The sequence below is a fragment of the Arenimonas sp. MALMAid1274 genome (assembly GCF_049195245.1).
Classification (GTDB): Bacteria; Pseudomonadota; Gammaproteobacteria; order Xanthomonadales; family Xanthomonadaceae; genus Arenimonas.
In genome coordinates this window covers 1-56,286 of the sequence record NZ_JBMIRR010000021.1, presented here as the reverse complement: position 1 = coordinate 56,286, position 56,286 = coordinate 1, and the positions used below count along the sequence as shown (strand labels likewise).

Genomic DNA, 56,286 nt, shown 5'->3' with positions numbered 1-56,286 from the left:
GCGCTACCTTCGCGGCTATGCCGAGGCGCGCGGCGTGCGCCGCACCGAGGGCAAGGTGGCCGAGGTGAAGCTGCGCGCCGAGGACGGCTTTGTCGAGGCCGTGGTGCTGGAAGGCGGCGAGCGCGTGGACGGGCAGCTGTTCGTCGACTGCTCGGGCTTCCGCGGCCTGCTGATCGAGCAGGCGCTGCACACCGGCTACCAGGACTGGACCCACTGGCTGCCCTGCGACCGGGCGATGGCGGTGCAGTGCGCCAGCAACGGCCCGCTGACGCCCTACACGCGCTCCACCGCGCGCACGGCCGGCTGGCAGTGGCGCATCCCGCTGCAGCACCGGGTGGGCAATGGCTACGTGTATTCCAGCCAGTTCATCAGCGACGACGAGGCTGCGGACACGCTGATGGCCAACCTGGAGGGCGAGGCCCTGATGACGCCCAAGCCGCTGCGCTTCACCACCGGCAAGCGCAACAAGTTCTGGAACCGGAACGTGGTGGCGATCGGCCTGGCCTCGGGCTTCATGGAGCCGCTGGAGTCCACGTCCATCCACCTGATCCAGTCCGGCATCGCCCGGCTGACGGCCTTCTTCCCGCACGGCGGCTTCGACCCGATCGACATCGACGAGTTCAATGCCCATTCGCACTTCGAGTTCGACAAGATCCGCGACTTCCTGATCCTGCACTACCACGCCACCGAGCGCAGCGACACGCCGTTCTGGGACTACGTGCGCACCATGTCCATCCCCGATTCGCTGCAGCACAAGATGGACCTGTTCCGCAGCAACGGCCGCGTCTTCCGCGAGCACACCGAGATGTTCGCCGAACCCAGCTGGGTGCAGGTGATGCACGGCCAGCGCGTGCACCCGCGCGGCTACCATCCGCTGGTGGACAACCTCAGCCCCGAGCGGCTGCAGGAGCACGCCGACACCGTGCGCGGCGTCATCGCCAACTGCGTGCGGGCCATGCCCACGCACCAGGACTTCATCAGCAAGCACTGCGGCACGCCGAAAGCGGCCTGAGCCCATGGCCGCCGTGCCGCTGCCGCCGCCGTCGCCGCCGCTGCGCTTCAACCCGCGGCCGCGGGTGGAGCGGGTGTCGCTGGGCGAAGGCGGCAGCTGCCTGGTGGTGGACGACGCGCTGCGCGAGCCGGAGGCCTGGGTCGAACACGCGGCGCGCCACGCCGCCGCCTTCCACGAGCGCGAGCACAACGGCTATCCCGGCCCCGAGCTTCACCTGCCCGAAGCGGCATTGGCCGCACTGGATGATTTTTTCGCGCTGCATGCCCGCCGAGGCCTGGGTGCCCGTCGCACCTTGCGCCGCTACGCGCGGCTGTCGCTGGCCACGCGCGCCCCGGCGGCGCTGTCGCCCTGGCAGTGGTTCTGCCACACCGACCGGCTGGAGGACGGGCCGGGACAGGTGGTGGGCGCGAGCGTGCTGTACCTGTTCAAGGATCCTTCGTTGGGCGGTACCGGCTTCTACCGGCCGCGGCGGCCCGCGGCCTACATCGCGTCGCTGGTGAAGGCATCGGCGACGCTGTCGCCGGACGAGTTCGCGGCACGGTCGGGCATCGCGCGCGGGTACATGACCGAATCCAACGAGTGGTTCGAACGCGTGGCCGGCGTGCCGGCGGCGTTCAACCGGCTGATCCTGTATCCGGGGCATGTCTTCCACAGCGGCGACATCGTTTCGCCAGAGAAGCTGTCGGCCGATCCGCGCCTGGGCCGGCTCACGCTGAATGGGTTCTTCGTCTGCCGGCGCAGCCTGGCCTGAAACACGGGTGACGCGCGGGCGTGCGCGCCCCGCGCTCCTGCCCCTCATCGCTGACCGCCTGTCCGCGATCGCTCGGCCCTAGTCGGCCGTGCGCAGCACCAGGCGGGCATCGTCGAGCACCTTGGGCGCATCGGCGCCGCCGCCGCCGAAGCGGCTGCCCGCGGCCTCCGGCTGCAGCGGACGATAGCCGCCGTCGTAGTCCCAGGTCGTCACGTACACCTGCGCGCCGTCGAGCGTGGCCGGAGCGCCCATCGACTCCGCGGGCAGGGTGACGGTGATCGTGCGCTGGTCGCGGTCCACGCCCACCTGCGGCGCAGGGATCACGCCGCGGCCTTCGTCGGTGGCGGTGGCGCCGTCGGCCAAGAAGCCGGCGCTGGTCCACCCGCCGAGCCGGAAGCGGTAGTGCCAGTGCTGGCCGTCGGGCAGGCTCGCCTGCTGCAGCGGCAGCACGCGCGCGCCGTCGCTGCGCCGGGGCAGCGTCAGGTAGATCGTGAAGTTGACGTGGTCGAAGCCGTTGGGCGGGTTCCAGTCGGCGATCACCTGCGCCATCTCCAGCGTCAGCCGCAGCGAACCGCCGGACACTTCGGCCTGCACGGCGCGCAGGTCGCCGGGACGGTGTTCGCGCCAGCCGTCGCCGGTGGGATAGACGTAGCGGCCGGTGGGGCCGGTGTCGTCGCCCGCGGGGTCGGCGATACGCCCGGCGATGCGCCAGTCCGGATCCACCGAGAACGCGCGACCCTCCGACGCCGTGCCGGTGGTGGGTGACCACGCGACCACGCGGTGCTGCACGGCCGGGTCCACCCAGCGCGCGGTGTCCAGCGAGGCTTGCCAACGGCCGTCGGCACCCGGCTGCACGCGCAGCGGCGCATCGAGCGCGCCGTCCACCAGCAGCTGGATCTCCTCCACACCTTCCGCCCGGCCCCGCAAGGCCAAGGGCCCGCGCACCGCGTCGCCATCGAAGGCGTCCAGCGTGAGGCGGGCACCGCGCGGGGCGATGGCGCCCGAAGACGCCGTCGCAGGGACTCGGGCGCTTGCCACGTCGGCACGCCACACCAGTCCGGCCCGCGGCGGCAGCACCAGCGTCAGCCGGCCCTGCGCATCCAGGGTCGCGGCAGGCGCCTCGCCGGTGATCGAATGCAGCAGGGTCAGCGTCGTGCCTGCCGGCAGTCCGCTGTCGAGGTTGTCCAGCAGCCGAGGCCGGTCGTCGCTGTTGAACACCACCAGCGCCGACTGGCCTTCATGATCGGTGCGCCAGGCCAGCACGCCCGGTCCCGCGGCGCTGTCGCGCAGCACGGTCGGTGCGCCCCGCGAGAACAGTGGCTGCGCCCGGCGAAGGCCGATGATGTCGGCCAGGTAGCGGTATAGCGGCGCAGCGGTATCGAAGCGATCACGCCCGCCGTTGCCATGGCCACCGGCGAACATCGCCTCGCGCTGGCCGCGCAGTCCCTGCTCGGTGCCGTAATAGACCACCGGGATGCCGGGCAGGGTCATCATCGCCAGCAGGGCCTGCTTCAGCGCCGGCTCGCTGCCGCCGGCCAGGAAACGTTCGACGTCGTGGTTGTCCACGAAGGTGGGCATCAGGTGCGGATTGGCGTGCAGCGCCATCGAGCTGCGGATGCGGTGCGCCAGCTCGGCGGTGGGCCGGCCGCGCGCGAAGGCGTCGCCCAGGCCGGAGTACAGCGGGAAGTTGATCATGCCCGGCAGCAGCGGGCCGTCGGCATCGCGCAGGTAGCCGTCGATCTTGCGGGCCAGGGTGTCGGCATAAGGTTTGTCCACGCCGAAACCTTCGCCGAACACATGGAAATCGGGTTTGCCGGCAGCGCGGGCCACCGCCAGGATGCCGGGCGCCGTGGCGTCGCCGGAATGCAGGAAATCGCGGAAGAAACCGGCCGGCACGTGGAAGGCCGTGTCCACCCGGAAGGCATCCACGCCCACCTCGCGGATCCAGTGGCCGTAGCTGTCGCGCAGGGCCTGGCGCACGCGCGGGTTTTCGGTATCCAGGTCGTCCAGGTCCGCCAGCGCGTAGTCGAGTTCCTGCCGGCGCTGGGTGAAGTCGGCGATCCGCGGCGTCCAGTGGTAGATGCCGGCGGCGCGATCGGCGGCGCGGCGAGGATCGTTGAGCGAGAACGGCGATTGCGTCGGCGCCGTCATCGGCCGCGAACGCGTGTTGGGCTGGTAGCCCACGGTCGGGTCGTCGGGGTCGCGCGTGGCGTCGTAGCTGAAAAAATTTCCGGTGTGGTTGACCACGATGTCCTGCACCAGGGTCATGTCGCGGCCATGCAGTGCATCCGCAAGTGCGCGGTAGTCGGCGAGGTTTCCGAAGTGGGCGTCCACGGCCTTGAAGTCGGCGGCCCAGTAACCGTGGTAGCCGCCGTAGCCGACCTTGCCGTCCCACCACTGGTTGGCCACCGGCGGCGTGATCCATACGCCGGTGACGCCCAGCCCGCGCACGTAGTCGAGGCGACGCGTCAGTCCCGCCAGGTCGCCACCGCTGAAGCGCGCGCCCGAGGCGGGATCGTACTCGCCCGCGCCCTGGTCGTTGTTGCCGGCATCGCCGTCGTCGAAACGGTCGATCATCACGAAGTACAGGACCTGGTCGCGCCAGTCCACGCGCCGCGCGTCGGACGCGGTGTCGGCCGCCTGCAGCGGGCCGGCACACAGCAGGGCGGCGGCCAGGCAAAGGCGGCGTTGCAGCGGGCTGGTCTTCACTGGATCTCCTTCCGGGTCGCCGGCCCGTACGGTTTACCCGATCCACTGCAGGCCACGTGACGTTCCTGCGCATGCCGCGCCTTGAATACGTATGCAGTCCCGTCCGTGCGCCGGAACCCGGGGCTACTATCGCCACCAGCACGACGGCATGCACTGTCGGGCGCGAAATTCCCGCGGGTTTTTGCCAGGTTTCAGGGGGCCGCCGGCGGGCACAGTCTGGAACAACCAACGTGTCCCGGGAGGGGAGATGTTGAATATCAAGCGCAATGTGCTGAGCGTCGCACTGGCCTCCGCGATCCTGGCGGCATCGGGCCAGGTCCATGCCCAGGCAACCCCGGCCACCGAAACCACGGACGAAGCCAAGGCCCGGGCCGAAGCGGAAGCCAAGGCCAAGGCCGAAGCCGAAGCGGCCGGTGAAGCCACCGTGCTCGACACCCTCGAGGTCACCGGCATCCGCGCCGGCATCGAGAACGCCATCGAGACCAAGGAAACCTCCACGTCCATCGTCGAGGCCATTTCCGCCGAGGACATCGGCAAGCTTCCCGACACCAGCATCGCCGACTCGATTGCCCGACTGCCCGGCCTGACCGCGCAGCGCGACCGCGGCCGTGCCTCCGAAATCAACATCCGCGGCCTGGCCGGCGACTTCGCCGCCACCACGCTCAACGGCCGCGAGCAGGTCAGCCTGGGCAACAACCGCGGCGTCGAGTTCGACCAGTACCCCTCGGAACTGATGAGCCAGGTGGTGGTCTACAAGACCGCCGACGCCTCGCTGGTCGGCCAGGGCCTGTCGGGCACGGTGGACCTGCAGACCCTGCGGCCGCTGAACTATTCCGAGCGCACCATCGCGGTCAATGCCCGCGGCGACATGAGCAAGCTGGGTGACGAGAAGGAATACGGCAACCGATTCAGCATCTCGTACATTGATCAGTTCGCCGACAACACGGTGGGCCTGGCGCTGGGCTATGCGCGCCTGAACAACCCCAACCAGGGCCATCAGTTCGAGGCCTGGGGCTACAACAACGGCCTGCTGGGCGGCGGCAAGCTCTACGACTTCCAGAACGACAACACCCGCGACGGCTTCATGGCGGCGGTGGAATACCGCCCCACCGACAGCTACCGCACGATGTTCGACTTCTACTACTCGCGCTTCGACAAGGAAGAGATCAAGCGCGGCATGGAATTCGGCATCCCGGGCACGGTGACCAACCGCGTCAACGATTCCACCGGCACCGCCACCTCGTTCGATTTCACCGGCTTCGACCCGGTGATGCGCAACGACTTCAACGGCGCCGAGGACACCCTGATGTCCTTCGGCTGGGAACAGCAGTGGACGCTGAGCGACGCCTGGACCGTCAACCTGGACCTGAGCGCCTCGCGCGCGGACCGCCAGGAACGCATCCTGGAAACCTACGCGGGCTTCCCGGCTGGCGTCACCGACTCCGGCTCGGCCACGCTCAACCCGGACGGCTATTTCGACTTCGAGTTCGGCTTCGACTACGGCAATCCCGACAACTTCGTGCTCACCGACGCCGGTGGCTGGGGCCAGGACGGCTACGTCAAGGACTTCGAGGTGCGCGACAACCTGATGGCGGCGCGTGCCGACTTCGAGCGTACCTTCGAGTCCGGCGCCATCTCCAGCATCGAGTTCGGCTTCAACATCACCGACCGCGAGAAGAGCCGCGCCTCGAACGAGAACTTCCTGTGCCTGGTGGCCTGCCGCGACGGCGCCACCCTGGCCATCCCCGACAGCCTGCTCACCGGCAACAGCTTCAACTTCGCCGGGCTGCCGGCGATCTTCGGCTACGACGCCCGCGCCGCGCTGGCGTCGGTGTACGCGCTGGACGGCAACGAGAACGGCGACATCGCCAACAAGAACTGGAGCATCGACGAAACGGTCAGCACCCTGTTCGTGCAGGCCAACATCGATACCGACCTGGGCTCGGTGCCGGTGCGCGGCAACATTGGCGTGCAGATCGTGCAGACCGACCAGAGCTCGAATGGCTTCGCCACTTACGAAGGCAACCCGGTCGGCGACCCGATCAACGGCGGCGCCAAGTACACCGACGTGCTGCCCAGCCTGAACCTCAACTTCACCTTGCCCTGGGAGCAGAAGCTGCGTTTCGGCGCCGGGCGCCAGATGGCGCGTCCGCGCATGGACCAGATGCGGGCCAACGCCGGCTACGGCATCGACCGCGGCCGCGACATCTGGTCGGGCGGCGGCGGCAACCCCGAGCTGGAGCCGTGGATCGCCAACTCGCTGGACCTGTCGTACGAGAAGTACTTCGGCGGACGCGGCTACGTGTCGGCGGCGTACTTCTACAAGGACCTGCGCACCTACATCTACGACCAGGTGGTGCCGTTCGATTTCAGCGGGCTCGCCATCCCCCCTGGCACGCTGCCCGCCGACATCCCGCCGTCGAACATCGGCGAGTTCACCTCGCCGCAGAACGGCGAGGGCGGCAAGCTCAAGGGCCTGGAGCTGGCGGTCTCGGTGCCGTTCGACCTGCTGTGGGCGCCGCTGGAGGGCCTGGGCCTGCAGGCCAGCTACACCGACAGCGACACCAGCATCTCGCCCGACGGTCCCGGCACCACCACCGCGCTGCCCGGCTTCTCCAAGTACACGTCGAACGTGACGCTGTACTACGAGCGCTACGGCTTCTCGATCCGCGGCAGCCGCCGCAGCCGCTCCGAGTTCCTGGGTGAAGTGCAGGGCTTCGGCGGCGACCGCACCCGCATCCTGTTCGCGGGCGAGGCGGTGGTGGACTTCCAGGTGGGCTACACGCTGCAGTCGGGTCCGCTCAAGGACCTGTCCTTCCTGCTGCAGGTCAACAACCTCACCGACGAGCCCTTCCGTTCGACCTACGACGGCCTGGACCAGCGTCCGCGCCAGTTCTTCGAATACGGCCGCAACTACCTGTTCGGCATCAACTACAAGTTCTGAGTGATGGAATCTCCCCACCCCGCCGGCCCCGCGCCGGCGGGGTTTTTTTGGCTTCTGCGCCGGGCGAACCGTGGATTTGCGGCGCCGGTCGTACCGCGGAGGGGCAGGTCAGTTTCTGCTCTGCAAGGCCTTTATTTCGCAGAAAGTGAGCTGCACCTCCACGGCACGCCCGGTCTGGGTCATCCGGGTTCCTGACAGGAAGGCCCGTGCCCGCGCGCTTCGATGCTTGCGCGTGTGCGATCCGGGCCGAGGCCAGTCATCTCTCCTGCCGATCACGCAGTGAAACAGTGCGGTCGACTTGGCGCCAGCACGTCAACGCGTGCGTGTCCCCCTGGACACGCGATCCCCTTGGTCGCGCGCTGGATGGACGTCGAGACCGGGACACCTGTCCGCCCGGCGGCGGGTGTAAGTTCGGGGCGAGCGTGAGAAGCGATTCCGGTGCCTCACGGGCCTGGCCGAAACCGGGGAAGACCGTGTTTGGAGCGCATCGGATACTTACCGTCCGATGCCCACCGTGGGGACGAGAAGAAAGCAGGGAACATGCTCTGCGCGCGGGAGCGCACGCTTCTCGCTTTTCCCGCCGGATGCGCTTCTCGGGTTCGCGCAGAACCCACCCCCGCCGCCGGGCGGACAGGTGTCCCGGTCTCGACGTCCATCCAGTTAGCGACCATGTCGGCTGCGTGTCCAGGTGGACACGCACGCGTTGACGCGGAGGCGGGAGGGGTACGGACTCGTTTAACCGCGCGATCAGCAGGAGAGATGACCCGCCTTGGTCTTGATCGCACACGCGTAAGCATCGAAGCGCGTGGCCACGGGCCTTCCTTTGAGAACCCTCGGCGGATGTACCGGCGGCGCCGTGGAAGCGAAGGTCACTTTCTGCGAAATAAAAGGCTTCACTGAGCAGAAAGTGACCTTCGCTTCCGCGGTGACGCAGGCGCCATACCCCGGCCAGAGAATCAAACCCGAGGCGAAAGGCGAGGCGCAACCATCGGCACGGTCAGCATGGTGCTGGCGACGGCCATCAGCAGCAGCGCGGTGAAGGTGCCGGCGGCGATCACCCCGCGGTCGAGCAGGATGTTGGCGAAGATGATCATGATCAGCGCCTTGGTCTGCAGCAGCCAGCCGATCACCCCGGCCTGGCCCGCCGGCCAGCGCAGCAGGCGCCCGGCCAGGTGCACGCCGGCGAGCTTGCCGGCCACCGAGGCCACCAGCAGCAGCGCCGCCGCGCCGAACACCGCGGCGCCGCCCAGCGTCCACTGCGTGCGCAGCCCGGTGCTGAGGAAGAACACCGGCATCACCACCAGCAGCAGGTGCGTGCGCAGCAGGTCCAGGTGTTCGGCGTTGAACCAGCGCCGGTTCATCACCGCGCCGGCCAGGAAGGCGCCGACCATGTAGTGCAGGCCGGACCAGTCGCCGGCGAAGCCGCAGGCCGCCAGCCACACCATGGCCACGTACCAGCGGTCGCGCTCGGGCAGGCGCGGCATCAGCCAGGCCATGCCCCAGGCCGCCACCGCGAAGCCGCCGAGGAAGATGGCCTGCCGGCCCAGGCGCTCGTAGTCGAGCAGGATCAGGGCCAGCACGCCCCAGATCACCACGTCGTCCAGGCTGGCGTAGCGCAGCACGCGCTGGCCCAGGGGTTCGCGCAGGATGGCCAGCTTTTCCATGAACAGGATCAGGATCGGCAGCGCGGTCACCGCGCAGGCCATGCCCACGCCGAGCACGAACTGCCAGGGCGCGCCCTGCGGTCCGGCCCAGGCGGCATCCTGGTAGAGCAGCAGCGCGGCCGCGGCGCCGCCCAGCAGCAGCGGTGCACCCAGGGCCAGGCCGGCGGTGAGCGCGGTTTCGCCGCGCTTGGCCCAGGCCTCGTGCAGGTCCAGCTCCAGGCCGGCGGTCCAGACGAACAGCATCACCGCCCAGGCCGCGATCGCGCCCAGTTGCTGTATCACCTCGGGCGTGAACACGGCCGCGTAGTAGGCCGGGAACACCGCGCCCAGCAGTCCCGGTCCCAGCAGGATGCCGGTGACGATCTGCACCACCACCAGCGGCGCGAAGTACTCGGTGCGTCCCAGCCGCCAGATCAGGTAGGGCAGGGCCAGGATCAGCGTCATCGCGATCAGCATGCGTTCGATGGGGGTCACGGCCGGCGGTTCCCTCGGGGCGGTGTGGTCGGGGCAAGATGCCTCTGCGCCCGCTTCGCGTCGCGTGAATACGTATGCACGCGGCAGGCGCGCCGGCCGTCCGCAGCCTACCATCGGGGTGCACAAAAAAAGCGCCGGTGCCGGACCGACCAGGCGCGCGACACCACACATCGGCGCCCCGCGCGCTTCCCTGGGAGGGGAACCATGGCCACCAAGCCGAATCTGTCGTTCTGGCAGATCTGGAACATGTCCTTCGGATTCCTCGGGATCCAGTTCGGCTTCGCGCTGCAGGGCGGCTTCATGTCGCGCATCTTCCAGACGCTGGGTGCCGACAAGGACTCGCTGCCCCTGCTTTGGATCGCCGCGCCGCTCACGGGCCTGCTGGTGCAGCCGATCGTGGGCTACTTCAGCGACCGCACCTGGCACCCGATCCTGGGCCGTCGCCGGCCCTATTTCCTGGTCGGCGCGATCCTGAGTTCGATCGCGCTGGTGTTCATGCCTTACTCCCCGGCGCTGTGGATGGCGGCCGGCCTGCTGTGGGTGCTCGACGCCTCGATCAACATCAGCATGGAACCGTTCCGCGCGCTGGTGGCCGACAAGCTTCCGGAAAAGCAGCGCTCCTACGGCTTCGTGCTGCAGACCCTGATCATCGGCATCGGCACCTGGGTGGCCAGCAACCTGCCCTGGCTGGTGGCGCAGATGGGCGTGTCCAACGAGGCCGGCCCCGGCGTGGTGCCGCCGTCGGTGAAGCTGGCGTTCTCGATCGGCGCCTTCGTGTTCCTGGCCAGCATCCTGGTCACCATCTTCACCACGAAGGAGTATCCGCCCGAAGATCCGGAGCGGTTCGCGGCGGAGAAAAAATCCGGCCGCGGCATGATCGGCGAAATCGTGCACCACGTGGTGACCATGCCGCGGCAGATGTTCGCCATCGGCACCGTGCAGTTCTTCAGCTGGCTGGCCTTCTTCTCGATGTGGAGCCTGGCCACGCCGGCGCTGACCGAGCACGTGTTCAAGGCGCCGGCGCCGGATGCCTCGGCCTTCGACATGGCCGACGCCGTGCAGGCCGCCGCCTTCACGCAGGCCAACGGCGCCTTCCAGGATGCGGCCGACCTGGTCGGCAGCTACATGGGTTACTACGGGCTGTCGTCCATGGCGGTGGCGCTGCTGCTGAGCTTCTACGCCGCGCGCCGGCCGCTGAACCGCCGCGCCGTGCACTTCGGCGCACTGGTGCTGGGCGGGCTGGGATTCCTGTCGATGGCCTACGTGCCGGCGCCGGGCTACCTGGTGGCCTCGTTCGCGCTGGTGGGCGTGGCCTGGGCCAGCATCCTGTCGATGCCGTACGCGCTGCTGGCCAGCAGCGTGCCGGACCAGAAGATGGGCATCTACATGGGCATCTTCAACATGTTCATCGTGATCCCGCAGATCGTCGCCGCGACCCTGCTGGGTCCCGCGCTGCGGCACCTGTTCGACAACCAGGCCATCGCCGGCATGATGATCAGCGGCGCCAGCCTGCTGCTTGGCGCGCTGTGCCTGGTGCGCGTGCGCGAACCGGTGGCCGCGCCCGAACCCCTCGCCACCGCGCACTGAGGCCTTGCCGATGTCCCTGACCCGACCTTCCCTGCTGGCGCTGGCCACCTGCCTGGCGCTGGCCACCGGCTGCGGCGCCCCGCCGGCCACGCCCGCCGCGCCGGACGCCGCGGCCACCGTTGATCCGGCGGCGCCTGCTTCGCTCTCGCCGCGCGAGGTCGCGCCCAGCTACTACGGCACGCTGGAGCCGATGGCCGAGCACGCGGTGTACTTCGTCGTCACCGACCGCTTCGTCAACGGCGATCCGGGCAACGACCATCGCGACCAGGGCGGCGAACATCCCAGCTTCGACATCCCGCTGCCCTGCGGTGGCGAGGAGGGCGACAACATCGGCTACCTAGGCGGCGATTTCCGCGGCCTGCTCGACAACGCCGGCTACCTCCGCGAGCTGGGCTTCGGCGCGGTGTGGATCACGCCGATCGTGGACAACCCCGACCAGGCCTTCACCGGCGGCGACGCCATCAGCTGCACCAGCTTCCTCACCGACCGCGGCAAGTCGGGCTACCACGGCTACTGGGCCACCAACTTCCACGTCGTTGACGAACACCTGGAAAGCCCCGGCCTGGCTTTCGCCGACCTCACCCGGGGCCTGCGCGCCCAGGGCCTGAAGACGGTGCTCGACATCGTCGGCAACCACGGCTCGCCCGGCTGGACGATGCCGGTGGCGCAGCCCGGTTTCGGCCAGGTGTTCGACAAGGACGGCACCCTGGTGGCCGACCACGGCAACCTGCCGCCCGGGCAGCTGGATCCGGCCCACAACCCGCTGCACGCCTTCTACAACACCAAGCCCGACCTGGCGCAGCTGTCGGACTTCGACGCCGGCAACCCCGCCGTGATGGACCACCTGGTCTCGGCCTACCTGCAGTGGGCCGCGCAGGGCGTGGACGCGTTCCGCATCGACACCATCCGGCACCAGCCGCTGTCGTTCTGGAAGGAGTTCGCCGACCGCATCCGCGCCAAGCACCCGGGCTTCTTCATGTTCGGCGAGGCCTTCGACTACGACGCCGCCACCATCGCGCCCTTCACCTGGCCCGAGAACGGCGGCATCAGCGTGCTCGATTTCCCGGTGAAGAAGGCACTGTCGGAGGCGGTGGACCGAGACGGCGGCGACTACGCCACGCTGGCCGCGCCGCTGGCGCTGGAGAACGGCCCGTACCAGAACCCCTACGAGCTGATGACCTTCTACGACAACCACGACATGGCGCGGCTGGACGCCAGCGACGAAGGTTTCATCGATGCCCACCACTGGCTGTTCACCGCGCGCGGCACGCCGGTGATCTACTACGGGTCGGAAACCGGCTTCATGCGCGGGCGGGTCGAACATTCCGGCAACCGCAATTATTTCGGCCAGCAGCGCGTGGACCAGGCGCGTTCACATCCGATCTACCTGGCGCTCAAGCGCATCGCCGCCGTGCGGGCGGCCTCGCCGGCGCTGCAGCGCGGCCTGCAGCTGAACCTGGAACTGCAGGGCGACCGCGCGGCGTTCTATCGCGTCTACCAGCACGGGGGCAAGGCGCAGATCGCGCTGGTGCTGCTCAACAAGGGCGATGCGCCCACGCGCTTCGCGGTGTCGGACTACCTGCAGGCCGGCACGTGGCGCGCAGCGCTGGCGGGCGGCGACATCACGGTGGCGGCCGGCGGCACGCTCGAGGCCGAGGTGCCGGCGCACGGCGCCGAAGTCTTCCTGCTGGACGCGGAGGTGGCCGAGCCGCGCCTGGCGGCCCGGCTGGCCGAACTCATGGCTTCGGCGAGGCGCCGCACGAGCGACGGATGACCAATTGCGTCGGCAGCATCTCGCTGCCGACCGGCTCGTCGCGGATCTGACGGATCACGCTGGCCACCAGGCGTTCCCCGGCCAGGCGCGTGTCCTGCATCACGGTGGTCAGCGCCGGGTTGGCGAAGCTGGCCATCGGGATGTCGTCGAAGCCCACCACCGACACGTCGGCAGGGACCTGCCTGCCGGCCTCGGCCAGCGCGCGCATGGCGCCGATGGCCAGCAGGTCGCTGGCGGCGAACACGGCGTCGAACTGCGCGCCGCGCGCCAGCAGCGCGCGCATCGCGCTGTGGCCCACTTCCTCGGTCGAATCGCTGGCGTCCACGCGCAGCGCATCGTCAGGCGCCAGGCCGGCATCGGCCAGCGCGTCGGCGTAGCCGCGGTAGCGGTCCAGGAACTCGGGGCACTGAAGCGTGGCCGTGCCCAGGTAGGCGATGCGGCGACGGCCCAGCGACAGCAGGTGGTCGGCGGCGATGCGCCCGCCCTGGCGGTTGTCGCAGCCGATGGACACGCCGTGCTGGTCCTCGACTTCCGAACCCCAGCGCACGAAGTGCGTGCCTTCCTCGACCAGGCGCTCGAGCTTAGTGCGGTAGGCCAGGTAATCGCCGTAGCCGAGCAGGATCACGCCGTCGGCGCGGTGGCTGTCCTGGTACTCGGCGTGCCAGTCGTCGGACATCTGCTGGAACGACACCAGCAGGTCGTGGCCATGACGCGCGCTGGCGCGCGTGATCGAGGCCAGCATCGAGAGGAAGAAGGGATTGATCAGCGAGTCGTCGCTGGTGGGATCCTCGAACAGCAGCAGGGCCAGGGTGGACGCGCGCTGGCGCCGCAGGCTGGACGCGTTCTTGTCCACCTTGTAGTTGAGCTCCTTGGCCACGGCCTGCACCCGCTGTCGGGTTTCCAGGCTGACCAGGGGACTGCCGCGCAGCGCCCGCGACACGGTGGCCTGCGACACGCCGGCCTTGAAGGCGATGTCGAACGAGGTGACCTTGGGCTTCATGCGGCGGCGGCTGGAGTCATTGCTCTATTCTGCCGCCATTCGCCCCCGTTTGGCTTGTCCCGGGACAATTCAGCCCGGTGAAGGGCGCAGGGCCGCGCAGGCCCGCGCCAGGGCGGCAATGCCGTCCCAGTCGCCCGCGGCCACCCGGGCCGGCGGCGCCATCCAGGACCCGCCGACCGTGAGCACGTTGTCCAGGGCCAGGTAGGCCGGGGCGCTGGCGGCGTCGATGCCGCCGGTGGGGCAGAAGCGCACGCCCGGGAAGGGTCCGGCGAACGAGCGCAGCAGGGCGATGCCGCCGACGCTGGCCGCCGGGAACAGCTTGAAGCGCGTCAGTCCGCGCTCCAGCCCCGCCATCAGTTCGCTGGCCGTGGCCACGCCCGGCAGGAAGGGCACGTCGCTGTCGGCGGCGGCGTCGTACAGGGCCGGCGTCGCGCCCGGGGAAATGGCGAAGGCCGCGCCCGCGGCGGTCACCGCGGCGTAGTCCGCGCGCGTGAGCACCGTGCCGGCGCCGACCACGGCGCCCTCGACTTCGCTGATCACGCGGCGGATCGCTTCCAGCGCGATCGCGCTGCGCAGGGTGATCTCGAGCACGGGCAGGCCATGGGCCACCAGGGTGCGGGCCAGGGGCACGGCATCTTCCAGCCGGTCGAAGGCCAGCACGGGCAGCACCGGCGCGCGCGCCAGGATCGGGTCCAGCCGGGCGGCGCTCATGGCGCGCTCCCGCGGTGGCGCAGCGCGACGGCCGCACCCAGCAGGCCGGGCGAGGCGTGGGTGACCAGGTGGATCGGCACGTTTTCCAGGTGTGCGGCGAATCGGCCCTTGGCCAGGAAGCGCTCGCGGAAGGCGCTGGCGCGCAGGAAGGGAATGAAGCGCGGCACGATGCCGCCGGCGATCACCACCAGGCGCGCGCCGTGGATCAGCGCGGTATCGCCGGCGACGCTGCCGAGCATCGCGCAGAAACGCGCCAGGGTGCGGCGCGCGACCAGGTCGTGGCCTTCCAGCGCGGCATCGACGATCTGCGCGGGGTCGCGCAGCGGCGCCTCGCTGCTGCCTGCGGGCACGCCCGACAGCGCGGCATCGATGTAGGACAGGCCGGTGCCCGACAGCAGGCGTTCGGTCGAGCAGCGGCCATGCCGCGCGCTGACCCAGCGCGTGATCGCCAGCTCCTCGTCGCCCAGCGGCGCGTGGCTGGCGTGGCCGCCTTCGGTCTCGACCACGCGCCAGTCGCCCGGCTCGCCCACCAGCAGGCCGACGCCCAGGCCGGTGCCCGGGCCGAGCACCGACACCGGCCCACGCAGCGGCGCATCGGCTGTGCCGTGCAGGATCACGCGGTCCTTCGCCTGCAGCTCGGGCACCGCCCAGGCCACCGCGCCGAAGTCATTGATGATTTCCAGCTGCGCCAGGCCCAGGCTGGCCTGCAGTTCGGTGCGGCTGAAGGACCAGGCGCGGTTGGTGAGGCGGATTTCATCGCCGGCCACCGGCGAGGCCACGGCGATGGCGGCGCGCCGCGGGCGCGCGCCGGTGAGCGCGAGGTAGTGTTCGGCCGCGTGCTGCAGGCTGGCGAAGTTCGCATTGGGCAGGTTGTGCACTTCGAACAGGCCGGGCTCGGGCGCGGCCGGGTCGGTCATCGCAAAGCGCGCATTGGTGCCGCCGATGTCGGCGATCAGGTCACCGTGCAGGATGGACGGGTTCATCTCAGCCCTCCGTGAACAAGGCGCTGCCGCCTTCTTCCGCCGAATTGGCGTGGGCGCGCATCAGGCCGAACAGCTCGCGGCCCACGCCGTGGTGGCTGGCGGTGCTGTCGGGTCGCAACGGTTCACGCGCGTCCCAGGTGGCGGTGTCGACCAGCGCCTGCAGCACGCCGGCTTCGCTGTCGATGCGCACGGTGTCGCCCTCGCGCAGGCGGGCGATGCCGCCGCCGCAGACGGCCTCGGGCACCACGTGGATCGCCGCCAGCACCTTGCCCGAGGCGCCGGACATGCGGCCGTCGGTGAGCAGGGCCACGCGCTGGCCGCGGTCCTGCATCAGGCCCAGCGTGGGCGTGAGCTTGTGCAACTCGGGCATGCCGTTGGCGCGCGGACCCTGGCCGCGGACCACGGCGACAAAGTCGCCGGTAAGCTGGCCGGCCTTGAACGCGCCCAGCATTTCGTCCTGGGATTCGAAGATCCTCGCCGGCGCCTCGATGCGCTGGTGCTCAGGCTTCACCGCCGACACCTTGACGATGGCGCGGCCCAGGTTGCCCTCGAGCCGGCGCAGTCCGCCTTCGGAGTCGAAGGGATTGGCCAGCGGCCGCAGCACGGCGGCATCGCCACTGTGCGCGGGCGGGTCGCGCCAGCGCAGCCGGCCTTCGTCCAGCCAGGGCTCCTGCGCCTGCGCGTGCAGGTCGCCGCCGCCGACGCAGGCGATGTCGGGATGCAGCAGGCCGCCGGCCAGCAGTTCGCGGATCGTCCAGGGCAGGCCGCCGGCGGCGCTGAAGTGGTTCACGTCGGCCTGGCCATTGGGATAGACGCGCGCCAGCAGCGGCGTGGCGCGCGACAGTTCGTCCAGGTCGTCCCAATTGATCAGCAGCCCGGCCGCGCGCGCGATCGCCACCAGGTGGATGGCGTGGTTGGTGGAGCCGCCGGTGGCCGCCAGCCCGACCATCGCATTGACGATGGCCTTCTCGTCCACCGTGCGGCCGATCGGCGTGTAGTGCGCGCCCTGGCCGGTGATGGCGCAGGCGCGCTCGGCCGCGGCCACGGTCAGTGCGTCGCGCAAGGGCGTGTTCGGGTTGACGAAGGAACTGCCCGGCAGCTGCAGACCCATCATCTCCAGCAGCATCTGGTTGGAGTTGGCGGTGCCGTAGAAGGTGCAGGTGCCGGCCGAGTGGTAGGACGCGGCCTCGGCCGCCAGCAGCTCGTCGCGCGTGGCCTTGCCGTCGGCGTAGAGCTGGCGCACGCGCGCCTTCTCGGCATTGGGCAGGCCCGAGGGCATGGGTCCGGCCGGCACGAAGATGGCGGGCAGGTGGCCGAAGGACAGCGCGCCGATCAGCAGGCCCGGCACGATCTTGTCGCACACGCCCAGCATCAGCGCGGCGTCGAACATTTCGTGCGACAGCGACACCGCCGTGGCCATCGCGATCACGTCGCGCGACTGCAGCGACAGCTCCATCGCCGGCCGGCCCTGCGTGACACCGTCGCACATCGCCGGCACGCCGCCGGCGACCTGGGCGGTGCCGCCGGCATTGCGCGCGGCCATCTTGATCAGCTCGGGATAGAAGCGGTAGGGCTGGTGCGCCGACAGCATGTCGTTGTACGCAGTGACGATGCCCAGGTTCGGCGCATGGCCGGCACGCAGGCGCGGCTTGTCGTCCTCGGACGCGGCGAAACCGTGCGCCAGGTTGCCGCAGCTCAGGCGGCCGCGGGCCGGCGCGTGTTCGCGCGCGGCCTCGATGCGGGCCAGGTAGGCTGCGCGCGGGCCGGCGCTGCGCTGGCGGATGCGGTCGGTGACGCGTTCGACGACGGGGTGCAGGGGCATCAGGGACTCCAGTGGATCTCGACCGGCGGGCCGGGCGCGTGCAGCAGCGCCGACACCGGCCAGCGCTGCGGATCGGGGCGCTGCTGCGCCTGGCCGAGAAGGTCGCGTTTTTTCCCGCCGGTGACCAGCAGCAGGCGGCGATGGCTGCGCAGCAGGCGCGGCAGGGTCTGGGTGATGCGCGCGTGCGGGGCCTCGGGCGGGAGCGGCTGGGGCAGGGCGATGGCGGCATCGGCCAGGCTGGACGGATCCATCGCCGCCGCCAGCTGCGGATCGGTGGGGAACAGCGAGGCGATGTGGCCATCCTCGCCCATGCCCAGCAGCACCACGTCCCAGGGCGCTGCCATCAGCGCCAGGGTGTCGCGCGCGGTGGCCAGGCTGGGCACCGGGCCCGCCTCCGCCGGCACCAGCGGGCGCCAGCGCGGGCCGCTGTCGCCGGGGAAGCAGGCCTGCAGGCGCGCCAGGTTGCTGTCGGCATGGCCGGCCGGCACCCAGCGCTCGTCGGTCAGCGTGATCGCGACCCGGGCATCCACCGGACTGGTTTCCGCCCAGCGTCGCAAGGTCGCCAGCGGTGTACGGCCGCCGGCGATGGCCAGCTGGGCCTGGCCGCGCGCGCGGATCGCGTCGCGCGTGCTGTCGGCCAGGGACTGCGCGCAGGCCTGGGCCAGCGTCTCGGCATCGGGGTGGTCCAGGCGGGTCCAGGGCATGGCGGGGTCCTATTCGCGCCAGCTGTGGCCATAGCGCTCGGCAAGCGAGACGGCCTGGCTCGGACCCCAGGTGCCGGCGGGATAGGGCCGCGGCGCCAGGCCTTGCTGGCGCCAGGCGCCGAGGATGCCATCCACCCATTGCCAGGCGGTTTCAGTCTCGTCGCGGCGCACGAACAGGGTGCCGTTGCCCTCCAGCGCGTCCAGGTACAGGCGCTCGTAGGCGCTGCGCCGCCGCACGTTCTCGAAGGCGTCGTTGAGGTCCAGGTTCAGCGCCACCGGCGACAGCTTCAGGCCGTCGCGGTCCAGGCCCGGGGTCTTGCTCATCAGTTCCAGCGAGATGCGCTCCTCGGGCTGCAGGCGGATCACCAGCGCATTGGGCTGGGCCGCGCCCTGGCTGGCGCCGAAGATGGCGTGCGGCACCGCGCGGAACTGCAGGTAGATCTCGGTGCTGCGGCGGGCCATGCGCTTGCCGGTGCGCAGGTAGAAGGGCACGCCCGACCAGCGCCAGTTGTCGATGTGCGCGCGCAGCGCCACGAAGGTTTCTGTGTGGCTGGCGCGGCCCAGGTCCTGGCCGTAGCCGGGCACGGCCTGGCCGTCGATGGCGCCGGCGGTGTACTGGCCGGCCACGCTGTGGCTGGCGACGTCGGCGCCCTCGATGGCGCGCAGCGAGCGCAGCACCTTGATCTTCTCGTTGCGTACCGCGCTGGGGTCGAACTGCGAGGGCGGCTCCATCGCGGTCAGGCACAGCAGCTGCAGCAGATGGTTCTGCAGCATGTCGCGCGTCGCGCCGGAGTGGTCGTAGTAGTCGCCGCGGCCTTCCACGCCCATGGTCTCGGCCACGGTGATCTGCACCTGCTGGATGTGGCGCGCGTTCCACAGCGGCTCGAACATCGCGTTGCCGAAGCGCAGGGCCAGCAGGTTCTGCACGCCTTCCTTGCCCAGGTAATGGTCGACCCGGAACACGCGCTCCTCGTCGAACACGCGCGCGACCGCATCGTTGATCGCGATCGAGCTGGCCAGGTCGTGGCCCAGCGGTTTCTCCAGCATCACGCGGCTGCCGGGGCCGCCCAGGCCTTGCTGGCCCAGCGCTTCGCAGATCGGGCCGTACATGCGTGGCGCGGTGGACAGGTGGCTGACCATGTCGCCGCGGCGCAGCGCCTGGGCCTGGGCCGCCAGCGCGGCCATGGCCTCGGGCTGCTGGGTGTCGGCGGCGCAGTAGCTGAGGCGTTCGAGCAGGGCGCGCAGCGGCGCCTCGTCGGTGCCGCCGGGGCGCTGGCGCCGGATGGCGGCGGCGGCGTGCTCGCGGAAGCCGGCGTCGTCCAGGGCGCTGCGCGAGGTGCCCAGCACGCGCAGGTCGGCCGGCAGCATGCCGTCGCGCTGCAGGTCATACAGGGAGGGCAGCAGCATGCGCTGGGCCAGGTCGCCGGTGGCGCCGAACAGCACCAGCAGCGAGGCCGATGGCTTGGTCATGGGGCAGTCCTTGATGTGACTGAACAAGCATACGCTGCGAACCCACACCTGCCGTCCGTGCATACGATTTCACGCGCTTGTCGCCCGGGGGGTCGCAGGCTCACCGGGCATTCATCCCCCTCGCGCGGGGCATGCTAGCGTCGGTGTACTTACCGGGAGACAGGCCATGAGCCGCGCATACCACCCCCTTCGCTGCCTGCTGTTGCTGCTGGCCGTCACGCTGGCCGGCTGCGTCAGCCGCCCCGTCATCAGCACCGACACCGATCCGCAGGCCGACTTCGGCGCCTATCGCAGCTTCGGCTTCTATTCGCCGCTGGCGATCGAGCCCGACGGCTACGCCACCCCGGCCAGCGGCCTGATGAAGGCGGCCGTTCGCCGTGAACTCGAGGCGCGCGGCTACGTCTATGAAGAAGGCACGCCGGACCTGCTGGTCAACATCAATGCCTACATGAACGAGCGCACCGACGTGGTCAGCATCCCCGAGATCCGCCACAGCATTTACTACAGCTACCGCGCCAACGCCTACTTCGCGTCGCCCTACTGGACCGAGCGCACCTCGGTGAACAACTACACCGAAGGCACGCTCAACATCGACCTGGTCGACGCCCGCCGCAAGGCGCTGGCCTGGGAGGGCATGGCCGTGGGCCGGGTCGCGCGCATGAAGCCCGGCCAGCGGGCGGAGCGGATCAACGCCACGGTGGCCGAGATCTTCGCGCAGTACCCGCACCGGGCCGGCTCGCGCTGAGACCCGTCCGCCCGAGCCCGTTCGCGTCGCGCCCGGTGTGGCCGGGCCGTCGCCTGCGGGCCGAGTCCGCTTAGCCGGCGTTCATCCGGAAAAAAGGCTGCATGCTAGCGTCTGCTGGCCCTTTCCTGGAGATGCGCCATGGCTGTCCGAACCGCCGCCCTTCGCCTGGTCCTGCTGCTGGTGGTCGCGCTGGTGGCCGGCTGCGCCACCGGTCCGCGCATCACCACCGACGCTGATCCTTCGGCCGACTTCTCGCGTTACCGCACCTTTGCCTTCTACGAGCCGCTGGCAGTGGAGACCAAGGGCTATGCCACGCCTTCGAGCAATCGCATGAAGGCCGCCGCCCGCCGCGAGCTCGAAGCGCGCGGTTATGTCTACGACGAGGCCCGGCCGGAGCTGCTGGTCAACATCAATGCCTACATCAACGAGCGCCAGGACGTGATCAGCACGCCGCAGCTGCAGTACCGCACGTACTACAACTACCGCTACAACAGCTACGTGTCCTCGGCCTTCTGGGTGGACCGCAACGACGTCTACAACTACACCGAAGGCACGCTCAACATCGACTTGGTGGACTCGCTGGCCAAGCAGCTGGTGTGGGAAGGCGTGGCCGTGGGCCGCATGGCCAACACCAAGCCGGCCCAGCGCGACACCCGCATCGACAGCACCATCGCCGAGATCTTCGCGCAGTATCCGCATCGCGCCGGCGCGCGCTGAGGGTCTCGTCCCTTGGGATGGAAAGCCCGGCTAAGGCCGGGCTTTTTCTTGGCGGGCGGCTAGAGCGCCATCACGCCGAGCGAAAACAGGATCAGGAACAGCGCGGCGCTGAGCACCACGCCCAGGGCCGCGCCCAGGCTGCGCAGCCAGCCCCACGCCAGCTTCTGGCTGAACCAGCGGGTCTGGGCCCAGATCATCCACACGAAGCCCAGCGCGAACCCCAGCCCACCCGCGAACGTGACCCGCGGGTCCGGCTGGGCCATGCCGGTGCTGCCCAGGGTCACTGCCAGCGCCAGCGGCACGGCCAGGTAGCACTGGGCGTAGAACACCGGGCGCAGGCTGTCGCGTGAAATGGGCTGGTGCTGCTTGCGCAACAGGGTTACCGCGGCCACCAGCGGCAGCAGGCTGAACAACAGGCAGCGGAACAGCAGCAGGTTCTGCGGCGAATCGAAGATGAAGCTGGCCAGCGGCGCATCGCCCACCGGCTGGCCGGCGTGCACGGACTGCGCCACGAAGGTGGTCAGCAGGATGGTGAGCAAGAGCAACAGGGGCGGGCTGACGGCGTCGTCGTAGCGGGTTTCGCGGTCGGCGATTTCTTCGCTTTCGGCGTACTGCATGGACTCCAGCGGCCGGCGGGCGATGCGGTACAGGGTGACGGGATAGAAGAACAGCAGCGCGATGGCCTCGAACAGGAAGTCTTCCAGCGCGCGAAGCAGCTTCAGCGGATCGATCATGGGCGTCCCCGGCCGGCCGGATCGCGAGTCGGGACGGCACCCGCCCCGTGGCGCAGGGCGATGAAGGCGAGCACCAGGCAAAGCAGGTAGGTGCCCAGCTGCATGCCCAACTGCAGCGGCGCATGGGTTTGGCCGCCTCCCTGGCTGCTCGCCAGCGTCGAGAAGTCCCACAGCGCATGCAGGACGATCGGCACCAGCAGGGTGCCGGTGAAGCGCCGCAACAGATAGAGCCCCGTGCCGACGCAAAAGGCCGCCACCACCTGCAGCAGGGCGACCGCGCCGATGCCGAAGAAGGCGTTGGTGGCGTGCAGCAGGCCGAACAGCGCGCTGGACCAGAACCATACCCAGGCCTCCGACCGGGGTCCGCTGCGCAGTGACACCACCAGTACGCCGCGCGTCACCATCTCTTCGCAGAAGCCGACCAGCAGGGTGCCAACGACCAGCAGCAGGAGATGCCGGGGCGCAATGGTGCCGAAATCCGCCGAGGACAGCACCACTGCGATGAAGCCCAGCATCATGGCCAGCAGCACCGCCAGCAGCACCGGCCGGTGCAGCCGTTGCGGTTCGAACAGCGTCGCGCGCCACCAGCCGGCGTAGGTCAGGAAGGCGCCCAGGGCCAAGGCCGCCACGCCCAGGGGTTGCACGACCGCGAACATCAGGCCGGACTCGGAGCCGACGGTGGTGTAGTCGATGGCGCGGAACTTCCAGGCGGCGAAAACCCAGGCGGCGTAGGCGAGGAAGACGGTGATGCCGATGCGGAGGCGGGGTCGGATGCGCATGCGGGTTCCGTTGGCGGGGCGTGTCCCCGTGTCAGCGTGCACGGGCGATGGCGCCGGGTGTGGGTGATCGTAGGGCAGGCGGTCAGGGGCGGCAACCGAGGGTCGTTCCGCAACCAGAGTGCGATGGCATGGTCCGGGGTTGGAGCGGCGGACTCCCCCCTCAACGAAAAAGCCGCCCTTGAAGGCGGCTTTTCGTTCGGGACAAGGAGGCTGTCAGAAGTTGAGCTTTTCGGGGCTCGCTTCGAAGCGCTGCACCGAGTCCACGATCTCCTGGCGGGCGGCTTCGGCGCCTTCCCAGCCGTCGAGCTTGACCCACTTGCCCTTCTCCAGGTCCTTGTAGTGCTCGAAGAAATGGCCGATGCGCTCGAGCCAGTGCGGGCTGACCTGGCCGATGTCGTGGATGTGCGAGTAGCCGCCGAACACCTTGTCCACCGGCACGGCCAGCAGCTTGGTGTCTTCGCCGGCCTCGTCCTTCATCTTGAGCATGCCGACCGGGCGGCAGCGGATCACCGCGCCGGGGATCAGGGGCAGGGGCAGGATGACCAGCACGTCCACCGGGTCGCCGTCGCCGCACAGGGTGTGGGGCACATAGCCGTAGTTGCAGGGATAGCGCATCGGGGTGGACAGGATGCGGTCCACGAAGATGGCGCCGGTGGCCTTGTCCACCTCGTACTTGACGGGCTCGGCGTCCTTGGGGATCTCGATCACGACGTTGATTTCGTTCGGCACGTCGCGGCCGGTGGGCACCAGGTCAAGGGCCATGGGAATCTCCTGCTTCGCCCGTTGCGGGGCCTTCATGTGGGGGCGCAAAGGATACGGGAAAGGCCTGGAGCCCGCACTCGGACCCGGCCCTAGGCAGCGCCCCCGGCAGCGGCCAGAATAGGGGCGTCGTCCATCGGAACCCCCGCCATGGCTGCCGCACCCTTGCTCGATCCCAAGGCCCTGGAACTGCTGCGCATGCTGGATCGGGACCGTCCCGGCTCGTTCAGCGAGTTCGTGCGCATGTTCGTGCACGAGGCGCCGGAGCTGGTGAAGCGCATGGAGCAGGCCCAGCTGGCCCGCGACACCGATGCGCTGGGCAAGGCCGCGCACTACCTGCGATCGGCTGCGCTGGCGATGGGCGCCAGCCAGCTGGTGGCGGTGTGCCACGGCCTGGAGCACCTGGAAACCGCCGACTTGGACGGCCCCGAGATGGCAGGCAAGTTCGACGCCCTGCGCCGCGCAACGCGCGACTCCCTGATCCTGCTCCTGCAGGAAGTCCCCCAGATCTGAAGAAACTCCGGGGTCAGAGTACGTTTATTTTCGCGGCATCCCTGCAGCTCGCAGGCCGCCGCGAAAATAAACGTACTCTGACCCCGGAGTTGCTTGGTCAGTCGCGGAGTTCGGGGACCTGGCAGCGGGCTTCCAGGTGGTCCAGGACGGCCTGGGTCGCGGCCTGGGTGCCGATGGCCTGGCCGGGCGCCGCCAGATCTGCGGTGAGCTGGCCGGCGTCGAGGGCGCACGCCACCGCCAGTTCGACCGCCAGCGCTTCGTCCTGCAGGCCCAGCGAGTGGCGCAGCAGCAGGGCGGCGCTGAGGACGGTGGCATAGGGGTTTGCAATGCCGCGGCCCGCGATGTCCGGTGCGGAGCCGTGGATGGGCTCGTACAGGCCGCGCGTGCCGTCGCCCAGCGAAGCCGAGGGCAGCAGGCCCAGCGAACCCGCCAGCAGCGAGGCCTCGTCGGTGAGGATGTCGCCGAACAGGTTCTCGGTCACCACCACGTCGAAATCGCGCGGCCGGGAAATCAGGTACATCGCCATCGAGTCCACCAGATGGTGCTCCAGCGCCACGTCGGGGAACTCATCGCGGCCGAGCCGGATCGCGGTCTCGCGCCACAGCCGCGACGTCTCCAGGACGTTGGCCTTGTCCACCGACGCCAGCCGGCCGCGGCGCGCGCGCGCGAAGCCGAAGGCGCGGCGCAGCACGCGCTCGATCTCGAGCACGCTGTATTCGCACAGGTCGCTGGCGCGATCCGCATGGCGTTTCTTCTCGCCGAAATAAAGCCCCCCGGTCAGCTCGCGAACCACCAGCAGGTCCACGCCGGTCAGCAGGTGCGGCTTCACCGGCGAAGCGCCCAGCGCCACCGGATGCGGCCGCACCGGACGCAGGTTGGCGTACAGGCCCAGTTGCTGGCGCAGCGCCAGCAGGCCCTGCTCGGGCCGCACCCTGGACGAAGGATCGGACCACTTCGGCCCACCCACCGCGCCCAGCAGGATCGCATCGGCACGCCGGCAGGCATCCAGCGTGGCCGCCGGCAGCGGCTCGCCGACCGCGTCGATCGCGGCGCCGCCGATCAGCTGCGTGTCGAAGCGGAAACCCTGGCCGAAGCGCCGGCCCACCGCCTGCAGCACCGCCACCGCGGCGCGCGTCACTTCCGGGCCGATGCCGTCACCGGGCAATACGACGATGTCAAAGGACATGGGAACTCTCCGTGTGGCGTTGCTGTTCGTAACGCTGGATCTCGGGCAGGCGCGCCAGCAGGTAGCCCAGCTCGTCCACGCCTTCGAGCAGGCAGGTGCGCGCGAACGCGTCCAGCTCGAAGCGGTGCACCTCGCCCGCAGGTGTGCGCAGCTCACCGCTGGCGACGTCGATCACCAGTTCATCGTCGGGCCGCTGCATCAGCGCCTGCACCACGGCTTCGTCCAGCACCACCGGCAGCAGCCCGTTCTTGAGCGCGTTGGCGCGGAAGATGTCGGCGACCTGGCTGCTGACCACCGCGCGCAGGCCGGCGTCCACCAGCGCCCAGGGCGCATGCTCGCGCGAGCTGCCGCAGCCGAAGTTGCGCCCCGCCAGCAGAATGCTGCGCCCCTGGTTCTCGGGCCGGTTGAGCGCGAAATCGGTGTCGATGCCGCCATCGGCGCGGCGTCGCCAGTCGGCGAACGCATGCTGGCCCAGGCCGCTGCGCACCGTGGTCGAGAGGAAGCGCGCAGGGATGATGCGGTCGGTATCGATGTTGGCCTGGCGCAGCACCACGCTCTGCGATCGGATCGTCGTCAGCGCCTGGCTCATGCGGCCTCCGTCGTGGACAACGTGCGGGCATCGGCCACCGCGCCGGCCACGGCCGACGCGGCCGCCGTGAGCGGCGAGGCAAGCAGGGTGCGCGCACCCGGCCCCTGCCGGCCCTCGAAATTGCGGTTGCTGGTGCTGACCGCCAGCTGGCCGGGCGCCACCAGGTCGCCGTTCATCGCGATGCACATCGAACATCCCGGCTCGCGCCACTCGGCGCCGGCGGCGCGCACGATGCGGTCGATGCCCTCGGCCTCGGCCTCGCGCTTGACCTGTTCCGAACCCGGCACAACCAGCATGCGCACGCGCGGATGGATGCGGCGGCCGGCCAGCACGCTGGCGACCTCGCGCAGGTCCGACAGCCGGCCGTTGGTGCACGAGCCCACGAACACCACGTCCACCGGCGTGCCCGCGATCGGCGCGCCGGCGTCCAGGCCCATGTAGGCCTGCGCCTTGGCTTCGGCCTCGTCCGCGGGCGCAGGCACGCGCTGGCCCACCCCGATCGCAGTGCCCGGGTGCGTGCCCCAGGTCAGGTTCGGCGTGATCTGGCGAGCATCGATGCGCACCTCGCGGTCGAAGCGCGCGCCCTCGTCGCCGGCAAGGGCCGACCAGCGCGCCATCGCCGCGTCAAAAGCCGCGCCCTTGGGTGCCCGCGGCGTGCGCGCCAGCCAGTCGAAGGTGACCGCATCGGGCGCCACCAGGCCCGCGCGTGCACCGGCTTCTATGGCCATGTTGCACACGGTCATGCGTGACTCCATCGACATCGCGCGCACGGTGGAGCCCCGGAACTCGATCACGTGTCCGGTGCCGCCATTGACGCCGATCTCGCGGATCACGTGCAGCACCACGTCCTTGGCGCCGACGCCGCGCCCCAGTTCGCCGTTGATGGTGATCGCCAGCGACTTCGGCTTGCGCTGCAGCAGGCACTGCGTGGCCAGCACGTGACCGACCTCGCTGCTGCCGATGCCGAAGGCCAAGGCCCCGAAGGCACCATGCGTGCTGGTGTGGCTGTCGCCGCAGACGATGCTCATGCCGGGCTGGGTCAGGCCCAGCTCGGGCGCCACCACGTGCACGATGCCGCGCTGCGCCGAGCCCAGGTCGAACAGCTCGATGCCGTGCCGCGTGCAGTTCTCGCGCAGCCGCTGCACCTGCGATTCGGCGGCATCCGTGTGATAAGGCAGGCGACCCTTGGCGTCGGCAGGAAGCGTGGGCGTGGAATGGTCCAGCGTGGCCTTGGTCAGGTCGGGCCGATGCGGCGCCAGGCCGCGTGCGTCGAGCTCGCTGAAGGCCTGTGGCGACGTGACCTCGTGCACCAGGTGCAGGTCGATGAACAGCACGGCCGGCGCGTCGTCGGTCTGGGGCACGACGACGTGCGCGTCCCAGAGCTTGTCGAACAGCGTGCGCGGCGCGGCAGCAGCGCGCGGGTTGGCGGTAGGGGCGGGAGCAGTGGCAACGGTCATGGTGGCCTCAGGCGGTGGCGGCAAGGGCGCGCGCCGGCGCTTCGCGCTGGCGCAGCACGCGGTTGGCAACGTCCAGCCAGGCCAGGGCGCTGGCTTCGATGATGTCGCGGCTGGTGCCCAGGCCGGTGTGCTCGACGCCATCGCAGCGCACGCTCAGGCTGGCTTCGCCGCGCGCATCGGCGCCGATGCCGATGCTGTGCACCTGGTAGCTCTCCAGCTGCATGGGCACGCCGGTGGCGCGGGTCATGGCCTCGAACAGGGCCGCCACCGGGCCTTCGGCCTCGGCGATCTCGGTGACCAGGTGGCCCTCGGGATCCGACAGCTCGACATGGGCGCGTGCGCGCTTGCCGCTGTCGCTGACCGACAGCGCGGCAAGCCGGTAGCCGCGCCCGGCGCCGGTCTCGTCGCCCGTGACCAGCACCTGCAGGTCGGCATCACTGACCAGGCGCTGGTGGTCGCACAGCTTCTTGAAGCGCGCGAACACCTGCTCGAACTCGAACTCCTCCAGCGGGAACCCGATCGCGCGCAGGCGGTCGTTCACCGCGTGCCGGCCGCTGTGCCGGCCCAGCACCATCTGCGAAGCCGGCCAGCCGACGTCCTCGGGCCGCATGATCTCGTAGGTGTTTCGGTTGCGCAGCATGCCGTGCTGGTGGATGCCGGCCTCGTGCGCAAACGCGTTGGCGCCGACCACGGCCTTGTTGCGCTGCACGGCCATGCCGGTCAGGCGCGACAGCAGGCGCGACGCCGGCAGCAGGGCGCGGCTCTGGATGCCGGTGCCGGCGCCGTAGCGGCCGCCGCGCACCTTCAGCGCCATCACGATTTCCTCGAGCGCGGCGTTGCCAGCGCGTTCGCCGATGCCATTGATGGTGCATTCAACCTGGCGCGCACCGCCTTCGATCGCGGCCAGCGAGTTGGCCACGGCCAGGCCCAGGTCGTCGTGGCAGTGGGTGCTGAACACCGCCTTCTCGGCGCCGCGCACGTTCGCGCGCAGCCGCTCGAACAGGCCGCGGATCTCCTCGGGCGTGGTGTAGCCCACGGTATCGGGCACGTTGATGGTGCTGGCGCCTGCCGCGATCGACTCGCCGAACACCTCGACCAGGAAATCCTCCTCGGTACGCAGCGCATCCTCGGCCGAGAACTCCACGTCCTCGACGAAGCGGCGCGCGTGGCGCACGCCCTCGATCGCGCGGTCCAGCACCTGCTGGCGGCTCAGTCCCAGCTTGTGCTCGCGGTGCAGCGGGCTGGTGGAAATGAAGACGTGGATGCGCGGGCGGCGGGCATGTTCCAGCGCGCGCGCGGCGGCCTCGATGTCGCCGACCGTGCAGCGCGACAGCCCGCACAGGGTGGTCTCGCGCAGTTCGGCGGCGATCATCTGGCTGGCCTCCATGTCACTGACCGAGCTGGCCGGGAAGCCGGTCTCGATCACGTCCACGCCCAGGTCCGCCAGCGCGCGCGCCATCACCAGCTTCTGGGCGGGGCGCAGGCTGCAGCCGGGCGACTGTTCGCCGTCGCGCAGGGTGGTGTCGAAGATGCGGATGCGGTCGGCGGTCACGGGCTCAACTCCTGTTCCAGTACGGGTGCGGCGCTTGCGGCGGTGGAGTGCGGGGTTGCCAGAGCAAGCCGTCGTAGCGGCACCGCGGCGCTGGTCAGCGGCCGGGGCTCCTGCCGCCGTCGCGGCTTGCGGGGCGCGCGCGGGCGCACGTCGGACAGCAGGCCGGCCAGCACGGTGGCGTCTATGTTTCCGCCCGATACGACCGCGCACTTGTTCTTTCCGGCCACGCGGCGGCCGGCGGCGAGGGCCAGGGCGCCGGCGCCTTCGGCGATCACGTGTTCTTCCAGCGCCAGCCGCACCAGGGTTTCGCGCAGCTCGGCCTCGCGCACGATCACCAGGTCGTCCAGCAGGCCGGCCAGCAGCCGGCGCGTGATCTGGCCCGGGTGCCGCACGCGCACGCCGTCGGCCAGGGTGGCGCCGGGCACGGGCGCGCTGTGGTCGCCGCGCAGCACGCGGGCCATCGCGTCCACGCCTTCAGGCTGGGCGCCGACGATGCGCACGCCCTGCGACTTCAGCGCCAGGGCGACGCCCGCGGCCAGGCCGCCCCCGCCGATCGGCACGATCACCACGTCGGGCGCGTGCGCGGCCAGCTCCAGGCCCACAGTGCCCTGGCCCGCGATGACGTCGGGATCGTCGAACGCGGACAGGAAGCGGTAGCCATGCTGGGACGCCAGGTCCAGCGCGAAGGCGCGGGCCTCGTCGAAGCTGGCGCCATGCATGCGCACCGTGGCGCCCCAGTGCGCGACACCGGCGACCTTGGTTTCCGGCGCACCGACCGGCATCACGGTGATGGCCTGCATGCCCAGCCGGTGCGCGGCCCAGGCCAGGCCCTGCGCGTGGTTGCCGGCCGAGGCGGCGATCACCGGCCGGCGGTCGCCGCGCTCGCGCGCCACCAGCAGCGCGTTCAGTGCGCCGCGCACCTTGTACGAGCCGGTGCGCTGCAGGTTCTCGAGCTTGAGCCAGGTGCCGAAGCGTTCGGCGTAGTGCAGCGGCGTCGCGGGCAGGTAGCGGCGCAGGCGGGCGTGCGCCGCCAGCACGTCGGCGACGCCGACGTCGTCCTCCGGCGGCGGCGCGCGATCAGTCACGGACCCGATGGCATCCAGGAAGAAGCGACCTCCGGCCGGCCACCGGTTCACGGCGGGCGGCGTCGGCGATGAAGCCCGCGCGGTGCGGCGTGATTGCGCGCGGGTGCGTGCGCTGGGCGACGGCGGCGCTCATACCGTCGTCAGCCAGTGCGCGTGCGCGGGCGAGCCGCCGCGCACGATGCGCAGGTAGCGGGTGCGCAGCTCGTTGGCGACCGGCGAGGCGCCGTAGGTGCGGCGATCCAGCGCGGCCACCGGCAGCAGTTCCGCCGAGGTGCCGGTGACGAAAACCTCGTCCGCCTCCAGCAGTTCCTCCAGCGTGACCGGGCGCGACGTGGCGTTCGCCAGCGACACCACCGTGTCGCGCGTGATGCCCGGCAGCGCGTCGGGATGGTCCACCGCGACCACGTTTCCGTCCTTGACCAGGAACACGTTGACGCCGCTGCACTCGACTACGAAGCCGGCGTCGTCGATGAACAGCGCATCGTCGTAGCCGCGGCTGCCGGCCTCGCGCTTGGCCAGGATCGAATTGACGTAGGCCCCGCTGAGCTTGAGCGGCGGCATCGCCTCGGCGCGGTTGCGGCGGAAGGGCGAGACCGTCAGGCGCACCGGCTTGTCGCCCAGGTGCGGCGCCCACGGCATGGACGCCACCATCAGGTGCCGGCTCAGCGGCGCCACGTCCAGGCCCAGCGAGCCGGTGCCGTACCACAGCAGCGGCCGCACGTAGGCATCCCGGTGGTGGTTGGAGCGCAGGACGGCGATCACCGCCGCGGTGGCTTCGTTGGTGTCGAACGCGGCGCCGAAGGCTTCGGCGCCCTTGCGCATGCGCTCCAGGTGCTCGGGCAGGCGGAACACCGCCGCGCCATCCGGTGTGGCGTAGCTGCGGATGCCTTCGAATACCGCCGTGCCGTAGTGCATGGCATGCGTGGTGAGCGGGGCGGCCAGTTGGTCCTGCGGGCCGATGCGGCCGTCGAACCAGAGGTTCAGGGACATGGGGCGATCTCCACGGAAAGGCAGTCGTGCAGCTGTTCGATCTGGCGCTGCAGGGATTCGGGCGCACGCTGGCCGCGCACGGTCACCTGCAGCGTCCAGTCGCCGCCGTCGGGCGGCTGTTCACCGGCGATGGCCAGCGGCGTGAAGCCGCGGCGCTCGGCGGTGCCCAGCACGCGCAGCAGCGCGCCTTCGGCCGGGCGCAGCACCAGGTCAAGCCGGTACCGCATCGGCGCGCTCCGTCGCTGGCGCGGCCGCGTCGGCGGGCTCGGCGGCATCGAGCATGGTGGCGTTGCTGTGGTTGGGCGGCACCAGCGGCCAGACGTTGCTGCGCGCATCGATGGCCACGTGCAGGAAGGCCGGGCCCGGCGTCGCCATCAGCGCGTGCAGCGCGTCCTCGACGTCCTCGCGCTTGTCCAGGTGCAGCGCCGGGATGCCGAACACGCGGGCCAGCGCCGCGAAGTCCGGGTTGTCGCTCAGGTCCACCTCGCTGTAGTTCTTGTCGAAGAACAGCTCCTGCCACTGGCGCACCATGCCCAGGGCCTGGTTGTCGAGCAGCACCATCTTGATCGGCAGGCGGCAGCGGGCCACGGTGGCCAGCTCCTGCAGGTTCATCATGAAGCTGCCGTCGCCGCTGACCAGCACCACCGTGCGGTGGGGGCAGGCGAATTGCGCGCCGATTGCCGCCGGCAGGCCGAAGCCCATGGTTCCCAGCGCGCCGCTGGTCAGGTGGTTGCGCGGATGGCTGAACTTCCAGTGCTGGGCCACCCACATCTGGTGCTGGCCGACGTCGCAGGCCACGATCGCGTCGCGCGGTGCGATCTCCGACAGCCGGCGCAGCAGGGCCGGCGCGTAGACGTCGCGGCCCGGGGCGTCGTAGCGGGCGGCGTGCTTCTCGCGCTGTTCGATGCAGTGGGCGAACCAGTCGGCGCAGTCGGGCTGCACGCCGGTCAGCGCCTTGAGCGCGGTGGCCACGTTGCCGGGCACGCCGACGTCGGCATGGCGCAGCTTGCTGATCTCGCGGCGGTCGGCGTCCAGGTGCACGATGCGTGCGCGCGGCGCGAACTCGGCCAGCTTGCCGGTGGCGCGGTCGTCGAAGCGGGCCCCGATGCAGATCAGCAGGTCGGCTTCCTGCACCGCGATGTTCGCGGCGCGGCAGCCGTGCATGCCCAGCATGCCCAGCAGCTGCGGGTGGTTGGTCGGCAGGGCGCCCAGGCCGCGCAGCGTCAGCACGGCGGGCATGCCGCTGGACTCGACGAAGCCGCGGAAGTCGTTGACGGCGTCGGCCAGCGCGATGCCGCCGCCGCCGTACACCACCGGCCGCTCGGCGGCCTCGATGGCGGCGATGGCCTGGGCAATGTCCACACGCGACGGCGGCGGGGGAGGCGCCGCCGCCGCGGGGACGAAAGGAGCCAGGTGCGTGGCGTCCGCCAGCTGCACGTCCTTGGGCAGGTCGATCAGCACCGGGCCGGGGCGGCCTTCGCGGGCGATGCGGAAGGCTTCGTGCACCACCTGCGGCAGGTCGTCCACCGAGCGCAGCAGGAAGCTGTGCTTCACGATCGGCAGGGTCATGCCGAACACGTCCAGTTCCTGGAAGGCGTCGGTGCCCATCAGCGCGGTGCTCACCTGACCGGTGATCACCACCATCGGCGCGGAATCCAGGAACGCGTCGGCAATGCCGGTGACCAGGTTGGAGGCGCCGGGGCCGGAGGTCGCGATGCACACGCCGACCCGGCCGCTGGCGCGGGCGTAGCCATTGGCGGCCAGCGCGGCGCCCTGTTCGTGGCGGACCAGGATGTGCTTGAGCTTCGAGCCCGTCAGCGCGTCATAGAAGGGCATGATCGCGCCGCCGGGGTAGCCGAACAGCAGGTCCACACCCTCGGCCTCGAGTGCGCGCGCAAGCAGTTGCGCGCCGTTTTGTCGGGCGTTCATGCGGCGGCCGCCTCGGGTTTGGCCGCGGGCGTGGCCGGGCGCGGGGCAGGGGTGACGTTGCCGTCGGCGCCGATCCAGCTCATCGCGGCGCGCAGCTTGCGGCCGGTGGCTTCGATCGGATGCTCCAGGTCGGCCTGCCTGAGGGCCTTGTAGTTGGCGTTGCCGGCCGCGTACTCCGCGATCCACTGGCGCGCGAAGGTGCCGTCCTGGATTTCGGTCAGGATCTTCTTCATCTGCGCGCGGGCGTGCGCGTCGATGATGTAGGGGCCGCGGGTGAGGTCGCCGTACTGCGCGGTTTCGCTGATGAACTCGTGCATGCGGGTGATGCCGCCCTCGTACAGCAGGTCCACGATCAGCTTCAGTTCGTGCAGGCACTCGTAGTAGGCGACCTCGGGCTGGTAGCCGGCCTCGACCAGGGTTTCCCAGCCGGCCTGCACCAGTTTGGTGGCGCCGCCGCACAGCACCGCCTGCTCGCCGAACAGGTCGGTCTCGGTTTCTTCCTTGAACGTGGTCTTGATCACGTTGGCGCGGGCGCCGCCGAGGCCGGCTGCATACGCCAGGGCCAACTGTTCGGCGCGGCCGCTGGTGTCCTGCTGCACCGCGTAGACGCAGGGCACGCCGCGGCCGATCTCGTACTCGCGGCGGACCAGCGCGCCCGGGCCCTTCGGCGCAACCAGCACGACATCGAGGTCGGCGCGCGGCGCGATCTGGCCGTAGTGCACGTTGAAGCCGTGCGCGAACAGCAGGCAGGCGCCTTTCGCCAGGTAGGGCTCGATGCACTCTCGGTACAGCCGCGGCTGCACCATGTCGGGCGTCAGCACCGCCACCAGTTCCGCGCCTGCGACCGCGTCGGCCGGCGTCTTGACGGTGAAGCCATCGGCCTGCGCCTTGGCTTCGGTCGGGCCGCCCGGACGCAGGCCGACCGTGACGTCGAAGCCCGACTCCCGCAGGTTCAGGGCATGCGCCCGCCCCTGGCTGCCGTAACCAACGACGGCGACGCGGGGGCGGAGCGGTTGGGCGTGGGCGGAGGCGTTCTGGCTCATGGCAACAATGTCCTTGCGTAGGTGGGTTTGGAAATCCGGGGTCAGAGTGCGTTCAGCGAATCCGCCACGCCCTCACGTTGCTGATGCCGGGGCGCGGGTGCGGATTCGCTGAACGCACTCCGACCCCGGAGTGTTGTGGGGGTGGTGACGGCGCCGGTGGAGGCGGAGCCGACTTGCAGGGCGTACTTGGCGAGGGCGCCGCCGGTGACGCGGGGGGCGATGCGCGCGGGATCGCGCGTGGACAGGTCGGCCAGCACGTCGATGCGGCGGGTGGCGACGTCGATGCGCACGCGGTCGCCGTCGCGCAGGCGGGCGATCGGGCCGCCGTGCGCCGCTTCCGGCGACACGTGGCCGACCATGAAGCCGTGGGTGGCGCCGGAGAATCGGCCGTCGGTGACCAGCGCGATGTCGTTGCCCAGGCCCTGGCCGACCAGCGCCGCGGTGACGGCCAGCATCTCGCGCATGCCGGGACCGCCGGCGGGGCCTTCGAAGCGGATCACCACCACGTCACCGGCGTGGATGCGTCGTGCCTGCACGGCGGCGAAGGCCGCATCCTCGGAATCGAACACGCGCGCCGGCCCCTCGAAATGATCGCGGCCGTGGCCGGCCAGCTTCACGATCGCGCCTTCGGGCGCCAGGTCGCCGTACACGATGGAATAGCCGCCGCGCGGCTTGATCGGCGCGGACACCGGAAACACGCAGTCCTGCGCCGCCGTCGTCGCCGGCACCGCATCGAGCTCTTCGAACAGCGTGCGGCCGGTCACTGTCGCCCCATCCAGCAACAGGCCGGCCGCACGCAGTTCATGGGCCACCAGGGCGGTGCCACCCATTTCGAACATCTCCGCGGCGGTGTAGCGACCGCCCGGCTTGAGGTCGGCGATCACCGGCGTGCGCGCCGCGTCCTCGAAGTCTTCCAGGGTGAAGGCCACGCCGGCCTCGTGCGCGATCGCCAGCAGGTGCAGCGCCGCGTTGGTGGATCCGGCCGTGGCCGAGACCGCGCGCGCCGCATTGCGGAAGGCGTCGCGCGTGAGGATCTGCGACGGCGTGGGCCCCTGCGCGCGCAGCCGCTGCATCACCAGCTGGCCGCAGGCGAACGCCGCCGCGCCCTTGTCGCCGTGCAGGGCCGGGATGTCGTTCAGGCGCATCGGCGACAGGCCCAGGAAGGTCAGCACCATCGCCATCGTGTTGGCCGTGAACTGGCCGCCGCAGGCGCCCGCGCCCGGGCAGGCCGCGCGCTCCACTTCGGCCAGTCCGGCGTCGTCGAGCGTGCCCGCGGCGTGCGCGCCCACGGCCTCGAACACGTCCTGCACGGTCAGTTTCTTTCCGCGGCACTGGCCCGGCATGATCGTGCCGCCGTAGAGCACGGCGCTGGGCAGGTCCAGCCGCGCCAGCGCCATGGCCGCCGCGGGAATGGTCTTGTCGCAGCCCACCAGCACCACCACGCCGTCCAGGCAGTGGCCGCTCACGGCCAGCTCGATGGAGTCGGCGATCACCTCGCGCGAAGCCAGCGAGGCGCGCATGCCGCTGCTGCCCATCGCGATGCCATCGGTGATGGCGATGGTGTTGAACTCGATTGGGGTGCCGCCCGCGGCCAGGATGCCGGCGCGTGCGTGCTGGGCCAGGTCGCGCAGCGTGAGGTTGCACGGCGAAACGTCCGACCACGTGTGCACCACCGCGATCAACGGCCTGGCGATGGCCGCATCGTCCAGCCCCGTCGCGCGCAGCATGGCGCGGGCGGGGGCGCGGGAGGGGCCGGTCTTGATCGCGTCGCTTTGCACTGGGGTGGGTCCGTCTGGTTTGCAGAAGGCCCCAAAACGAAGAACCCCGCGCCGTTTCCGGTGCGGGGTTCTAGTTTCGAGGGCTGTTTTACCTAGTCGCGCTCGTCTATCCCGCACCTGTGAGGGAGGTAATAAGGACGACGACGACGAGGGTGAGCAGCGTCACGGACGCGACGAGCAGCCGGACCTTGTGGGTCGGCTCCTGGGTCACGGCGGTGGCGTTTGCGGAAGGCATGGATCGAGAGAACCACGGCCTCGAGGGACTTGTCAAGCACCCCGGAAAGAAATTTTCGGCGGACCTGCCAATTAGAATTCCTACTCCAATCGCCTGTTTACGCTGGCTTTTCGCCGCTCAGGCCCCGTTTTCCGGCGATGCGCCAACGGCCGGTGCCGTGGCGCTGATCTCAGCAGACGATAGGGTCGTCCTGAAGTTCGCCGATGCCAAAGAAGATCGAGAAAAGCCCCAGTTCGTGCCAGGCGAAGATGACCAGGCCCAGGATGGCCAGCGCCGAACGCAGCATGGACGCCCCTTGCGCATACGCCCACCCCCGCGATAGACCCGCTGCCGGAACGGCAGCAACATGCCGGGCACGGGATACTGGCCGCTGGCGAAGATGCGATGCGCCATCCACCCCGACCAGCTTGACGCGGCCAGGCCGCACAGCGTCAGCCAGGCGATGGCGAAGATCATCAGCACCATCGGCATATCGCCGTCGCGGTCACCCGAGTACAGCCGCCAGGCAGACACCACGAAGTAGGGCGTCAGCACCAGTGAGCCCAATCCGACCATCAGGCCTAGGAACTTCAGCAAGCCCCAACGGGTCCGGGGCGAGTACTCGATGGCGGCGGTAGCGGTGTCGCTGTCGGCAGTCATGCCTGGGCACCAGAAAAGGGGCTAGCGGCACCAATGTCGCATGAACCCGCTGCTTCCGGCCAACGTCGGCAGCGACGTCCCAAAAGAAAAGCCCCGGCCGGAGCCGGGGCTTCAGGTCACGCCTGCAGCAGATTCAGAGCAGCGGAATCAACAGCAGCGCCACGATGTTGATGATCTTGATCAGCGGATTGATGGCCGGGCCGGCGGTGTCCTTGTACGGGTCGCCGACGGTGTCGCCGGTGACCGCGGCCTTGTGGGCTTCGCTGCCCTTGCCGCCGTGGTGGCCTTCCTCGATGTACTTCTTGGCGTTGTCCCAGGCGCCGCCGCCGGTGCACATGGAGATGGCGACGAACAGGCCGGTGACGATGGTGCCCATCAGCAGGCCGCCCAGCGCGTCCGCACCCAGCGTCACGCCGACGATGATCGGGATGAACAGCGGCAGCATCGAGGGGATGATCATTTCGCGGATGGCCGACTTGGTCAGCAGGTCCACCGCCTTGTCGTACTGCGGCTTGCCGGTGCCTTCCATGATGCCGGGGATCTCGCGGAACTGGCGGCGCACTTCCTCCACCACCGCACCCGCGGCGCGACCCACGGCCTGCATCGCGAACGCGCCGAACAGGTAGGGGATCATGCCGCCGATCAGCAGTCCGATCACCACGTCCGGGTTGTCGATCGAGAAGTTCACCACCTGGTCGGTGCCCGCGTACTTCTCGCCCAGCTTGTGCGAGTAGTCGGCGAACAGCACCAGGGCGGCGAGGCCGGCCGAACCGATCGCGTAGCCCTTGGTCACGGCCTTGGTGGTGTTGCCCACGGCGTCCAGGGCGTCGGTGGTCTTGCGGATTTCCTTGTCCATGCCCGACATCTCGGCGATGCCGCCCGCGTTGTCGGTGATGGGGCCGTAGGCGTCGAGCGCGACGATCATGCCGGCCATGGACAGCATGGACGTGGCGGCGATGGCGATGCCGAACAGGCCGGCGATGTCGTAGCAGCACCAGATGGCGGCCGCGACGGCCAGCACCGGCGCGGCGGTGGACTTCATGGACACCGCCAGGCCGGCGATGACATTGGTGCCATGGCCGGTTTCCGAGGCCTTGGCCACCTGGCGCACCGGACCGTATTCGGTGGCGGTGTAGTACTCGGTGATCACCACCATCGCCGCCGTCAGCACCAGGCCGATCAGGGCGCAGTAGAACAGCGGCATCGCCAGCGCCGAGGCGAACATCTCGTTGCTGACCCAGTAGAACGCGCCAGCCGCCAGCACGCCCGACACGGCCAGGCCGCGGTAGAGCGCGTTCATGATCTTGCCGCCTTCGCGCACGCTGACGAAGAAGGTGCCGACGATGGAGGCGATGATCGACACCGCGCCCAGCACCATCGGATACACCACGCCGGCCCAGCCGTAGGTGGTGAAGGCGATGCCGGCGATCAGCATCGACGCAATCACGGTGACCGCGTAGGTCTCGAACAGGTCGGCCGCCATGCCGGCGCAGTCGCCGACGTTGTCGCCCACGTTGTCGGCGATCACGGCCGGGTTGCGCGGGTCATCCTCGGGGATGCCGGCTTCCACCTTGCCCACCAGGTCGGCGCCGACGTCGGCGCCCTTGGTGAAGATGCCGCCGCCCAGGCGCGCGAAGATCGAGATCAGCGAGCTGCCGAAGGCCAGGCCGATCATCGGCTGCAGCGCCGCGGTGACGGCTTCGGACGTCTGCACACCCGAACCGCCCAGCACGTACCAGAAGTAGCCCGCCACGCCGAGCAGGCCCAGGCCCACGACCAGCATGCCGGTGATGGCGCCGCCCTTGAAGCTGACGTTGAGCGCCGAATTGAGGCTGACCGTGGCCGCCTGCGCCGTGCGCACGTTGGCGCGCACCGACACGAACATGCCGATGAAGCCCGCCAGGCCCGACAGCACGGCGCCGATGGCGAAGCCGATCGCCGTGGGCCAGCCCAGCTGCGGCACGAAGCCGATGACCAGGAACAGGATCACGCCGACGATGGCGATGGTGCGGTACTGCCGACGCAGGTAGGCGCCGGCGCCTTCCTGGATGGCCGCCGCGATCTTCTGCATCTTTTCGTTGCCGGCCGGCTGGCCGACGATCCACTTCGCGACCACGATGCCGTAAAGGATGGCGATGGCCGCACAGGCCAGCGCGAGGTGCAAACCGTATTGCTCGAACATGTAAACCCTCCCCAGAGTTCAACAGATGAACAAATTTAAGCGGCCGATTGGCCGCTGCGCCCGAGTATGGCAAAGGGGGGAGGGGGGCGCCACCGGCCGCCGGACCGGGTCGCGGGCCTTGGCTACGGCCGGTTGCACGCGCCTTCGGGCAGGGCCTGGTCGCGCAGGTCGGCGGGCAGCAGCGACAGGTTCACCAGCGCCTGCCGGTGCCCGGGATCGCGCCGCAGGGCGCATTCGTAGGCGACCGCGGCCCCAGGCAGATCGCCCTGCAGCTGCCGGCCCCAGCCCAGGTTCGACCAGGCCCGGGCCTTGCCGGGCGAGGCCGCCACCGTCGCCGTCCACAACGCCACCTCGTCGAGGTAGTCGAGATTGCGCCGGACGCTGGTCGCGGCGAGCACCATCACCAGCAGCGCCAGGGCGAGCGGCGCCAGCCAACGCGGCCGCAACGAAAACAGCGTGACCACCAGCGCGAACGCGGCCCCCGGCAGCGCCAGGTAAAGGTGCCGGTCATTGGCCAGGTCGAACCGCGGCAGCAGGGAATTGCCGGGCGCCAGCTGCAGCAGGTACCAAGCGATGCCGAAGCCCAGCCAGGGCCAGCGGCGCCGGCTGCGCCAGGCCAGCACGACCGCCGCGGCCATCACCAGCACCGTCAGCCCCGCGCCCACGTCCCACCCTGCCGGCACGCGCAGGTCGGGGTCGAGGTTGGTCCGCAGCCCCGCCAGGCTGTGCAGGAACAGGTGTTGGTGCGCCTGCGTCTGGCCGAGCACCTGGTCGCCGAGCCCGCGGGTGTCGAGGCTGTGCTGCAGGAAGCGCTCGTAGCCCGGCAAGGCCAGTGCAGCCAGGGCCGCGATCACCAGCACCAGCCCGTGCCAACGCAGTCCGCGCAGGATTGCAGTCGTGGATGCGCCCGCGAACCACGCCAGCAGCCAGATCGCCACCGGCAGCGTAACCGCGGTCTCGCGCACGCCCAGCGCCAGCGCGAACACCAGCGCCGACGCCATCGCGGCGCCGCGCCACGGCTGCCCGTGCAGCCACATCGCAGCCAGGTAGAACAGGGCCATCAGCGACATCGAGCGACCGCTGACGTACGTCACCGCTTCGGTGCCTGCCGGATGCAGGGCGAACACCAGCGCCACGAACCCTGCCGCCAGGCCTGGCCGCGCAATGCCGGGCGCGAGGTCGCGCAGCCAGCTTGTTGCCAGCGCCCACACCAGCAGCGCATTTAGCGCATGCACGAGCACGTTGACCAGGTGGAAACCCAGCGGCTTCGGCGACAGCGTCCAGTTCAGCGCGTAGCTGAGCTTGAGCAGCGGCCGGATGCCCGGCATGGACTGCCACCAGGCCGCCAGTCCGTGCACCTGCGGGTTGTCGACGATCACGCCGTGGTCGTCGAACTGGAACGGGCCTGCCATCGCGGGCAGGTAGGTCGCCGCGATCAGCAGCAACAGTGCGCCGCAGCCCAGCGCCAGCCGCGGGTTCATGGCCGTGTCGCGCCGCGCTCGCGTGCGTGGGCGAAGGCCAGCTCGATCAGTGCAACGGTGTCCCACCAGCGGTCCGGCGCGTGCAGCATCACCACCAGCACTTCGTGGCCGTCTCGCTGCACCAGCGCGATGAGGCAGCGGCCTGCGCCCGGGGTGTAGCCGGTCTTGACGCCCAGCGTGCCGGGAAACTGGCGCAGCAGCGCGTTGGTGCTGTTGATCTCGAACCGACGTCCGCCCAGGCTGGAGAAGCTGGCGCTGCTGCGCTTCACCTCCGCGGCGATCCGCGGCTGCGCCATCGCGACCCGCGCCAGTGCGGCCAGGTCGCGCACCGAGCTGCCCTGTCCCGGCGCATCGTGTCCGCAGGCATTGCCGAAGCGGGTGTCGTGCAGTCCGAGTTCGGCCGCCCGCGCATTCATGCGTGCCACGAAAGTGGCCAGGTCGCCGCCCTGCCAGTCGGCCAGGGCACGGCAGGCGTCGTTGGCCGAACGCACCAGCGTGGCCGTGAACAGGTCGGCCGCGAGGAAACGTTCGCCTGCGCGCAGGCCCAGGCGCGTGCCGGTGGCATGGGCGGCGCCCGCGCTGACGGTCAGCTCTTCGTCCAGGCGGCCCGATTCGGCCACCAGCAGCGCTGTCATCAGTTTGGCCAGGCTGGCCATGGGCAGGGCTTCGTCGGGCTGGCCGGCCCAGGTGGGCCGGCCGTCGATCTCGACCCAGTAGGCGCGCGCCACGTCCGGGAAATCGTCGGTGGGTTCCGGGGCCAGCGACCGCGTCGTCGAGACGGCCTGCACCGCCGTGCAGGCCAGTCCGAGCGCCAGCACCCACGCCGGCACGAACGCGCGCGCGCGCCGGGGGATTGCCATGGCGGGCTCAGTCTTCGCCGGTCAGCTTGTCCTTGGCGGACTTGAGGCGGTCGCGCCAGGACGGCTTCTTCGGCGCTTCCTCGGTGGTCGGCGGGGTGGCGGGCGTGGTGCCGGTGCCGCCCGCGGCCGTGCCGCCGCGACGCTGCTGCAGTTGGCCGCCGGCATAACGGTTGCAGAAATTGCCGTGCGGCGAGCCGTACATCGCGGTGAAGTCGCGACCCGCGCAGTGCTTGGCGGCCGCGGCCTGGGCCTGGGCCGGGCAATGCGGCACGACGAACTCGTAGTCCTTGGCCGGATCGGCCGCGGCGCAGGCCTTGGCCAGCTGGTCGGGGCAGAAGTCGGCGATGAACGCATAGTCACGCTGGGTGGCGGCCAGGGTGCAGCCCTTGGCGACCACAGCCGCGCGCGAAAGCCCGCAGGCCTGCATCGCGTCGAAGTAGTAGGGCACCTGCTGCCCGGTGCGGATCAGGTCAGGGGTGATCTCCTTGGTGGTGATCGCGCTGCAGTAACGCGCCTTGTCCTTGGCGCAGAGCGCGCCCGGCTTGGCGAAAGACTCGTACATCGAATAGGTGGGCGTGCGCATCATGTCGGTGCAGGTCTTGGCCAGCATGGCGTTGGCCTGCGCCTGCGGCGACTCGGTGGCGTAGTTGCAGTCCCGGATCTTCTTGCCTTCGAACGTCATGGTCATGTCCATGGGTTCGCCTTCCATCTTGCCGCTCATCTGCATGCGGCCGCGGTAGGCGTCGGCGCCGAGGCGTTCGAATTCGCCGGTGGCGGTCATCGGGTTCTCGCCGGTGCAGGCCATGCGGAACGTGGACTTGTTGCCGGACACGCGGTAGTCGCTGACCGTGCAGTTCTTGTCACGCGGCACCATCGCCTGGCTGGACTCGCCCTTGGGACCGCAGACCTCGACGGGCTGCGAGGGCATGGACATCGGCATGCCCTGGATCTCGATCTTGCTGGTGACGCGGTAGAGGTTGCCGGTGCCGGCCTGCGCCAGCACGGCGCCGGCGACCGTCAGGCCCAGCGCGAACGAAAGGAAAAGAAACGGGCGGATCGGCTTCACGAGGATTCTCCGGAACACGGGTCGTCAAAGGGGGCGAATGCTCCCAGCCGACGATCGCGTCCGGATGTGCCGGTGGTCACCGTGCCATCCGGACCGGAGGGCACGGTCTGGGAATCAGCCGAAGGGAGGCAGTTTCCTCGCCACGGCCGTCAGTTTCAGACGTACGTAATTTGGCAGCCCGTCCGGCCGGTACGGCGGCGGCGACTCGCCCTGGATCAGGGGCTGCAGGTAGTCGCGGCAGGCCTGGGTGATGCCATACCCGCTGCGGTCGATGTAGCCCTTGGGCATGGTCTTTTCGTGGTTGGCGATGTCGGTCAGCGGTGCTGGCGCGATCTTCCAGCGGTAGGGCTTGGCGCGGGTGCGCACGATCACCGGCATGACGCCGTTGAGCCCCTGCAGGGCGTAGTCCACCGCGGCCTTGCCGACGGCCTGCGCCTGCGCCAGGTCGGTGGCCGAGGCCAGGTGCCGGGCCGAGCGCTGCAGGTAGTCGGGCACGGTCCAGTGCACCTTCAGGCCCAGCTTGTCCTTGACGGTCGCGGCCAGCAGGGGGCCGACGCCGCCGAGCTGGGAGTGCCCGAAGGCGTCCTTGCCGCCGCCGGCATCGGCCACGAAGCGGCCGTCGGCGTGACGGATACCTTCCGACACCACCACCACGCACCAGCCGACCTTCTTCACCACGGCCTGCACGCGGGCCAGGAACTTCTGTTCGTCGTAGGCGATTTCCGGGAACAGGATCACCTGCGGCGCCTGGTCCTTGCCGTCGCCGGCCAGGCCGCCGGCGGCTGCCAGCCAGCCCGCGTGGCGACCCATCACTTCGTAGACGAAAACCTTGGTGGAGGTGTCGGCCATCGCGGCGACGTCCAGCGCGGCCTCGGCCACTGACACCGCCGTGTACTTGGCGGCCGAACCGAAGCCCGGGCAGGTGTCGGTGACCACCAGGTCGTTGTCCACCGTCTTGGGCACGCCGATGCAGGTGAGCGGATAACCGGTGGCCTCGGCCATGCGCGAAAGCTTGAGCGCGGTATCGGCCGAATCGTTGCCGCCGTTGTAGAGGAACCAGCGCACGTCGTGGGCATCGAACACGTCCAGCAGGCGCTGGTACTTGTCCTGGTCCTGTTCGAGCGACTTGAGCTTGAAGCGGCAGGAGCCGAAGGCCCCGCCCGGCGTGTGCGCCAGGGCGCGGATGGCCGCGGCCGACTCCTTCGAGGTGTCCACCAGGTCCTCGCGCAGGGCGCCGAGGATGCCGTTGCGGGCGGCCAGGACCTTGACCTTGCGGCCCCGGGCGGCCTGGATGACCGCGCTGGCGGTGGCGTTGATGACGGCGGTGACCCCGCCGGACTGTGCGTAGAGGAGCGTTCCTTTGCCCATGATTGCCTGCCTTTCAATTGACTTGGACCGGCCCGGCCAGTAGCGTTTCCACATCCGCACGGCCAGTCAGCGGCCCCACTATAGCCAAACGGGGTGAAGACGGTGCCGTGCGTCCTTGTTTATAGGGGTTCTCCAAGCAATGCGACTGGTACTTCTCGGCGCGCCCGGCTCGGGCAAAGGCACGCAGGCCACGCGCCTGCGTGAGCACCTGCAGGTGCCGCACATCTCCACCGGCGAACTGCTGCGTGCGGCCGTCGCCGCCGGCACCCCGCTGGGCCTGAAGGCCAAGGCGGTGATGGAAGCGGGCTCGCTGGTGTCCGACGACATCGTGCTGGGCATGCTCGAGGAGCGGCTGACCGCCGGCGACACCGGCAACGGCTTCGTGCTCGACGGCTACCCGCGCAACCTGGCCCAGGCCAACGCGCTCGACGCCCTGCTGACCCGCCTGGGCCAGCCCGTGGACATCGCGGTGCAGCTGGACGTGGACACCGAGCTCCTGGTGTCGCGCCTGGCCGGCCGTGCCCAGGCCGAGGGCCGCGTGGACGACAGCCCGGAAACCGTGCGCAACCGCCAGAAGGTCTACAACGAGGCCACCGCGCCGGTCGTGGACTTCTACCGCAACAGCGGCCGCCTGGCCTGCGTGGATGGCGTGGGCAGCGTGGACGAGGTGTTCCGCCGCATCCTGGCCACGCTGGCGCCGACGCCCGACATCGGCTGAGGCAGCGCGCCGTGGCGCCGTTCGTGCGCCCCCTGCTGGAACTGTGCCTGCTGCGGCGTGCGCCGCAGGACCTGCCGTATTCGCCGGCGGCGGTGGTGCTGGTGGTGGTGGCACTGCTGGCGGTGCAGCTGGGCTTTGCCCACCACGTCGGTGAATCGCAGGCCGCCCTGTCGGCGCGGCTGATGGTGACCCTGGTCATCCTGCTGGGCATCACGCCGGCGCTGCTGGAGTGGCGCGGCCTGGGCAACCGCATCGCGCAGGCGCTGCTGGCGCTGGCCGGCAGCAGCCTGGTGTTTTCGCTGGTGAACCTGCCGCTGGTGCTGAAGCTGCAGCCGCACCTGGGCGACAAGGATCCGCCGGCCTCGCTGGCCGGCTACGTGCTGGTGGGGGTGTTCCTGTTCGTGTGGAAGCTGCGGGTGGATGCGATGGTCTGGCGCCATTCGCTCGACATCCCGCGCGTGCCGGCCTATGCGCTGACCGTGGTGCTGGTGATCCTGGAGCCGGTCCTGTTGTTCCTGATCGGCCCGGTGCCGGTTCCCGCCGCGCCCTGATCCTGCCATCCTTCGCGGATGAAACTGCACATCCTCGGCATCTGCGGCACCTTCATGGGCGGCGTGGCCGCGCTGGCGCGCGAACTGGGCCACGCGGTAGACGGCTCGGACCAGAACGTCTATCCGCCCATGTCCACCCAGCTCGAACAGCTGGGCATCCGCCTGGCCTCCGGCTACGACGCCGCGCACCTCGCCGCCGACACCGGCCAGGTGGTGGTGGGCAACGCGCTGTCGCGCGGCAACCCGGCGGTCGAGCACGTGCTCGACCACGGCCTGCGCTACACCTCGGGCGCGCAGTGGCTGTCGGAAAACGTGCTGCCCGGGCGCGAGACCCTGGCGGTGGCGGGCACCCACGGCAAGACCACCACCACGTCCATCCTGGCTTTCCTGCTGGACGCGGCCGGCCGCGATCCGGGCTTCCTGGTCGGCGGCGTGCCGGAGAACTTCGGTGTGTCGGCGCGGCTGGGCACGGGCCGCGAGTTCGTGGTCGAGGCCGATGAATACGACACTGCCTTCTTCGACAAGCGCAGCAAGTTCGTGCACTACCGGCCCACGGTGGCCATCCTCAACAACCTCGAATACGACCACGCCGACATCTTCCCGGACCTGGCCGCGATCCAGCGCCAGTTCCACCACCTGGTGCGCATCGTGCCGGGCCGCGGCCGCCTGGTGGTCAATGGCGAAGACGCGGCCCTGGCCGAAGTGCTGGCGATGGGCTGCTGGACGCCGGTGGAGCGCTTCGGCATCGACGGCGATTTCGACTGGAGCGCGCGCCTGCTGCGCGAGGACGGCTCGGAGTTCGAAGTGCGGCACGGCGGCGCGGTCGTCGGCGTCGTGCGCTGGTCGCTGGTCGGGCGGCACAACGTGATGAACGGGCTGGCGGCGCTGGCCGCAGCGAATGCCGTGGGCGTGGATCTGGCGCGCGTGATCCCGGCGCTGGCCGATTTCGTCAGCGTCAAGCGTCGGCTCGAGCGCCTGGGCCAGGCCCGCGGCGTGACCGTGTACGACGACTTCGCGCACCACCCCACGGCGATCCGCACGACGCTGGCCGGGCTGCGCGCGCGCGTCGGCGCCGCGCGCATCCTGGTCGCAATGGAGCCGCGCAGCAATTCGATGCGGCTGGGCGCGCATGCCGACGAGATCGCGCCCTCGCTGCACGAGGCCGATGCCGTGGTGTTCCTGCACCGGCCGGAACTGGCTTGGGACGCCGGCAAGGTGGTGTCGGCGCTGCGCGGCGAGGGCGAGGCGGCATCGGGCGTGGATGCGCTGATCGCGGCGCTGAAGCAGCGTGCGCGCGACGGCGACCACGTGGTCTTCATGTCCAACGGCGGCTTCGAGGGTGCGCCGCGGCGTTTCCTCGCGGAGCTGGGCGGCTAGGTGGCGTCGGTCGAGCTGCCGCTGTTCCCGCTGTCCTCGGTGCTCTTCCCGGGCGGCACGCTGGGCCTGCGCATCTTCGAGCCGCGTTACCTGGACCTGGTCAAGCGCTGCGGCCGCAGCGGCGAGGGCTTCGGCATCTGCCTGATCCTGGAGGGCCGCAAGGCCGGGGCGCCGGCGATCCCGGCCGCACTGGGCACCGAGGCCGCAATCGTCGATTTCGCGATGACCGACGACGGCCTGCTGGGCCTCACCGTGCAGGGCCGCCGCCGCTTCCACGTCGAGCGCACGCGCGTCCGCTCCGATGGCCTGATCCTGGCCGACGTCAGCTGGCTGCCCGAGCCGGTGCCACAGCCGCTGCGCGCCGAACACGCGCTGCTGTCCACCCTGCTGGCGCGCATCCTGGACAAGGCCGGCATCGAACACGGCGGCGCCGGCAAGGGCCCGCTGGCCGAGGCCGACCATGTGGCCTGGCGCCTGGCCGAATGGCTGCCGCTGTCGCCGGAAGAAAAGCAGTGGCTGCTGCAGCTGGACGACCCGCATGCGCGGCTGCAGAAGCTGGTGGAACGGCTGCCGGATTTCCAGCCCGAGTAGCGTGGCGTCAGCGCGCGGTGCCCGTCGGGCCCGAGGGCGACCGCAGCCTCAGCACGCGCTGGCCGTTGTCGCTGCGGGCTTCCAGCGCCGACTCCATGCCATGGGCATCGCGGCGCACGCCGTCCAGCAGCGCATCCTCGTTGCCCTGCGCCTGCCAGTAGCTGAAGAAATCCAGCCGGCGGGTGAACTGCAGTTCCTGCACGGTGCCGATCCACAGCCGTTCGACCCCGGGCTCGAGCACTTCCGGCGTGGCCCACAGGCGCAGCACCTGCATGCGGTCGTCGCGCTCGTCACGGCGCACCATCACCAGCACTTCGGTGCGGCCCAGGTGCGTGGCCGGCAGCACCGGCAGGTCGCGCGCGTTGATGTCCTTGTCCAGGGTCTGCAGCAGGCCGGTCCAGCCGCCGGTGCGGTAGTTTTCCCAGCCCGACAGCAGCAGGCGCGCGCGCAGCGAATCCAGCGGCCCGGCCAGCTGCACGTTCAGCGGCCAGGCGTCGCGGCCGTGCAGCTCGTTGCGGCGCGCGGGCAGGCCCTGCTGCCAGTCCTGCTGCCACCACTGCTGCGACGACAGCGACACCGGCAGCAGCGGCGGTGCGAAGCGCGCCAGCAGGTCGTCGGCGCTGCGGCTGCCGTGCCAGCCGGCCATGCCCAGGATGGCGACGAAAAAGATGATGGCCGTGGGCCGCACCCAGAACGAGCGCACCACGCGCCGGCGATAGGCGATGCCCAGGGCCGCGATCCAGAGCAGCCCCAGCAGCGTTCCGGCCAGCACGTCGCTTAGCCAGTGCGCGCCCAGGTACAGGCGCGAGAAGCCGAGCAGCGCAACCGCGATCGCGGCCACCACGTAGGGCCAGGCGCGACGGCGACCCGGCAGCTCGCGCGCGATCAGCACCGCGAAGAAGCCGTAGACCACCGTGGCCATGGTCACGCTGGCCGAGGGGAAGCTGAAACCCAGCACCGCCGTGGACGCCGGCGGCTTGGGCATGTCCAGCAGGTAGCCCAGGAACCAGGTGAGCAGCAGGCCGAAGGCGGGCGCGGCCAGCCAGTGCCAGGCGGCCGCATGCCGGCGCCGCCACCACAGCCAGGCGAACACCGCGAGCACCGCGGGCGCCAGCACCACGGCGTCGCCCAACGTGGCCAGGAAGGCCATCGGCACGTCGGCCAGCGGATTGCGCAGGCCGAACATGGCCTGGTGCACCGTGAGGTCGAGCTGCGAGGGCGCGCTGCCGCCGCCCACCGAAATCAGGATGGTGAAGAAGCCCCAGCCCGCCGCCAGCAGCACCGCGCCCAGGAACAGCAGCGAGGCCGACTCGGGCCGGTTGGGATCGATCAGGGCTTCGGAGTACTTGCCCAGCACCGGATGCCGGTGCGACCAGGCCAGTGCGCGTTCCACCATGCCGGTGGTGTGGGCGCCCAGCCAGCGCCAGAGGTAGAACACGCCGGCCCAGATCATCGCCACCAGCACCAGCACCACCGCCAGCACCACGGCCAGGCGGCCGGCGACCGCGGCCACCAGGTCCAGCGACGTGCCGAACACCCAGCCCGGGGCCAGGAAGGTGGCCGACCACACTACCGCGGCCAGGGCGCTGGCCGGCACGTACTGGCGCAGCTTCATCTTCAGCATGCCGGCGATGGCGGGCACGAAGGGCCGGATGGCGCCGATGTAGCGGGCCATGACGATGCTCTTCATGCCATGCCGGCGGAAGGTGATCTCGCCGCGCTCCAGCCATTGCGGGTGCTTGTGGAAGGGCCAGCGCTGGCGCAGCTGCGGGCCGTAGCGGTGGCCGACCCAGAAGCTGACGCCGTCGCCGACGAAGGCTCCCAGGGTGGCGCAGAGCAGGGCGTACAGGCCATCCACGTGGCCCAGGCCCACCAGGGTGCCGACCGCGAACAGCAGGGGCACGGCCGGGATGGCCACGCCGACGATGACCAGGGCGTCGCCGAAGGCGATCAGGAAGATGACCACGCCCGCCGCGATCGGGTTCTGACCGATCCAGGTGACCAGGGCGTCCAGGCGGGCGGAATCCATGGGCCGGGATTATAGGCTGCTCGTCACGGCCGCCGGTTTACACTGCGACCAAAGTTCAGGAGCAATGCATGTCCGACCTCCGTGGCAAGACCCTGTTCGTCACCGGTGCCTCCCGTGGCATCGGCCTGGCCATCGCCCTGCGCGCCGCCCGGGACGGCGCCAACGTGGCCATCGTGGCCAAGTCCGGCGTGCCCAATCCCAAGCTGCCCGGCACCATCCACACCGCCGCGGCCGAGGTGGACGCGGCGGGCGGCCAGGGCCTGGCCCTGCAGTGCGACATCCGCGAGGAGGACCAGGTGCAGGCCGCGGTGGCCGCCACCGTGGCGCGCTTCGGCGGCATCGACATCCTGGTCAACAACGCCAGCGCGATCTGGCTCAAGGGCGCGCTGGAAACCCCGATGAAGCGCTTCGACCTGATGCAGCAGGTCAACAGCCGCGGCAGCTTCCTGTGCGCGCAGGCCTGCCTGCCGCACCTGCTGAAGGCCGCCAATCCGCTCATCCTGACCCTGGCGCCGCCGATCACGCTGGATCCGAAGTGGTGGGGCCCGCACACCGGCTACACGCTGGCCAAGATGGGCATGAGCTTCGTCACGCTGGGCCTGGCGGCCGAGTTCGGACCGCAGGGCGTGGGCGTGAATGCCCTGTGGCCGCGCACCGCCATCGCCACCGATGCGCTGAAGATGATCCCGGGCATGCACGCCGGCGGTTGCCGCACACCGGCCATCATGGCCGATGCCGCGCACGCGATCCTGGTCTCGCCGGCGCGGGAGATGACGGGCCGTTTCCTGATCGACGAGGCGGTGCTGCGCGAGCGCGGCGTCACGGCCTTCGAGGCCTATGCGGTGGATCCAACGCAGCCGCTCCTGCCCGACCTTTTCCTTGACGATTCCGAACTCGGGTCGGGAGTGCACGCATGAAGTTCCTGCACACGATGGTGCGCGTTCGCGACATCGAGTCCTCGCTGCGCTTCTACCGCGACGGCCTGGGCCTGGTGGAGACGCGCCGCAAGGACAATCCGCAGGGCCGCTACACCCTGGTCTTCCTGGCCGCACCGGCCACGCCCGAGGCCGAGATCGAGCTCACCTGGAACTACGACGACGAGGATTACGGCAGCGCCCGCAACTTCGGCCACCTGGCCTTCGCCGTGGACGACATCTACGCCACCTGCGCGCGGCTGCAGGCCCAGGGCGTGGTGATCAACCGGCCGCCGCGCGATGGCCGCATGGCCTTCGTGCGCTCGCCCGACCGGGTGTCGATCGAGCTGCTGCAGGCGGGCGGCGCGTTGCCGCCGGCGGAGCCATGGCTGTCGATGCCCAACACCGGGCAGTGGTGAAGCCTCAGCCGGCCGCGGCCATCGGCGCACCGCAGCCGCGGCAGTGCGCGGCGTCGGGTTCGTGCCCGCCCAGGCCGCAGCCGGCGCAGCGGCGTGCATCGCGTTGCATCTTCAGGCCCGACACCATCTCGGCGGTGTAGATGCCGGTGGGCACGGCGATGATGCCGTAGCCGATCAGGATCAGCACCGAGGCCAGGAAACGTCCCAGCGCCGTCACCGGCGTCAGATCGCCGAAGCCGACCGTGGCCACGGTCACGATGGCCCAGTAGATGCCGGTGGGAATGGACTTGAAGCCGTTGGCCGGTCCTTCGACCACATACATCAGCGCGCCGAACACGGTGACGATGGTCAGGATGGCGAACAGGAACACCAGGATCTTGCGGCCGCTGCGCTGCAGCGCGCCCATCAGCAGGCCGGCCTCGCTGACGTAGCGGGTGAGCTTGAGGATGCGGAACACGCGCAGGATGCGCAGGATCCGGACCACCAGCAGGTACTGCGCGCCGGGCACCAGCAGCGACAGCCAAGTCGGCAGCACCGCCATCAGGTCGATGATGCCGTAGAAGCTGCGGGCATAGCGCAGGGGCCGGGTGACCACCAGCAGGCGGGTCAGGTACTCGGCGGTGAAGACCAGCGTGAACAGCCACTCCAGCAGGTAGAACGCGGACGCGTAGCGCGCGTGGATCTCGGCCACGCTGTCGAGCACGGCCACCAGCACGCTGGCCAGGATCATCCAGATCAGCAGGATGTCGAAGCGGCGGCCGGCCCGGCTCTGGTGGCCGAAGATGATGTGGAACCAGCGCGCCCGCCAGCCTTCACGGCCATCGGGCTGCAGGCGCGGTTCGAACTCCTCGCTCACGCCTGATCCAGCGCCTGGGCCAGGTCGGCCAGCAGGTCGTCCACGTGCTCAAGGCCCACCGACATGCGCAGCAGGTCCTGCGGGCTGTGCGGCGTGGGGCCTTCGACCGAGGCGCGATGCTCGACCAGGGTCTCCGGACCGCCCAGCGAGGTGGCATTGGCCACCAGCTGCAGTGCGCCGGCCACGCGCAGCGCCGCCTCGCGGCCGCCGGCCAGGCGGAAGCTGAGCATGGCGCCGAAATCGCGCATCTGGCGCGCTGCGATCGCGTGGCCCGGATGCGACGCCAGGCCCGGGTAGTGCACCTGCGATACGGCGGCGTGGCCGGCCAGGAAGTCGGCGAGGGTGCGGGCGTTGCGGCAGTGCCAGGCCATGCGCGCCGGCAGCGACCGGCAGCCGCGCAGCGTCAGCCAGGCGCTGAACGGCGCCAGGATGCCGCCGGTGATGTGGCGGCGGTGGGCAACCCGGTCGTACAGGGCGTCGCGCGCCGCGAACACCAGGGCGCCGCCCATCACATCGCTGTGGCCGCCGAGGTATTTCGTCGTGGAGTGCATCACCACGTCGGCGCCCAGGACCAGCGGTTGCTGCAGCACCGGCGTGGCGAAGGTGTTGTCGCAGGCCAGCAGGGCGCCGTGGCCGTGGGCCAGCGTGGCCAGCGCGGCGATGTCGGCGACCTGCAGCTGCGGGTTCGATGGCGTCTCGGCCCACAGCAGGCGCGTCTCCGGACGCAGTGCGGCGCGCACGGCGTCCAGGTCGGCCATGTCCACCGCGCTGCCGCTGAAGCCACGCTCGGGCAGGAACTCCTGCACCAGGGTGCGCAGGCCGGTGTAGCAGTCGGTGGGGATCAGCACATGCGAACCGGGCGGCAGCGATTCGAGCAGGGCGTGCATCGCCGCCATGCCGGAGCCGAAGGCCAGCGCGGCATTGCCGCGCTCGAGCGCCGCCAGCGCCGTTTCCAGGCGATCCTGGGTCGGGTTGTGCTCGCGCTGGTATTCGTAGCCGGCGACGCGCTCGCCGGCGGGGCCGTGGCGAAAGGTGGTGGCCAGGTGGATCGGCGGCACCATGGCGCCGGTCTCGCGGTCGGATTCGCCACCGGCGTGCACGGCCAGGGTTTCAATGCGTGTCATGCGTGGGCTCCAGCAGGTCGAGGCGTTCGAGGTCGGCGCGCAGGCCCGCGGCGTCGCGGAAGGCATGCGCGGCCATGCCGGCGCGGCGTGCGCCTTCGGCATTGAGCGGTTTGTCGTCGATGAAATACACCGCGCCGGGCGCCACGCCCAGGTCGCGCGCGCAGTCCAGGAAGACCTGCGGGTCGGGCTTGCCGCGCCGGTACTGCGCCGAGCAGTGCACCGTGCCGGCGAACAGCGGGAACAGCGGCGGGCACAGCCTCGGCAGGTGGTCGCGCAGCATCAGGCCGTTGTTGGTGAGGATGGCCACGCGCGCGCGGCGCGCGACCTGCGCCGCCAGCGCAAGCATGTCGGCATCCACGTTCATCGCCGCGGCGCGGGCGTCCAGGCAATCGTCCAGCGTGACCGGGGCGCCTAGCCGCTGGCGCAGTTCGTCCACCACGTCCTGCGTGCTGCAGTCGCCGAGGTCGGCGCGCGTCTCCAGGCCGGAGCCGAACAGGGCCTGCGACACGGCGTCGAGTTCGGCACCCGTGCGCTCGGCCAGCCGCTGCAGCCGCGCGACGTGGCGGTAGTGCACCAGCACTCCGTCCAGGTCGAACAGCACCAGCGCCGGCCTGGCCATCAGGCGCGCGACTCGCGGAAGGCTTCGCGCGCCGCTTCGAGCGTATGGCCGATCTCCGCATCGCCGTGGGCGCTGGACAGGAAGCCGGCCTCGAACGCCGACGGCGCGAAGTAGACGCCGCGGCGCAGCATGCCGTGGAAGAAGCGGCCGAAGGCGGCGCTGTCGCTGGCGATGGCCTGGGCGTAGGTTTCCACCGGCTCGGTGTTGAAGTACAGGCCGAACATCGCGCAGCTGCGCGTGGTGGTGACCGCCACGCCGGCCTCGCGCGCCGCCTGTTCGAGCCCGTCGCACAGCTCGTGCGTCCTGGCCTCGAGCCGGTCGTGGAAACCGGGGGCCTGGATCAGCTCCAGCGTGGCCAGGCCCGCAGCCATCGCCACCGGATTGCCGCTCAGCGTGCCGGCCTGGTAGATCGGGCCGCTGGGCGCGATCTGCCGCATCAGGTCGGCGCGCCCGCCGTAGGCGCCCACCGGCATGCCGCCGCCGATGATCTTGCCGAAGGTGCTCAGGTCGGGCGTGACGCCGTAGCGTGCCTGCGCGCCGCCGAGGGCGACGCGGAAGCCGGTCATCACCTCGTCGAAGATCAGCAGCGCGCCGTGCTTCGTACACAGGTCGCGCAGGTGCTGCAGGTAGCCGTCGCGCGGCAGGATGCAGTTGGCGTTGCCGACGATGGGCTCGACGATAAGGCCGGCGATGTCGCTGCCAGCCTCGTCAAACAGGCGCGTGGCGGCCTCGAAGTCGTTGTAGGGCAGGGTCAGCGTGAGGTCGGCCAGCGCGGTGGGCACGCCCGGCGAATTGGGCAGGCCGAAGGTGAGCGCGCCGGAGCCGGCCTTCACCAGGAAGCTGTCGCCGTGGCCGTGGTAGCAGCCCTCGAACTTTACGATGCGGCTGCGGCCGGTGGCGCCGCGCGCCAGCCGGATGGCCGACAGCGTGGCTTCAGTTCCGGAGTTGACCATGCGCATCATCTGCATGGACGGCACCAGCCGCTGCACGGTTTCGGCCATGGTCACTTCCAGCGCGTTGGGCACGCCGAAGCTCAGGCCGTCGCGCATCACGCGCGCCACCGCGTCCAGCACGTGCGGGTGTGCGTGGCCGGCGATCATCGGGCCCCAGCTGCCGATGTAGTCCACGTAGCGGTTGCCGTCCACGTCGATCAGGTAGGCGCCTTCGGCGCGCCTGGCGAAGAAGGGTTCGCCGCCGACGGATTTGAACGCGCGTACCGGCGAATTGACGCCGCCCGGCATCAGGTCCTGGGCGCGGGTGAAGAGGTCGTGGCTGGTGGCGGTGTTCATCGGGGAAGGGTGCTCGCTGGAATGTGGCTGAAACCGTCGCGGAGGGCGCGCGCGGCGGCGGCGGGGTCGGGTGCGTCGAAGATGCTGCCGATGACGGCGACCAGGTCGGCGCCGGCGGCGACCAGACCGCCGGCATTGTCCGGGGTGATGCCGCCGATGGCCACCCGCGGCAGGCCGGAGGCGGCGCTGTCGCGCAGTAGGGAAAGGTCGGCGCGGCGGGCGCCGGGCTTGGTGGCCGACGCGAAGAAGGCGCCGAAGGCGAGATAGCTGGCGCCAGCCGCCGCCGCGCGCTCGGCCAGCGGCAATTGGTCGTAGCAGGAGGCGCCCAGGATCGCGTGCGGACCCAGGGCCTCGCGCGCCTGCGCCAGGGCGCCGTCGTCACGGCCCAGGTGGGCGCCGTCGGCCTGCAGTTCGGCGGCCAGGCGCCAGTCGTCGTTGATCACCAGCGGCACGCCGTACTCACGGCACAGCGGCATCAGTTCGCCGGCCTGTTCGCGCCGCCGTGCGGGGCTGGCGGTCTTGTTGCGGTACTGCACCAGCACCGGGCCCTCGGCGATGACCTCGGCGACCCGGTCCAGCAGGCGCCGGGTGTCGGGTTCGTCGGGAGTGACCAGGTACAGGCCGCGGCGCGGCCAGCGAAGCTCGGGGTTCATGTCGGCGCGACCTGCAAGATGCGAGAATGATAGCCGTCCCCGACCCGCAGAGACCGAAATGAGCACGACTACCGCCGCCTACCGCACCTGGATGTGCGTCGTCTGTGGCTTCATGTACAGCGAGGCGGACGGCCTGCCGGACGAGGGCATCGCGCCCGGCACGCGCTGGGAAGACATTCCCGACACCTGGGTGTGCCCGGACTGCGGCGTCACCAAGGACGACTTCGAGATGGTCCCGGCCTGAGGCCGGGCCTCAGTTCATGCGCGTGCGCGCCGTGCCCAGGTCGATCAGGGTGGCGCGGACCGCATCCAGGTCCTCGGCTTCCGGCAGCAGCTGCAGGTAGCGCGTCAGGTCTTCGCGCGCGCCCTTCACGTGACCCAGCTCGCGATAGGCCAGGCCGCGGTCGCGCAGGGCTTCGGCCGTGTCGGGCGACAGCTTCAGCAGGCGGTCGGCGCTGCGCGCCACGCGTTCCCAGTCGCCCTGCTCCAGGTACAGGCCCTTTAGGTTGCGCAGCATGCGCATCAGGATCATGCGGTGCGTGGCCGGCGCCAGGATCTGCAGCAGCTGCTGGTCGTCCGGCGGCTGGCCGCCCAGGTGCGGCGAGGCGCGCTCGCGCAGTTCTTCCGCGCTGACCGGCCGGCCCTTGTTGTAGGGGTCCAGCACCAGGATGCCGTCGTCCACCGGCAGCCGCACCAGGAAATGGCCAGGGAACGAGATGCCTTCCAGCGCCATGCCCAGGCGCCGCGTGACTTCGATCTGGATCACCGCCAGCGAGATCGGGATGCCGAGCTTCCGGTCCACCACCTGGTTGAGGTAGCTGTTGCGCGGGTCGTCGTACTGCACGTTGTTGCCGGCGAAGCCGAGCTCGTCGAACAGGTAGCGGTTGATCGCGGTGAGCCGCGCGGGCAGGTCGATGTCGCGGTCCAGCTGCGGGCGCAGGGCTTCGGCGTAGGTGTCCACCTGCGCGGTGTAGCCGGCCGCATCCAGGTCTGGGTATTCGTCGCGGGCGATCAGCAGGGCCGTGTCCAGCAGCGGCAGTTCGTCGTCGCCCAGGGTGGCCAGGGCGTTCCAGTCGGGCAGGGGGTGCGATCGGCTCATCATGCTGATGTGGTCCCCGTGTGGGTTGGAATCAAGGCGTGCCGCGTTCGGGTATGCCCGGGCCGAAGGTGATCTGGTCGCCGGGCACCGCGCCGATCTCGCTGGCCACGCCGGCATTGAGTTCAAGCACGTACAGCGCGGGGCCGGCGCTGGGATAGTTCGGGCAGCGGTCGCCGAGCGAGCAGCTGGGCACACCCTTGCTCACCGACACCAGCCGGCGTTCGGCGTCGAAGTAGAAGATGTCCAGCGGAATGCGGGTGTTCTTCATCCAGTAGCCCAGCGGCTGCTCGATGTCATGCACGAACAGCATGCCGGTGCCTTCGTCCAGGCGGTCGCGGTACATCAGGCCGCGGCGGCGCTCCTCGAAATCGTCGGACACTTCGACCGCGTAGCGGTGGCCCTTGAGCTCCACCCAGGGGCCGTCGGAGGCGCAGCCGGCCATCGGATGGGCCAGCGCCAGCAGCAGGAGGGCGAAAAAATGGCGTCGCATGCGATCTCCAGGGGTCGTCGCCCGACGTTCTGCGATGCCGCTGCCTGCTGTCAAGCAAACGCGGGGCTTCCCATTCGCCGGCACTGCCGCTATTCTTCGCGGCCCTTCACCGAGCCGGTCGCGTGGGTGGGGGGAGGGAAGAAAAGGACGGTTTTGGGGTGTTGACGTCCTTGGAAATTGCCCTATAATGTGCGGCTCGGTTGGGCGAAATGCCCGCCACCCCGGTAGCGAAAGGCGCCGGCGGGATTGGAGATCTTTGACAGTG

50 protein-coding genes (1 of these 50 only partly in view) are annotated in these 56,286 nt (G+C 70.3%); 15 read left to right on the top strand and 35 right to left on the bottom strand.

From position 1 onward, the window contains the following. Both ACOQFR_RS01755 and ACOQFR_RS01750 read left to right on the top strand, forming a co-directional pair. A protein-coding gene (locus tag ACOQFR_RS01755) for a tryptophan halogenase family protein (protein WP_421377863.1) crosses the window boundary here: on the top strand, window positions 1–1,012 show its 3' portion. 500 nt of this gene lie to the left of the window's left edge; 1,012 of the gene's 1,512 nt are visible here — the last part of the coding sequence; its start codon lies beyond the left edge, outside the window; the stop codon is at window positions 1,010–1,012. A gap of 4 nt (window positions 1,013–1,016) precedes the next feature. After that, a complete protein-coding gene (locus tag ACOQFR_RS01750) occupies window positions 1,017–1,763 on the top strand; it encodes a DUF6445 family protein (RefSeq protein ID WP_421377861.1) in 747 nt (248 codons plus the stop codon). Between the two features lie 78 nt (window positions 1,764–1,841). On the opposite strand, the gene ACOQFR_RS01745 is transcribed toward ACOQFR_RS01750, so the two are convergent. After that, window positions 1,842–4,472: an alpha-amylase family glycosyl hydrolase gene (locus ACOQFR_RS01745; protein WP_421377860.1), complete on the bottom strand. Its 2,631-nt coding sequence runs from the start codon at window positions 4,470–4,472 to the stop codon at window positions 1,842–1,844. Window positions 4,473–4,719: 247 nt separating this feature from the next. On the opposite strand from ACOQFR_RS01745, the gene ACOQFR_RS01740 reads away from it, so the two are divergent. Then, window positions 4,720–7,416, top strand: a complete 2,697-nt coding sequence (locus ACOQFR_RS01740; RefSeq protein ID WP_421377859.1) for a TonB-dependent receptor — start codon at window positions 4,720–4,722, stop codon at window positions 7,414–7,416. A gap of 956 nt (window positions 7,417–8,372) precedes the next feature. Here ACOQFR_RS01740 and ACOQFR_RS01735 read toward each other — a convergent pair. Beyond that, the gene (locus ACOQFR_RS01735; protein ID WP_421377858.1) at window positions 8,373–9,554 is read right to left on the bottom strand and encodes a cation:proton antiporter; all 1,182 of its coding nucleotides are present in this window, start codon (window positions 9,552–9,554) and stop codon (window positions 8,373–8,375) included. Window positions 9,555–9,758: 204 nt separating this feature from the next. Between ACOQFR_RS01735 and ACOQFR_RS01730 the strand changes: the two genes are divergently transcribed. Continuing rightward, window positions 9,759–11,141: an MFS transporter gene (locus ACOQFR_RS01730; RefSeq protein WP_421377857.1), complete on the top strand. Its 1,383-nt coding sequence runs from the start codon at window positions 9,759–9,761 to the stop codon at window positions 11,139–11,141. Between the two features lie 10 nt (window positions 11,142–11,151). Next, entirely contained in the window at window positions 11,152–12,915 is a 1,764-nt protein-coding gene (locus ACOQFR_RS01725; RefSeq protein WP_421377856.1) for an alpha-amylase family glycosyl hydrolase, read from the top strand. On the opposite strand, the gene ACOQFR_RS01720 is transcribed toward ACOQFR_RS01725, so the two are convergent. The 6 genes from ACOQFR_RS01720 to zwf all read right to left on the bottom strand — a co-directional run bounded on the left by ACOQFR_RS01720 (window position 12,878) and on the right by zwf (window position 19,605). Continuing rightward, complete coding sequence (locus ACOQFR_RS01720) at window positions 12,878–13,915, bottom strand: LacI family DNA-binding transcriptional regulator (protein ID WP_421377855.1); 1,038 nt, start codon at window positions 13,913–13,915, stop codon at window positions 12,878–12,880. The two genes, ACOQFR_RS01725 and ACOQFR_RS01720, sit on opposite strands and share 38 nt — an antisense overlap. Before the next feature lie 69 nt (window positions 13,916–13,984). Continuing rightward, the gene (gene eda, locus ACOQFR_RS01715; protein ID WP_421377854.1) at window positions 13,985–14,626 is read right to left on the bottom strand and encodes a bifunctional 4-hydroxy-2-oxoglutarate aldolase/2-dehydro-3-deoxy-phosphogluconate aldolase; all 642 of its coding nucleotides are present in this window, start codon (window positions 14,624–14,626) and stop codon (window positions 13,985–13,987) included. Continuing rightward, on the bottom strand, window positions 14,623–15,609 hold the full coding sequence (glk, locus tag ACOQFR_RS01710; RefSeq protein ID WP_421377853.1) for a glucokinase: 987 nt from the start codon (window positions 15,607–15,609) through the stop codon (window positions 14,623–14,625). The genes eda and glk overlap by 4 nt, the downstream gene beginning before the upstream one ends. Before the next feature lies 1 nt (window position 15,610). Further along, a complete protein-coding gene (edd, locus tag ACOQFR_RS01705) occupies window positions 15,611–17,431 on the bottom strand; it encodes a phosphogluconate dehydratase (protein ID WP_421377852.1) in 1,821 nt (606 codons plus the stop codon). Then, window positions 17,431–18,135: a 6-phosphogluconolactonase gene (gene pgl, locus ACOQFR_RS01700; protein ID WP_421377851.1), complete on the bottom strand. Its 705-nt coding sequence runs from the start codon at window positions 18,133–18,135 to the stop codon at window positions 17,431–17,433. The genes edd and pgl overlap by 1 nt, the downstream gene beginning before the upstream one ends. Before the next feature lie 9 nt (window positions 18,136–18,144). After that, on the bottom strand, window positions 18,145–19,605 hold the full coding sequence (gene zwf / locus ACOQFR_RS01695; protein WP_421377850.1) for a glucose-6-phosphate dehydrogenase: 1,461 nt from the start codon (window positions 19,603–19,605) through the stop codon (window positions 18,145–18,147). Between the two features lie 166 nt (window positions 19,606–19,771). Here zwf and ACOQFR_RS01690 point away from each other — a divergent pair, with 166 nt between their 5' ends. Together ACOQFR_RS01690 and ACOQFR_RS01685 are read left to right on the top strand one after the other, a co-directional pair. Next, window positions 19,772–20,350, top strand: coding sequence for a DUF4136 domain-containing protein (locus tag ACOQFR_RS01690; protein WP_421377849.1), 579 nt, complete (start codon window positions 19,772–19,774; stop codon window positions 20,348–20,350). A 138-nt stretch (window positions 20,351–20,488) separates the two neighbouring features. After that, on the top strand, window positions 20,489–21,067 hold the full coding sequence (locus ACOQFR_RS01685; RefSeq protein WP_421377848.1) for a DUF4136 domain-containing protein: 579 nt from the start codon (window positions 20,489–20,491) through the stop codon (window positions 21,065–21,067). A 59-nt stretch (window positions 21,068–21,126) separates the two neighbouring features. Here ACOQFR_RS01685 and ACOQFR_RS01680 read toward each other — a convergent pair whose 3' ends face one another. The 3 genes from ACOQFR_RS01680 to ppa all read right to left on the bottom strand — a co-directional run bounded on the left by ACOQFR_RS01680 (window position 21,127) and on the right by ppa (window position 23,342). After that, window positions 21,127–21,801, bottom strand: coding sequence for a hypothetical protein (locus tag ACOQFR_RS01680; protein ID WP_421377847.1), 675 nt, complete (start codon window positions 21,799–21,801; stop codon window positions 21,127–21,129). Further along, on the bottom strand, window positions 21,798–22,580 hold the full coding sequence (locus tag ACOQFR_RS01675) for a CPBP family intramembrane glutamic endopeptidase (RefSeq protein WP_421377846.1): 783 nt from the start codon (window positions 22,578–22,580) through the stop codon (window positions 21,798–21,800). Before ACOQFR_RS01675 ends, ACOQFR_RS01680 begins: the two co-directional genes overlap by 4 nt. A gap of 213 nt (window positions 22,581–22,793) precedes the next feature. Then, on the bottom strand, window positions 22,794–23,342 hold the full coding sequence (gene ppa / locus ACOQFR_RS01670) for an inorganic diphosphatase (protein WP_421377845.1): 549 nt from the start codon (window positions 23,340–23,342) through the stop codon (window positions 22,794–22,796). Between the two features lie 147 nt (window positions 23,343–23,489). On the opposite strand from ppa, the gene ACOQFR_RS01665 reads away from it, so the two are divergent. Then, window positions 23,490–23,852: an Hpt domain-containing protein gene (locus tag ACOQFR_RS01665; protein ID WP_421377844.1), complete on the top strand. Its 363-nt coding sequence runs from the start codon at window positions 23,490–23,492 to the stop codon at window positions 23,850–23,852. 97 nt (window positions 23,853–23,949) lie between these two features. On the opposite strand, the gene leuB is transcribed toward ACOQFR_RS01665, so the two are convergent. From leuB to ACOQFR_RS01585, 16 genes are all read right to left on the bottom strand, one after another. Further along, window positions 23,950–25,038, bottom strand: a complete 1,089-nt coding sequence (leuB, locus tag ACOQFR_RS01660) for a 3-isopropylmalate dehydrogenase (RefSeq protein ID WP_421377843.1) — start codon at window positions 25,036–25,038, stop codon at window positions 23,950–23,952. Next, window positions 25,028–25,627, bottom strand: coding sequence for a 3-isopropylmalate dehydratase small subunit (leuD, locus tag ACOQFR_RS01655; RefSeq protein ID WP_421377842.1), 600 nt, complete (start codon window positions 25,625–25,627; stop codon window positions 25,028–25,030). Before leuD ends, leuB begins: the two co-directional genes overlap by 11 nt. Beyond that, complete coding sequence (gene leuC / locus ACOQFR_RS01650) at window positions 25,624–27,084, bottom strand: 3-isopropylmalate dehydratase large subunit (protein ID WP_421377841.1); 1,461 nt, start codon at window positions 27,082–27,084, stop codon at window positions 25,624–25,626. The genes leuD and leuC overlap by 4 nt, the downstream gene beginning before the upstream one ends. A 7-nt stretch (window positions 27,085–27,091) precedes the next feature. Beyond that, complete coding sequence (locus ACOQFR_RS01645; protein ID WP_421377840.1) at window positions 27,092–28,636, bottom strand: 2-isopropylmalate synthase; 1,545 nt, start codon at window positions 28,634–28,636, stop codon at window positions 27,092–27,094. Continuing rightward, complete coding sequence (locus tag ACOQFR_RS01640; protein WP_421377839.1) at window positions 28,633–29,721, bottom strand: threonine dehydratase; 1,089 nt, start codon at window positions 29,719–29,721, stop codon at window positions 28,633–28,635. The genes ACOQFR_RS01645 and ACOQFR_RS01640 overlap by 4 nt, the downstream gene beginning before the upstream one ends. Before the next feature lie 129 nt (window positions 29,722–29,850). Then, a complete protein-coding gene (locus ACOQFR_RS01635; RefSeq protein ID WP_421377838.1) occupies window positions 29,851–30,711 on the bottom strand; it encodes an aminotransferase class IV in 861 nt (286 codons plus the stop codon). Then, a complete protein-coding gene (locus ACOQFR_RS01630; protein ID WP_421377837.1) occupies window positions 30,702–30,938 on the bottom strand; it encodes an ACT domain-containing protein in 237 nt (78 codons plus the stop codon). Before ACOQFR_RS01630 ends, ACOQFR_RS01635 begins: the two co-directional genes overlap by 10 nt. Beyond that, on the bottom strand, window positions 30,922–32,640 hold the full coding sequence (ilvG, locus tag ACOQFR_RS01625) for an acetolactate synthase 2 catalytic subunit (protein ID WP_421377836.1): 1,719 nt from the start codon (window positions 32,638–32,640) through the stop codon (window positions 30,922–30,924). The genes ACOQFR_RS01630 and ilvG overlap by 17 nt, the downstream gene beginning before the upstream one ends. Then, a complete protein-coding gene (gene ilvC / locus ACOQFR_RS01620; RefSeq protein ID WP_421377835.1) occupies window positions 32,637–33,683 on the bottom strand; it encodes a ketol-acid reductoisomerase in 1,047 nt (348 codons plus the stop codon). Before ilvC ends, ilvG begins: the two co-directional genes overlap by 4 nt. A 41-nt stretch (window positions 33,684–33,724) precedes the next feature. Beyond that, window positions 33,725–35,461: a dihydroxy-acid dehydratase gene (locus ACOQFR_RS01615; protein ID WP_421377834.1), complete on the bottom strand. Its 1,737-nt coding sequence runs from the start codon at window positions 35,459–35,461 to the stop codon at window positions 33,725–33,727. A 352-nt stretch (window positions 35,462–35,813) separates the two neighbouring features. Next, entirely contained in the window at window positions 35,814–36,335 is a 522-nt protein-coding gene (locus ACOQFR_RS01610) for a hypothetical protein (RefSeq protein WP_421377832.1), read from the bottom strand. A 133-nt stretch (window positions 36,336–36,468) separates the two neighbouring features. Next, window positions 36,469–38,517, bottom strand: a complete 2,049-nt coding sequence (locus ACOQFR_RS01605; protein ID WP_421377831.1) for a sodium-translocating pyrophosphatase — start codon at window positions 38,515–38,517, stop codon at window positions 36,469–36,471. A 122-nt stretch (window positions 38,518–38,639) separates the two neighbouring features. Continuing rightward, complete coding sequence (locus ACOQFR_RS01600) at window positions 38,640–39,998, bottom strand: hypothetical protein (protein WP_421377830.1); 1,359 nt, start codon at window positions 39,996–39,998, stop codon at window positions 38,640–38,642. Continuing rightward, complete coding sequence (locus ACOQFR_RS01595) at window positions 39,995–40,858, bottom strand: D-alanyl-D-alanine carboxypeptidase family protein (RefSeq protein WP_421377829.1); 864 nt, start codon at window positions 40,856–40,858, stop codon at window positions 39,995–39,997. The genes ACOQFR_RS01600 and ACOQFR_RS01595 overlap by 4 nt, the downstream gene beginning before the upstream one ends. A gap of 7 nt (window positions 40,859–40,865) precedes the next feature. After that, complete coding sequence (locus tag ACOQFR_RS01590; RefSeq protein WP_421377828.1) at window positions 40,866–41,924, bottom strand: DUF3617 domain-containing protein; 1,059 nt, start codon at window positions 41,922–41,924, stop codon at window positions 40,866–40,868. Window positions 41,925–42,038: 114 nt separating this feature from the next. Continuing rightward, on the bottom strand, window positions 42,039–43,292 hold the full coding sequence (locus tag ACOQFR_RS01585; RefSeq protein WP_421377827.1) for a 6-phosphofructokinase: 1,254 nt from the start codon (window positions 43,290–43,292) through the stop codon (window positions 42,039–42,041). A 139-nt stretch (window positions 43,293–43,431) separates the two neighbouring features. On the opposite strand from ACOQFR_RS01585, the gene ACOQFR_RS01580 reads away from it, so the two are divergent. From ACOQFR_RS01580 to ACOQFR_RS01565, 4 genes are read left to right on the top strand one after another with little or no spacing between them, the layout of a single operon-like run. After that, window positions 43,432–44,010, top strand: coding sequence for an adenylate kinase (locus tag ACOQFR_RS01580; protein ID WP_421377826.1), 579 nt, complete (start codon window positions 43,432–43,434; stop codon window positions 44,008–44,010). A 23-nt stretch (window positions 44,011–44,033) separates the two neighbouring features. Beyond that, the gene (locus tag ACOQFR_RS01575; RefSeq protein ID WP_421377825.1) at window positions 44,034–44,561 is read left to right on the top strand and encodes a hypothetical protein; all 528 of its coding nucleotides are present in this window, start codon (window positions 44,034–44,036) and stop codon (window positions 44,559–44,561) included. A gap of 18 nt (window positions 44,562–44,579) precedes the next feature. Further along, a complete protein-coding gene (mpl, locus tag ACOQFR_RS01570; RefSeq protein ID WP_421377824.1) occupies window positions 44,580–45,938 on the top strand; it encodes a UDP-N-acetylmuramate:L-alanyl-gamma-D-glutamyl-meso-diaminopimelate ligase in 1,359 nt (452 codons plus the stop codon). Then, complete coding sequence (locus tag ACOQFR_RS01565; protein ID WP_421377822.1) at window positions 45,939–46,529, top strand: LON peptidase substrate-binding domain-containing protein; 591 nt, start codon at window positions 45,939–45,941, stop codon at window positions 46,527–46,529. It abuts the gene before it with no gap. Window positions 46,530–46,536: 7 nt separating this feature from the next. Here the strand turns inward: ACOQFR_RS01565 and ACOQFR_RS01560 are convergent, their stop codons facing one another. Continuing rightward, window positions 46,537–48,558 carry a VTT domain-containing protein gene (locus ACOQFR_RS01560; protein ID WP_421377821.1) on the bottom strand — a complete coding sequence of 674 codons (2,022 nt, stop codon included), beginning with the start codon at window positions 48,556–48,558 and terminating at the stop codon, window positions 46,537–46,539. Window positions 48,559–48,626: 68 nt separating this feature from the next. Between ACOQFR_RS01560 and ACOQFR_RS01555 the strand changes: the two genes are divergently transcribed. Further along, entirely contained in the window at window positions 48,627–49,475 is an 849-nt protein-coding gene (locus ACOQFR_RS01555) for an SDR family oxidoreductase (protein WP_421377820.1), read from the top strand. Beyond that, window positions 49,472–49,891, top strand: coding sequence for a VOC family protein (locus ACOQFR_RS01550; RefSeq protein ID WP_421377819.1), 420 nt, complete (start codon window positions 49,472–49,474; stop codon window positions 49,889–49,891). Before ACOQFR_RS01555 ends, ACOQFR_RS01550 begins: the two co-directional genes overlap by 4 nt. A 4-nt stretch (window positions 49,892–49,895) precedes the next feature. Here ACOQFR_RS01550 and ACOQFR_RS01545 read toward each other — a convergent pair whose 3' ends face one another. From ACOQFR_RS01545 to thiE, 5 genes are read right to left on the bottom strand one after another with little or no spacing between them, the layout of a single operon-like run. Then, complete coding sequence (locus tag ACOQFR_RS01545) at window positions 49,896–50,747, bottom strand: ion transporter (RefSeq protein WP_421377818.1); 852 nt, start codon at window positions 50,745–50,747, stop codon at window positions 49,896–49,898. Further along, complete coding sequence (locus ACOQFR_RS01540; RefSeq protein WP_421377817.1) at window positions 50,744–51,871, bottom strand: trans-sulfuration enzyme family protein; 1,128 nt, start codon at window positions 51,869–51,871, stop codon at window positions 50,744–50,746. The genes ACOQFR_RS01545 and ACOQFR_RS01540 overlap by 4 nt, the downstream gene beginning before the upstream one ends. Beyond that, complete coding sequence (locus tag ACOQFR_RS01535) at window positions 51,858–52,490, bottom strand: HAD family hydrolase (RefSeq protein ID WP_421377816.1); 633 nt, start codon at window positions 52,488–52,490, stop codon at window positions 51,858–51,860. Before ACOQFR_RS01535 ends, ACOQFR_RS01540 begins: the two co-directional genes overlap by 14 nt. Continuing rightward, entirely contained in the window at window positions 52,490–53,779 is a 1,290-nt protein-coding gene (gene hemL, locus ACOQFR_RS01530) for a glutamate-1-semialdehyde 2,1-aminomutase (protein ID WP_421377815.1), read from the bottom strand. The genes ACOQFR_RS01535 and hemL overlap by 1 nt, the downstream gene beginning before the upstream one ends. Next, on the bottom strand, window positions 53,776–54,432 hold the full coding sequence (gene thiE, locus ACOQFR_RS01525; RefSeq protein WP_421377814.1) for a thiamine phosphate synthase: 657 nt from the start codon (window positions 54,430–54,432) through the stop codon (window positions 53,776–53,778). The genes hemL and thiE overlap by 4 nt, the downstream gene beginning before the upstream one ends. Window positions 54,433–54,490: 58 nt before the next feature. Here thiE and ACOQFR_RS01520 point away from each other — a divergent pair, with 58 nt between their 5' ends. Continuing rightward, complete coding sequence (locus tag ACOQFR_RS01520) at window positions 54,491–54,676, top strand: rubredoxin (RefSeq protein ID WP_421377813.1); 186 nt, start codon at window positions 54,491–54,493, stop codon at window positions 54,674–54,676. A gap of 9 nt (window positions 54,677–54,685) precedes the next feature. Here ACOQFR_RS01520 and ACOQFR_RS01515 read toward each other — a convergent pair whose 3' ends face one another. Together ACOQFR_RS01515 and ACOQFR_RS01510 are read right to left on the bottom strand one after the other, a co-directional pair. Further along, on the bottom strand, window positions 54,686–55,531 hold the full coding sequence (locus ACOQFR_RS01515; RefSeq protein ID WP_421377812.1) for a SirB1 family protein: 846 nt from the start codon (window positions 55,529–55,531) through the stop codon (window positions 54,686–54,688). Between the two features lie 31 nt (window positions 55,532–55,562). Further along, entirely contained in the window at window positions 55,563–56,021 is a 459-nt protein-coding gene (locus ACOQFR_RS01510; protein WP_421377811.1) for a DUF192 domain-containing protein, read from the bottom strand. Between the last annotated feature and the right edge of the window lie 265 nt (window positions 56,022–56,286).

Excerpts from the sequence above, each read along its gene's own strand:
- leuD (WP_421377842.1), bottom strand. The coding sequence starts at position 25,627 with ATGAGCCAGGCGCTGACGACGATCCGATCGCAGAGCGTGGTGCTGCGC.
- ACOQFR_RS01585 (WP_421377827.1), bottom strand. The coding sequence starts at position 43,292 with ATGGGCAAAGGAACGCTCCTCTACGCACAGTCCGGCGGGGTCACCGCC.
- edd (WP_421377852.1), bottom strand. The coding sequence starts at position 17,431 with ATGCCCCTGCACCCCGTCGTCGAACGCGTCACCGACCGCATCCGCCAG.
- ACOQFR_RS01675 (WP_421377846.1), bottom strand. The coding sequence starts at position 22,580 with ATGCGCATCCGACCCCGCCTCCGCATCGGCATCACCGTCTTCCTCGCC.
- ACOQFR_RS01520 (WP_421377813.1), top strand. The coding sequence starts at position 54,491 with ATGAGCACGACTACCGCCGCCTACCGCACCTGGATGTGCGTCGTCTGT.
- ACOQFR_RS01550 (WP_421377819.1), top strand. The coding sequence starts at position 49,472 with ATGAAGTTCCTGCACACGATGGTGCGCGTTCGCGACATCGAGTCCTCG.
- zwf (WP_421377850.1), bottom strand. The coding sequence starts at position 19,605 with ATGACCAAGCCATCGGCCTCGCTGCTGGTGCTGTTCGGCGCCACCGGC.
- ACOQFR_RS01730 (WP_421377857.1), top strand. The coding sequence starts at position 9,759 with ATGGCCACCAAGCCGAATCTGTCGTTCTGGCAGATCTGGAACATGTCC.
- ACOQFR_RS01740 (WP_421377859.1), top strand. The coding sequence starts at position 4,720 with ATGTTGAATATCAAGCGCAATGTGCTGAGCGTCGCACTGGCCTCCGCG.
- leuB (WP_421377843.1), bottom strand. The coding sequence starts at position 25,038 with ATGTCCTTTGACATCGTCGTATTGCCCGGTGACGGCATCGGCCCGGAA.
- hemL (WP_421377815.1), bottom strand. The coding sequence starts at position 53,779 with ATGAACACCGCCACCAGCCACGACCTCTTCACCCGCGCCCAGGACCTG.
- ACOQFR_RS01690 (WP_421377849.1), top strand. The coding sequence starts at position 19,772 with ATGAGCCGCGCATACCACCCCCTTCGCTGCCTGCTGTTGCTGCTGGCC.
- ACOQFR_RS01610 (WP_421377832.1), bottom strand. The coding sequence starts at position 36,335 with ATGACTGCCGACAGCGACACCGCTACCGCCGCCATCGAGTACTCGCCC.
- ACOQFR_RS01555 (WP_421377820.1), top strand. The coding sequence starts at position 48,627 with ATGTCCGACCTCCGTGGCAAGACCCTGTTCGTCACCGGTGCCTCCCGT.
- thiE (WP_421377814.1), bottom strand. The coding sequence starts at position 54,432 with ATGAACCCCGAGCTTCGCTGGCCGCGCCGCGGCCTGTACCTGGTCACT.
- ilvG (WP_421377836.1), bottom strand. The coding sequence starts at position 32,640 with ATGAACGCCCGACAAAACGGCGCGCAACTGCTTGCGCGCGCACTCGAG.
- eda (WP_421377854.1), bottom strand. The coding sequence starts at position 14,626 with ATGAGCGCCGCCCGGCTGGACCCGATCCTGGCGCGCGCGCCGGTGCTG.
- ACOQFR_RS01720 (WP_421377855.1), bottom strand. The coding sequence starts at position 13,915 with ATGAAGCCCAAGGTCACCTCGTTCGACATCGCCTTCAAGGCCGGCGTG.
- ACOQFR_RS01515 (WP_421377812.1), bottom strand. The coding sequence starts at position 55,531 with ATGAGCCGATCGCACCCCCTGCCCGACTGGAACGCCCTGGCCACCCTG.
- ACOQFR_RS01665 (WP_421377844.1), top strand. The coding sequence starts at position 23,490 with ATGGCTGCCGCACCCTTGCTCGATCCCAAGGCCCTGGAACTGCTGCGC.
- ACOQFR_RS01600 (WP_421377830.1), bottom strand. The coding sequence starts at position 39,998 with ATGAACCCGCGGCTGGCGCTGGGCTGCGGCGCACTGTTGCTGCTGATC.
- ACOQFR_RS01680 (WP_421377847.1), bottom strand. The coding sequence starts at position 21,801 with ATGATCGATCCGCTGAAGCTGCTTCGCGCGCTGGAAGACTTCCTGTTC.
- glk (WP_421377853.1), bottom strand. The coding sequence starts at position 15,609 with ATGAACCCGTCCATCCTGCACGGTGACCTGATCGCCGACATCGGCGGC.
- ACOQFR_RS01580 (WP_421377826.1), top strand. The coding sequence starts at position 43,432 with ATGCGACTGGTACTTCTCGGCGCGCCCGGCTCGGGCAAAGGCACGCAG.
- ACOQFR_RS01635 (WP_421377838.1), bottom strand. The coding sequence starts at position 30,711 with ATGTCCCTGAACCTCTGGTTCGACGGCCGCATCGGCCCGCAGGACCAA.
- ACOQFR_RS01595 (WP_421377829.1), bottom strand. The coding sequence starts at position 40,858 with ATGGCAATCCCCCGGCGCGCGCGCGCGTTCGTGCCGGCGTGGGTGCTG.
- ppa (WP_421377845.1), bottom strand. The coding sequence starts at position 23,342 with ATGGCCCTTGACCTGGTGCCCACCGGCCGCGACGTGCCGAACGAAATC.
- ACOQFR_RS01540 (WP_421377817.1), bottom strand. The coding sequence starts at position 51,871 with ATGACACGCATTGAAACCCTGGCCGTGCACGCCGGTGGCGAATCCGAC.
- ACOQFR_RS01605 (WP_421377831.1), bottom strand. The coding sequence starts at position 38,517 with ATGTTCGAGCAATACGGTTTGCACCTCGCGCTGGCCTGTGCGGCCATC.
- ilvC (WP_421377835.1), bottom strand. The coding sequence starts at position 33,683 with ATGAGCCAGAACGCCTCCGCCCACGCCCAACCGCTCCGCCCCCGCGTC.
- ACOQFR_RS01510 (WP_421377811.1), bottom strand. The coding sequence starts at position 56,021 with ATGCGACGCCATTTTTTCGCCCTCCTGCTGCTGGCGCTGGCCCATCCG.
- ACOQFR_RS01560 (WP_421377821.1), bottom strand. The coding sequence starts at position 48,558 with ATGGATTCCGCCCGCCTGGACGCCCTGGTCACCTGGATCGGTCAGAAC.
- mpl (WP_421377824.1), top strand. The coding sequence starts at position 44,580 with ATGAAACTGCACATCCTCGGCATCTGCGGCACCTTCATGGGCGGCGTG.
- ACOQFR_RS01725 (WP_421377856.1), top strand. The coding sequence starts at position 11,152 with ATGTCCCTGACCCGACCTTCCCTGCTGGCGCTGGCCACCTGCCTGGCG.
- ACOQFR_RS01630 (WP_421377837.1), bottom strand. The coding sequence starts at position 30,938 with ATGCGGTACCGGCTTGACCTGGTGCTGCGCCCGGCCGAAGGCGCGCTG.
- leuC (WP_421377841.1), bottom strand. The coding sequence starts at position 27,084 with ATGACCGTTGCCACTGCTCCCGCCCCTACCGCCAACCCGCGCGCTGCT.
- ACOQFR_RS01750 (WP_421377861.1), top strand. The coding sequence starts at position 1,017 with ATGGCCGCCGTGCCGCTGCCGCCGCCGTCGCCGCCGCTGCGCTTCAAC.
- pgl (WP_421377851.1), bottom strand. The coding sequence starts at position 18,135 with ATGCCCTGGACCCGCCTGGACCACCCCGATGCCGAGACGCTGGCCCAG.
- ACOQFR_RS01685 (WP_421377848.1), top strand. The coding sequence starts at position 20,489 with ATGGCTGTCCGAACCGCCGCCCTTCGCCTGGTCCTGCTGCTGGTGGTC.
- ACOQFR_RS01535 (WP_421377816.1), bottom strand. The coding sequence starts at position 52,490 with ATGGCCAGGCCGGCGCTGGTGCTGTTCGACCTGGACGGAGTGCTGGTG.